49 protein-coding genes and 2 pseudogenes are annotated in these 56513 nt (G+C 72.6%); 22 read left to right on the top strand and 29 right to left on the bottom strand.

Going from position 1 to position 56513, the window contains the following annotated elements; genetic code table 11:
• The 3 genes from J7E86_RS27560 to J7E86_RS27570 all read right to left on the bottom strand — a co-directional run.
• Positions 1–614: methylmalonyl-CoA mutase family protein (locus J7E86_RS27560; protein WP_251019775.1), on the bottom strand; the 614-nt coding region annotated here is incomplete at its 3' end.
• Positions 615–703: 89 nt separating this feature from the next.
• A complete protein-coding gene (locus tag J7E86_RS27565; RefSeq protein WP_215085373.1) occupies positions 704–1729 on the bottom strand; it encodes a CinY protein in 1026 nt (341 codons plus the stop codon).
• 113 nt (positions 1730–1842) lie between these two features.
• On the bottom strand, positions 1843–3948 hold the full coding sequence (locus J7E86_RS27570) for a SpoIIE family protein phosphatase (protein WP_215085375.1): 2106 nt from the start codon (positions 3946–3948) through the stop codon (positions 1843–1845).
• 70 nt (positions 3949–4018) lie between these two features.
• On the opposite strand from J7E86_RS27570, the gene J7E86_RS27575 reads away from it, so the two are divergent.
• Complete coding sequence (locus tag J7E86_RS27575) at positions 4019–5446, top strand: lipase maturation factor family protein (protein WP_215085377.1); 1428 nt, start codon at positions 4019–4021, stop codon at positions 5444–5446.
• Positions 5447–5449: 3 nt separating this feature from the next.
• On the opposite strand, the gene J7E86_RS27580 is transcribed toward J7E86_RS27575, so the two are convergent.
• The gene (locus J7E86_RS27580) at positions 5450–6868 is read right to left on the bottom strand and encodes an NAD(P)/FAD-dependent oxidoreductase (RefSeq protein WP_215085379.1); all 1419 of its coding nucleotides are present in this window, start codon (positions 6866–6868) and stop codon (positions 5450–5452) included.
• Positions 6869–7753: 885 nt separating this feature from the next.
• Here J7E86_RS27580 and J7E86_RS27585 point away from each other — a divergent pair.
• Both J7E86_RS27585 and ligD (J7E86_RS27590) read left to right on the top strand, forming a co-directional pair.
• Positions 7754–8776: a PHP domain-containing protein gene (locus J7E86_RS27585; protein ID WP_215085381.1), complete on the top strand. Its 1023-nt coding sequence runs from the start codon at positions 7754–7756 to the stop codon at positions 8774–8776.
• A gap of 57 nt (positions 8777–8833) precedes the next feature.
• Positions 8834–9790, top strand: a complete 957-nt coding sequence (gene ligD, locus J7E86_RS27590) for a non-homologous end-joining DNA ligase (protein ID WP_215085383.1) — start codon at positions 8834–8836, stop codon at positions 9788–9790.
• An 11-nt stretch (positions 9791–9801) separates the two neighbouring features.
• Here ligD (J7E86_RS27590) and ligD (J7E86_RS27595) read toward each other — a convergent pair whose 3' ends face one another.
• Positions 9802–10704: a non-homologous end-joining DNA ligase gene (gene ligD / locus J7E86_RS27595; protein WP_215085385.1), complete on the bottom strand. Its 903-nt coding sequence runs from the start codon at positions 10702–10704 to the stop codon at positions 9802–9804.
• A 32-nt stretch (positions 10705–10736) separates the two neighbouring features.
• On the opposite strand from ligD (J7E86_RS27595), the gene J7E86_RS27600 reads away from it, so the two are divergent.
• Positions 10737–11711, top strand: coding sequence for a Ku protein (locus tag J7E86_RS27600; protein ID WP_215085388.1), 975 nt, complete (start codon positions 10737–10739; stop codon positions 11709–11711).
• A 21-nt stretch (positions 11712–11732) separates the two neighbouring features.
• On the opposite strand, the gene J7E86_RS27605 is transcribed toward J7E86_RS27600, so the two are convergent.
• Positions 11733–14525 (bottom strand): AAA family ATPase, encoded by a 2793-nt coding sequence (locus J7E86_RS27605; RefSeq protein ID WP_215085390.1) that lies wholly within the window; start codon positions 14523–14525, stop codon positions 11733–11735.
• Positions 14526–15036: 511 nt separating this feature from the next.
• On the opposite strand from J7E86_RS27605, the gene J7E86_RS27610 reads away from it, so the two are divergent.
• The 5 genes from J7E86_RS27610 to J7E86_RS27630 are packed head-to-tail and all read left to right on the top strand — an operon-like array spanning position 15037 to position 19419.
• Positions 15037–16581: a sensor histidine kinase KdpD gene (locus J7E86_RS27610; RefSeq protein WP_251019776.1), complete on the top strand. Its 1545-nt coding sequence runs from the start codon at positions 15037–15039 to the stop codon at positions 16579–16581.
• Between the two features lie 25 nt (positions 16582–16606).
• A complete protein-coding gene (locus J7E86_RS27615) occupies positions 16607–16993 on the top strand; it encodes a roadblock/LC7 domain-containing protein (RefSeq protein ID WP_215085462.1) in 387 nt (128 codons plus the stop codon).
• The gene (locus tag J7E86_RS27620; RefSeq protein WP_215085392.1) at positions 16990–17355 is read left to right on the top strand and encodes a DUF742 domain-containing protein; all 366 of its coding nucleotides are present in this window, start codon (positions 16990–16992) and stop codon (positions 17353–17355) included. The genes J7E86_RS27615 and J7E86_RS27620 overlap by 4 nt, the downstream gene beginning before the upstream one ends.
• Positions 17336–17968: an ATP/GTP-binding protein gene (locus J7E86_RS27625; RefSeq protein WP_215085394.1), complete on the top strand. Its 633-nt coding sequence runs from the start codon at positions 17336–17338 to the stop codon at positions 17966–17968. Before J7E86_RS27620 ends, J7E86_RS27625 begins: the two co-directional genes overlap by 20 nt.
• Positions 17965–19419, top strand: coding sequence for a cytochrome P450 (locus J7E86_RS27630; protein WP_215085396.1), 1455 nt, complete (start codon positions 17965–17967; stop codon positions 19417–19419). The genes J7E86_RS27625 and J7E86_RS27630 overlap by 4 nt, the downstream gene beginning before the upstream one ends.
• Here J7E86_RS27630 and J7E86_RS27635 read toward each other — a convergent pair.
• Entirely contained in the window at positions 19308–20456 is a 1149-nt protein-coding gene (locus tag J7E86_RS27635; RefSeq protein WP_215085398.1) for a hypothetical protein, read from the bottom strand. The genes J7E86_RS27630 and J7E86_RS27635 overlap by 112 nt on opposite strands.
• A 370-nt stretch (positions 20457–20826) precedes the next feature.
• Between J7E86_RS27635 and lnt the strand changes: the two genes are divergently transcribed.
• Both lnt and J7E86_RS27645 read left to right on the top strand, forming a co-directional pair.
• The gene (lnt, locus tag J7E86_RS27640; RefSeq protein WP_215085400.1) at positions 20827–22377 is read left to right on the top strand and encodes an apolipoprotein N-acyltransferase; all 1551 of its coding nucleotides are present in this window, start codon (positions 20827–20829) and stop codon (positions 22375–22377) included.
• A 115-nt stretch (positions 22378–22492) separates the two neighbouring features.
• Entirely contained in the window at positions 22493–23071 is a 579-nt protein-coding gene (locus tag J7E86_RS27645) for a GNAT family N-acetyltransferase (protein ID WP_215085402.1), read from the top strand.
• Between the two features lie 50 nt (positions 23072–23121).
• Here the strand turns inward: J7E86_RS27645 and J7E86_RS27650 are convergent, their stop codons facing one another.
• Complete coding sequence (locus tag J7E86_RS27650; protein ID WP_215085404.1) at positions 23122–24024, bottom strand: Gfo/Idh/MocA family protein; 903 nt, start codon at positions 24022–24024, stop codon at positions 23122–23124.
• 20 nt (positions 24025–24044) lie between these two features.
• Positions 24045–25241, bottom strand: a complete 1197-nt coding sequence (locus J7E86_RS27655; protein ID WP_215085406.1) for an FAD-dependent monooxygenase — start codon at positions 25239–25241, stop codon at positions 24045–24047.
• A 78-nt stretch (positions 25242–25319) separates the two neighbouring features.
• Between J7E86_RS27655 and J7E86_RS27660 the strand changes: the two genes are divergently transcribed.
• From J7E86_RS27660 to J7E86_RS27670, 3 genes are all read left to right on the top strand, one after another.
• A complete protein-coding gene (locus tag J7E86_RS27660; protein WP_215085408.1) occupies positions 25320–25949 on the top strand; it encodes a TetR/AcrR family transcriptional regulator in 630 nt (209 codons plus the stop codon).
• A gap of 41 nt (positions 25950–25990) precedes the next feature.
• A complete protein-coding gene (locus J7E86_RS27665) occupies positions 25991–26509 on the top strand; it encodes a DinB family protein (RefSeq protein ID WP_215085409.1) in 519 nt (172 codons plus the stop codon).
• A 103-nt stretch (positions 26510–26612) separates the two neighbouring features.
• Positions 26613–27299 (top strand): hypothetical protein, encoded by a 687-nt coding sequence (locus J7E86_RS27670; RefSeq protein ID WP_215085412.1) that lies wholly within the window; start codon positions 26613–26615, stop codon positions 27297–27299.
• 72 nt (positions 27300–27371) lie between these two features.
• On the opposite strand, the gene J7E86_RS27675 is transcribed toward J7E86_RS27670, so the two are convergent.
• The 12 genes and pseudogenes from J7E86_RS27675 to J7E86_RS27725 form a co-directional block, all read right to left on the bottom strand.
• Positions 27372–28043 carry a uracil-DNA glycosylase gene (locus J7E86_RS27675; RefSeq protein ID WP_215085464.1) on the bottom strand — a complete coding sequence of 224 codons (672 nt, stop codon included), beginning with the start codon at positions 28041–28043 and terminating at the stop codon, positions 27372–27374.
• A gap of 92 nt (positions 28044–28135) precedes the next feature.
• Positions 28136–28888 (bottom strand): SDR family oxidoreductase, encoded by a 753-nt coding sequence (locus J7E86_RS27680; protein ID WP_215085414.1) that lies wholly within the window; start codon positions 28886–28888, stop codon positions 28136–28138.
• 16 nt (positions 28889–28904) lie between these two features.
• Positions 28905–29666 carry a 3-oxoacyl-ACP reductase FabG gene (gene fabG / locus J7E86_RS27685; protein WP_215085416.1) on the bottom strand — a complete coding sequence of 254 codons (762 nt, stop codon included), beginning with the start codon at positions 29664–29666 and terminating at the stop codon, positions 28905–28907.
• Between the two features lie 145 nt (positions 29667–29811).
• Positions 29812–30207, bottom strand: a complete 396-nt coding sequence (locus J7E86_RS27690; protein ID WP_215085418.1) for a DUF3037 domain-containing protein — start codon at positions 30205–30207, stop codon at positions 29812–29814.
• Positions 30204–31028, bottom strand: coding sequence for a HipA family kinase (locus J7E86_RS27695; RefSeq protein ID WP_215085466.1), 825 nt, complete (start codon positions 31026–31028; stop codon positions 30204–30206). Before J7E86_RS27695 ends, J7E86_RS27690 begins: the two co-directional genes overlap by 4 nt.
• Before the next feature lie 79 nt (positions 31029–31107).
• Complete coding sequence (locus J7E86_RS27700) at positions 31108–31896, bottom strand: tyrosine-type recombinase/integrase (RefSeq protein ID WP_251019777.1); 789 nt, start codon at positions 31894–31896, stop codon at positions 31108–31110.
• A gap of 62 nt (positions 31897–31958) precedes the next feature.
• Positions 31959–32045, bottom strand: a pseudogene (locus tag J7E86_RS32140) (hypothetical protein); the annotation flags it as partial.
• Positions 32046–32289: 244 nt separating this feature from the next.
• Positions 32290–32841, bottom strand: coding sequence for an EF-hand domain-containing protein (locus J7E86_RS27705; protein WP_215085420.1), 552 nt, complete (start codon positions 32839–32841; stop codon positions 32290–32292).
• Between the two features lie 82 nt (positions 32842–32923).
• A complete protein-coding gene (locus tag J7E86_RS27710; RefSeq protein WP_215085422.1) occupies positions 32924–33730 on the bottom strand; it encodes a hypothetical protein in 807 nt (268 codons plus the stop codon).
• Between the two features lie 8 nt (positions 33731–33738).
• A complete protein-coding gene (locus tag J7E86_RS27715) occupies positions 33739–33903 on the bottom strand; it encodes a hypothetical protein (protein WP_215085424.1) in 165 nt (54 codons plus the stop codon).
• A gap of 678 nt (positions 33904–34581) precedes the next feature.
• The gene (locus tag J7E86_RS27720; RefSeq protein WP_215085426.1) at positions 34582–35619 is read right to left on the bottom strand and encodes a cyclopropane-fatty-acyl-phospholipid synthase family protein; all 1038 of its coding nucleotides are present in this window, start codon (positions 35617–35619) and stop codon (positions 34582–34584) included.
• A gap of 3 nt (positions 35620–35622) precedes the next feature.
• A complete protein-coding gene (locus J7E86_RS27725; protein WP_308312750.1) occupies positions 35623–43143 on the bottom strand; it encodes an SDR family NAD(P)-dependent oxidoreductase in 7521 nt (2506 codons plus the stop codon).
• Positions 43144–43331: 188 nt separating this feature from the next.
• On the opposite strand from J7E86_RS27725, the gene J7E86_RS27730 reads away from it, so the two are divergent.
• Complete coding sequence (locus J7E86_RS27730) at positions 43332–44492, top strand: SDR family oxidoreductase (protein ID WP_215085430.1); 1161 nt, start codon at positions 43332–43334, stop codon at positions 44490–44492.
• Between the two features lie 144 nt (positions 44493–44636).
• Here the strand turns inward: J7E86_RS27730 and J7E86_RS27735 are convergent.
• Positions 44637–44830, bottom strand: a pseudogene (locus J7E86_RS27735) (transporter); the annotation flags it as partial.
• A gap of 574 nt (positions 44831–45404) precedes the next feature.
• Between J7E86_RS27735 and J7E86_RS27740 the strand changes: the two are divergent.
• Entirely contained in the window at positions 45405–45893 is a 489-nt protein-coding gene (locus J7E86_RS27740) for a Rieske (2Fe-2S) protein (protein ID WP_215085432.1), read from the top strand.
• Between the two features lie 64 nt (positions 45894–45957).
• Here J7E86_RS27740 and J7E86_RS27745 read toward each other — a convergent pair whose 3' ends face one another.
• Positions 45958–46566: a phosphatase PAP2 family protein gene (locus J7E86_RS27745; RefSeq protein WP_215085434.1), complete on the bottom strand. Its 609-nt coding sequence runs from the start codon at positions 46564–46566 to the stop codon at positions 45958–45960.
• On the bottom strand, positions 46563–47234 hold the full coding sequence (locus J7E86_RS27750; RefSeq protein WP_215085436.1) for a DedA family protein: 672 nt from the start codon (positions 47232–47234) through the stop codon (positions 46563–46565). The genes J7E86_RS27745 and J7E86_RS27750 overlap by 4 nt, the downstream gene beginning before the upstream one ends.
• A gap of 115 nt (positions 47235–47349) precedes the next feature.
• Here J7E86_RS27750 and J7E86_RS27755 point away from each other — a divergent pair, with 115 nt between their 5' ends.
• Together J7E86_RS27755 and J7E86_RS27760 are read left to right on the top strand one after the other, a co-directional pair.
• Positions 47350–47721, top strand: coding sequence for a BlaI/MecI/CopY family transcriptional regulator (locus tag J7E86_RS27755; protein ID WP_215085438.1), 372 nt, complete (start codon positions 47350–47352; stop codon positions 47719–47721).
• Positions 47718–48677, top strand: a complete 960-nt coding sequence (locus J7E86_RS27760) for a M48 family metalloprotease (protein WP_215085440.1) — start codon at positions 47718–47720, stop codon at positions 48675–48677. The genes J7E86_RS27755 and J7E86_RS27760 overlap by 4 nt, the downstream gene beginning before the upstream one ends.
• Positions 48678–48815: 138 nt before the next feature.
• Here J7E86_RS27760 and J7E86_RS27765 read toward each other — a convergent pair whose 3' ends face one another.
• The gene (locus J7E86_RS27765; RefSeq protein WP_215085442.1) at positions 48816–49460 is read right to left on the bottom strand and encodes a cysteine hydrolase; all 645 of its coding nucleotides are present in this window, start codon (positions 49458–49460) and stop codon (positions 48816–48818) included.
• Positions 49461–49611: 151 nt separating this feature from the next.
• Between J7E86_RS27765 and J7E86_RS27770 the strand changes: the two genes are divergently transcribed.
• Positions 49612–50079, top strand: a complete 468-nt coding sequence (locus J7E86_RS27770) for a pyridoxamine 5'-phosphate oxidase family protein (protein WP_215085444.1) — start codon at positions 49612–49614, stop codon at positions 50077–50079.
• A gap of 18 nt (positions 50080–50097) precedes the next feature.
• Here J7E86_RS27770 and J7E86_RS27775 read toward each other — a convergent pair whose 3' ends face one another.
• Positions 50098–51018 carry a LysR family transcriptional regulator gene (locus tag J7E86_RS27775; protein ID WP_215085446.1) on the bottom strand — a complete coding sequence of 307 codons (921 nt, stop codon included), beginning with the start codon at positions 51016–51018 and terminating at the stop codon, positions 50098–50100.
• Positions 51019–51092: 74 nt separating this feature from the next.
• Here J7E86_RS27775 and J7E86_RS27780 point away from each other — a divergent pair, with 74 nt between their 5' ends.
• Positions 51093–52103, top strand: coding sequence for a DMT family transporter (locus J7E86_RS27780; protein ID WP_215085448.1), 1011 nt, complete (start codon positions 51093–51095; stop codon positions 52101–52103).
• Here the strand turns inward: J7E86_RS27780 and J7E86_RS27785 are convergent.
• On the bottom strand, positions 52094–53425 hold the full coding sequence (locus J7E86_RS27785; protein WP_215085450.1) for an aminotransferase class I/II-fold pyridoxal phosphate-dependent enzyme: 1332 nt from the start codon (positions 53423–53425) through the stop codon (positions 52094–52096). The two genes, J7E86_RS27780 and J7E86_RS27785, sit on opposite strands and share 10 nt — an antisense overlap.
• Before the next feature lie 35 nt (positions 53426–53460).
• Here J7E86_RS27785 and J7E86_RS27790 point away from each other — a divergent pair, with 35 nt between their 5' ends.
• Complete coding sequence (locus J7E86_RS27790) at positions 53461–54156, top strand: pyridoxamine 5'-phosphate oxidase family protein (protein ID WP_251019778.1); 696 nt, start codon at positions 53461–53463, stop codon at positions 54154–54156.
• Here J7E86_RS27790 and J7E86_RS27795 read toward each other — a convergent pair.
• Positions 54143–55159, bottom strand: coding sequence for a DMT family transporter (locus J7E86_RS27795; protein ID WP_215085454.1), 1017 nt, complete (start codon positions 55157–55159; stop codon positions 54143–54145). The two genes, J7E86_RS27790 and J7E86_RS27795, sit on opposite strands and share 14 nt — an antisense overlap.
• 157 nt (positions 55160–55316) lie before the next feature.
• Positions 55317–56318: a DMT family transporter gene (locus J7E86_RS27800; RefSeq protein WP_215085456.1), complete on the bottom strand. Its 1002-nt coding sequence runs from the start codon at positions 56316–56318 to the stop codon at positions 55317–55319.
• Between the two features lie 9 nt (positions 56319–56327).
• Here J7E86_RS27800 and J7E86_RS31710 point away from each other — a divergent pair.
• Positions 56328–56513 (top strand): hypothetical protein (locus J7E86_RS31710; protein ID WP_215085458.1); only part of this gene is annotated, 186 nt, incomplete at its 3' end.

The raw sequence follows: 56513 nt of genomic DNA on the forward strand, positions 1-56513 counted from the left end.
GCGAGGGGCTCCGCCGGGTCGCCGTCGCCGCCGGTGCGGGCGAGGGTGCCCAGCGGGTCGGCGCCGAGGTTGCCGGCGGCCGCGTCGCGCGGGACGTCCCGCTCGTCGTACAGGCGCAGCAGTTCCCCGGCGGCGGCCTCGAAGTCCGCTCCGGCGTCGAGGACGACGGGGGCGAGGTCGAGGTAGACGCCGTCGAGCGCGGTGGCGAGGCCGCCGGCCGGCAGGCCCTGGGCGCCGGCGGTCAGCCAGAGGGAAGTGACGCCGTTCTCCAGGTCGGCGAGCACGGCCTCGTTCGCGCGCCGGGGGTCGGGATGGGTGTGGCGCTGGCGTACGTCCCAGCCGGACACCGCGGTCCCTTCCGGGCGCCCGCCGCGTACGAACGGGGGGAAGCCCGGGTAGCCGGGGGCGGCGGGGCCGTCCTCGGCGGTGTACAGCGGGCTGGTGGCCAGCCCGTCCTGGAGCTGGGTGGCCAGCGCGCTCTCGGCCGCCGAGCCGGATACATCCGCCGCACCCGCTTTGCGCAGTACGCCCTCCACCAGGCGCTGCCACTGCTCGCGGGAGGTGTCCGGGAACTCGGCGGCCAGGGGGAAGCCTTCGTCAGGCAGGACCGTCATGGGGGAAGGCTAGGGGAGCCGGTGCGCCCGGCAGCAGTGGCGGGGGCTGTGACCTTTGCCTCTTCGCCGCGGCTCCCCCGCTTCTCCGGTCAGTTCGCCGGGGCGCAGTCGCGCTGGGGCGTGTCGTGGGTGAGGACGCAGGCGATGCGTTCGCCGCGTTCCTTGCCGTAGCTCCGGATCAGTGCGGTGCGGAAGTCGGCCCACTGGCGGCGGGTGTCGGTGACGGCGCCGTGGACGGCGCGGTCGAAGTTGCCGGCGGTCTTCCCGCGCGGGGTGGCCGGGGCGCTCGTGGCGCCGGTGGCGGGGTCGATGACGCCCTTGTCCTTGTTGAGGTCGCCGTGCTGGACGCGGCCGGAGCAGCCGAGGAGGACGGAGAAGCAGCCGGTGGTCAGGTCGGCGGGGACGGCGGAGGGCTGGAACGGCCGTCCGTCGGCGAGGGCGAGCAGCGGGGACGGGGCGGGGAGGTTCAGGCCGGGCGGGTTGTCCTTGCCCGTGGGCCGGTCGGTGGCGGGCTTGTCGGTCCAGTTGCTGTGTGAGTAAAAGTCCTGGACGCCGTGCAGGGCACGGCCGAGGCCCTCGATGGCCTCGCACTTGTCGCGGCCGGGGGCGCCGAGGGTGAAGGTGCAGTCCTTGGCGAGGTCGCTCTCGGCGGCCGCGAGGGTGCCGTCGGCCCGCACCGTGCCGCCGGCGGCGCCGACGCCTTCCTCGAAGCGGGTCCGCAGCGCGGTGACGCATGCCTGGAGTTGCCGGGTGGCCTGCTCGCGGGTGCGCGGGTAGCCGAAGGCGGCGAGGTGGTCGGCGTTGTCGCAGTGGGCGGCCGGGGTGAGGCTCTCGTCGGAGTCGGGCGCGCCGACGGCGCCGAAGGTGCCCGCGCGGCCGGCGATCTGGTCCAGGGAGCGGGGCTCGAAGCACGAGCCGTCACTGCGGGCGTCCGGCCGGCAGGCCAGTGCGGCCCGGGTGATGTTCTCGTGCTCGGCGTGCTGGCCGAGCGTGCGCACGGTACCGAAGGCCGACGCCGACGGAATCTGAGTGGCGGTCAGGAGCGGTACGGCCAGCGCCGTGAGGCCCAGGGCGAGCACGCGGCGGCGGATCGGGGCGGGTCTGGAGGTCAGCATCGTGTGAAGCCTTCGTGACGGGTGTGAGGGGTTGTGGAGGACAGTGGACCGGTGCGCGACGGAATACACAATTCCGCGCGGGTTCGCCCCGTGCCGCTCCCGTTGCCCCGCCCTCAGCCCGGCTCCGGGGCGGGCTCCGCGAGCTCGTGCCGCCCCGGCACGATGAACTCGCACCACACGGACTTGCCGGTGCCGCGCGACTCCACTCCCCACACGTCGGCGAGCCGGTCCACCAGCAGCAGCCCGCGCCCGGACACCCCCGACTCGCCGGGTTCCCGGCGGCGCGGCAGGACGCTGGAGCGGTCCTCCACCTCGACCCGCAGCCGGCGTTCGGGGCCGGTGAGCATACGGATCGTCACCACGGCCGCCCCGTCGGTGTGCAGCAGGGCGTTGGTGACCAGTTCGTCGGCGACCAGCTCGATCTCGTCGGAGCGCTCCCGGGCGCCCCAGGCCCGTACCGCCGCGCGGATCATGTGCCGGCCGGCGGAGAGGGCGTCGGGGTCGGCGGGGGCGATGTGCTGCTGGAGGCGGCCGCCGTGCCGGGCGCCGGCGCCCTGCCGGCGCAGCAGGAGGACGGCCATGTCGTCCTCGCCGACGCGCTCCTCGACCACGTCGCACAGCTTGTCGGCGAGTTCGTGGAGGTCGTACGAGCCCTCGGCGACGATGCGCGAGAGCAGCTGCATGCCCTCGTCGAGGTCGGAGCCGGGCTGCTCGACGAGGCCGTCGGTGAACATCAGCAGGGTCTCGCCGGGATCCAGTTCCACGGTGGTCATCGGGTAGTCGAGCCGGCCGAACTCCGCCGAGAGGCCGAGCGGCAGCCCGCCGGCGACGGGGAGCCGGCGCGAGGTGCCGTCGGCGTGCCGCAGCAGGGGGTCGATGTGGCCGGCGCGGACGATGTGCAGGACGCCGGTGGAGAGGTCCGCCTCGGCGTACGCGCAGGTGGCGAAGCGGTCGGTGTCCAGTTCGTGCAGGAACGTCGAGGCGCGCGCCATGATGGTGGCCGGGGCGTGGCCCTCGCTGGCGTAGGCGCGCAGGACGATGCGCAGCTGGCCCATGACGGCGGCGGCGTGGGTGTCATGGCCCTGGACGTCACCGATGACGGCGCCGACCCTGCCGCCGGGCAGCGGGATCACGTCGTACCAGTCGCCGCCGATGTCCCGGCCCATCCGGGCGGCGCGGTAGCGGACGGCGATCTGCGCGCCGGGGATGTCGGGGATCCGGCGCGGGAGCATGGACTGCTGCAGGCCCTCGGCGAGGTCGTGCTCCTGGTCGAAGAGCATGGCGCGGGCGATGGCCTGGGCGAGGCTGCTGCTGAGGGCGATGAAGAGGTTGCGCTCCTGCTGGGTGAAGCCGCGGGAGTCGCGGTAGAGCAGGCCGAGGGCGCCGATGGGGCGCCCCTGCGCGATCAGCGGGAGGTAGGCAGCGGAGGAGATGCCGACGTCCTTGATGTTCTCCCACAGCCAGGGGTAGGAGGCGGCGAAGTCCTCGCGGGACTCGATGAAGCGGGGGAAGAGGGTGCGGATGACCTCGCTCATGGGGAAGTTGTCGTCGATGCGGGTGTAGCGCGTGCCGGGGATGTAGTGCTCCCCCGGACCCTCGGCGACCATGTGGATCCGGCCGGACTCGACGAGGCCGAGGACGAGCAGGTCGGAGCCGAGGTGCTGGACGGCCCGGGAGTCCTGGAAGAAGTCGATGACGTCCCGGACGGTTCGGGCGTGGGCGAGGGCCGCCGTTATCGTCTCCACGACGGTGGTCTGGTTGCGGCTGTCCTCCTCCGGCTCGCGCCGGGCCGTGTGGCTCAGCTCCTCGGTGGCGTCCCGGACGATGCCGATGACGCGGCAGGGGCGCCCGCCGCTGTCGCGCTGGATGCGGCCCTGGCTGTAGGCCCAGCGCAGGTCGCCGCCGTCGGTGCGGACCCGGTAGTAGGCGCTGTAGGCGTTGCTGCCGTCCTTCAGCGCCCGGGCGATGAGGGCGTCGAGCCCGGTGGCGTCGGCGCGCGGCAGCCGGCCGGTGACGTCCTCGATCCGGACCTCGAAGTGCTCCCGCGGCAGCTGGAGCACCTTCAGGGCCGTGGCATCGAGGTGGAGCCGGCCGCTGCCGAGGTCCCAGTCGAAGGTGCCCACGTCGTTGAGGGCAAGGGCCTGCTCCGGGCGGGCGGGCCAGTCGTCCGGCGCCGAGGCGTCCGGCACGGCGGCAGGCGTCGCTCCCCGATCAACCATAGAGCCACTCTGACACCTTTTGTCCGTTTATTCGATGTGACTGTACGCTCATAAGTGGTACGGATACGTCATGGAGTGGTTCACGGTGTCCGGGGCGTGGCTGAGCCGCCTGGTCGTGCAGCGCGGGCTCGCCGCCCTCTACCTGGCCGGCTTCCTGGCGGCCGCCCTGCAGTTCCGCGCGCTCATCGGCGAACGGGGGATGCTGCCGGTGCCGCGCTTCGTGCGCGGGCTGCCGTTCTGGCGTGCCCCGGGCGCCTTCCAGCTCCATTACTCCGACCGCTTCTTCGCCGCGTGGGCGTGGGCGGGCGCCCTGCTGTCGGCGGCGGTCGTGGCCGGCGCGGCGGACGCGGTGCCGCTGTGGACCTCGATGGTGATGTGGGCGGCCTTGTGGGTGATGTACCTGTCCATCGTCAACGTCGGCCAGACCTGGTACGGCTTCGGCTGGGAGTCGCTGCTGCTGGAGGCGGGCTTCCTCGCGGTCTTCCTGGGCAACGCCCGCACCGACCCGCCGGTGCTGGTGCTGTGGCTGATGCGCTGGCTGCTCTTCCGCGTCGAGTTCGGCGCCGGGCTGATCAAGATCCGCGGGGACCGCTGCTGGCGGGACCTGACGTGCCTGTACTACCACCACGAGACCCAGCCGATGCCCGGCCCGCTGAGCTGGTTCTTCCACCGGCTGCCCCGGCCCGTGCACCGCGTCGAGGTGGCCGCCAACCACGTCGCGCAGCTGGTCGTCCCGCTCGCGCTGTTCACACCGCAGCCGGTGGCGAGCGTCGCCGCGGGGATCATCATCCTTACCCAGCTGTGGCTCGTCGTCTCCGGCAACTTCGCGTGGCTGAACTGGGTGACCATCGTCCTCGCCTTCGCCGCCGTCGACGGCGCGGGGATGGCGGACGCGCTGTCCCTGCCCTCCCACGCGCCGCTGCCCGGCCCGCCCGTCTGGTACGAGGTCCTCGTCCTCGCCGCGACCGCGCTCGTGCTCGTCCTGAGCTGGTGGCCGGTGCGCAACATGCTCTCGCGGCAGCAGCGGATGAACATGTCGTTCAACGCCTTCCACCTGGTCAACACCTACGGGGCCTTCGGCAGCGTCAACCGCAGCCGCTACGAGGTGGTGGTCGAGGGCACCGACGCGGACCGGGTCGGGCCGGAGACGGTGTGGCGGGAGTACGGCTTCAAGGGCAAGCCCGGCGATGTCCGCCGGGTGCCGCGCCAGTACGCCCCGTACCACCTGCGGCTCGACTGGATGATGTGGTTCGCGGGCATCTCCCCCGTCTACGCGCAGTCGTGGTTCGGGCCCTTCGTCGAGCGGCTGCTGGTCAACGACCGGGACACGCTGCGGCTGCTGCGCCACAACCCCTTCCCCGGCACGCCGCCCACGCACGTACGGGCCCGGCTCTACCTCTACCGCTTCACCACCTGGCGGGAGCTGCGGGCCACCGGCGCCTGGTGGCACCGGACGCCGGAGCGGGAGTTCCTGCCGCCGGTGGCCCTGCGGCGCTGACCCTCAGCGCGGCGGCAGCCCGCACAGGGCCAGCTCGGCGGCGGTGATCGACGGCTCGCGCTGGGCCGCGCGGCCGGGACCGCGCGCCACCCCGAGCGCGACCGCGGGCTTCATCAGGTCGCTCATCGGCGCGGACAGCGTCATCACGTCCATCAGCGCCCGCAGCACGACCGGGTCGCCGGTCGCGGCCCACATCAGCCGCTGCACGTAGCCGCGCAGCAGCCGGGCCGCCAGGGGCGGGCGCTCGCCGATCGCCCCCGGGTAGTTCATGTCCTCGCCGGTGGCCAGGTCCCAGGGGCCGGCCGACGCGCGGGCGACCTCCCGCTGGACGCGCCCGGCCAGCCCCGGGGAGTCCGCGCCGCGCTCGTCCAGGACGCGGCGCAGGGCGACGGCGCTGTGGGCCGCCACCGACATGCCCTGCCCGTAGACGGGATTGAAGGTGGCGACGGCGTCGCCGAGGGCGACGAACCCCTCCGGCGGGGACGGCAGACGCTCGAAGAACCGGCGGCGGTTGACGGTGCTCCGGGTCAGGGCCACGTCCGTCAGCGGCTCGGCGCGGGAGATCAGGTCCGCGACGAGGGGGTCGCGCAGGGCCCGTACGAACGGTTCGAACTCCTCGGCACCGCCCGGGGGTTCCGCCCCGCGCGTACCGGACGCGGTCACCAGCCACCGGCCGCCCTCGATGGGCACCAGGGTCGCGCCCTGGCCGGCCCTGCGGCCGTGCGGGTCGGCCTGGACACTGACCACGGGGAACCGGTCGGTGTCCGGGGGCGCCCGGAAGATGCGCGTGACGTAGACCAGCCCCGAGTCCACGGTCTCCTCGTGGACGACCGGCAGCCCGAGCTCGGACAGCCGGCGGGCGGCCTGCGAACCACGGCCCGAGGCGTCGACGACCAGACCGGCTTCGAGCTGCTCGACGGCACCGGCGCCGGTGTCACGGACCCGCAGCCCCGTGACCCGGCGGGCGTCACCGAGCAGCGCGACGGCCTCGGTGCCCTCGCGCAGGGTGACCCCGGGCAGGGCCAGCACCTGCTCCCGGACCACGAGGTCGAGCAGGTCACGGGTGCAGGCCATGAGGAACTGCGACCCCGGCCACCGGGGGAACCAGCCGCGCGGCCCCATCACCACCAGCCCCGTCGGCAGTGCTATCCGCCGGGCACCCGCGCTCACCCAGCGCTCGATCGTCCCCGGCAGCAGGGACTCGACGGCCCGCGCCCCGCCGGACATCAACAGGTGCGCGTGCCGGGCCTGCGGCAGCCCCTTGCGCGGCCGGGCCCCCTCCGGCATCCGGTCCCGGTCGACGATCACGACCTCGTCGACGTGACGGGCGAGCACGGAAGCGGCCAGCATCCCGGCCAGCCCCGCCCCGAGCACGACCGCCCGGCTCCGGCCGGCGGCAGCGGTGATATCGGCATGACTCATGCCCGCAACCTCCCCTGCGAGGGGGACGGCTACGCACGGGTCCCCCTCCCCGGGGGGGGGTGACGATGGGCGGGTACCGCTGCGCGACGGGGCGATACCGCCGGAGCCACGGGGTGGGCGGGCTCACCGGGGGCGGGCGGGCCCCGGCAGGCCCGGGGACGGGGCCCCGGTCGCAGCCGAACACCGCTGCGGCGCGAGTGACCGCCCGGCACCACCCGAGACGGCCCGGCGCGCCGAGGCCCTGGTGAATCCGGCGGGCCCGGCACCGCCGTTGAGCCACCGGCGTGGCCGAACACCGCTGCGGCGGGAGTGGCCGCCGGGCACCACCGGAGGGCGGCACGGCCGACAGGCCCGGAGCCCGGCCCATCACCACTGCGGCAGCCGAACACCGCTGCGGCGCGAGTGACCGCCCGGCACCACCCGAGACGGCCCGGCGCGCCGAGGCCCTGGTGAATCCGGTGGGCCCGGCACCGCCAGGAGCCACCGGCGTGGCCGAACACCCTCGGCAGGAGCGGTCGCCGGACACCAGCCGAGGAATCCGGCACACCGGCACCCTCGTGAGCCCTGCGGGATCGGCACCACCGAGAACCGCCAGGGTGGCCGCACACCCCGGTGCGGGAGTAGCCGCCGGGCACCGCCGGAGGCCGGCGCGCCGGACGCTCCGGCAGGCCCGGGGCCCCGCACCGCCGACAGCCACCGGCGTGGCCGAACACCGCTGCGGCGGGGGGCGAGGGCCGGGATCCGTCCGGCACCGCCGGAAGGCGCCCTCCCCGTGGCGGGACCGGTTGCCGGGCGCCGCCCGCCCCGCCCGGGAGAACCACATGCGCGCCGCGCCCCCATCCCGCACCGTAGGAAGCACGAGCAGCCCGCAAGGCAGGTGGTGGCATGGACCCGGTGGCGGCGTTGGATCGGATCGCCTTCCTGTTGGAGCGCTCGCAGGCGCCCACCTACCGGGTCAAGGCGTTCCGTACGGCCTCCGACGTGATCGCCGCGATGCCTGCCGAGCAAGTTCGCGAGCGGACCGCAGGCGGGACGCTGACCAGGGAGAAGGGGATCGGGCCCAAGACCGCAGCCGTGGTCGCCGAGGCCGTGTCCGGCGCGGTGCCGGGGTATCTGGCGCGGCTGGAGGAGGAAGCGGCCGCACCGCTCGCCGAGGGCGGCGAGCGGCTGCGGGCGGCGCTGCGCGGCGACTGCCATATGCACTCGGACTGGTCCGACGGCGGCAGCCCGATCGAGGCGATGGCGCGCGCGGCCCGCGACCTCGGACACGAGTGGGCAGTGCTCACCGACCACTCCCCCCGGCTGACCATCGCCCGCGGCCTCTCGCCCGAACGGCTGCGCACACAGCTCGGCGTCGTGGCCGAGGTCAACGACCGCCTCGCCGCCGAGCGCGGCGGATTCCGGCTGCTGACGGGCATCGAGTGCGACATCCTCACCGACGGCTCCCTCGACCAGGAACCGGCGCTGCTGGAGGAGTTGGACGTCGTGGTGGCCTCCGTCCACTCCAAACTGCGCATGGACGCCCCCAGCATGACCCAGCGGCTGGTCGCGGCCGTGGCCAACCCGCTGGTGGACGTCCTGGGGCACTGCACCGGCCGGCTGCTGGCCGGGCGCGGACGGCCGGAGTCGGAGTTCGACGCGGCGATGGTCTTCGCCGCGTGCGCCCGCTTCGGCACCGCCGTGGAGATCAACAGCCGCCCCGAGCGGCTCGACCCGCCCCGCCGGCTGATCCGCCGGGCGCTCGACGCGGGCGTGCTCTTCTCCATCGACACCGACGCCCACGCCCCCGGTCAGCTCGACTGGCAGATCCACGGCTGTGCCCGTGCCGAGGAGTGCCACGTACCCGCCGAGCGGATCGTCACCACCTGGGGGCTGCGGGAGCTGCAGGAGTGGACCCGCTCTCGGTGACCCGGCCCGGCGGCCGCCGACCTGCGGGCGGCCCCGCACCCCAGGATCATCGAAGGCATGGGACCCACCACGCTCCCGGTGATCCAGCCGATGCTCGCCACCCCCGGCCCACTGCCCGCCGAGGGCGAGGACGCGGCCTGGGCGTTCGAGGTCAAGTGGGACGGGGTGCGCTGCGTGGTCAGCGCACCGGGCGACGGCACCGTACGGCTGGTCACCCGGGCGGGCAACGACGCGACCATGACCTATCCGGAGCTGAGGGTGTTCGGAGAGCGGTTCCGCCGCCGGGCGGCGGTCCTCGACGGCGAGGTGGTGGTCCTGGACGCGCAGGGGCGGCCCGACTTCGGCCTGCTGCAACGCCGCATGGGCGTCATGAACCCGCGCCGCGCCGCCGGCCTGGCGATGGAGTACCCCGTCCACCTCATGCTGTTCGACATCATGCATCTGGATGACGAGTCCCTGATCCACCTGCCCTACCGCGACCGCCGGTCCGTCCTCGCCGGACTCCGCCTCGGCGGTACGCACTGGTCGGTGCCCTCGTACATGGAGGGGCACGGCCGGCAGGCGTGGAACGCCACGCTCAGCAGCGGTTTCGAGGGCGTCCTGGCGAAACGGCTCACCTCCCGGTACACCCCGGGCGCCCGGTCACCCGAGTGGCGCAAGACCAAGCACGTGACGACCATCGACGTGGTCATCGGCGGCTGGGCGGAGGGCCGCGGCGCCCTGGCCGGGCTGCCCGGCGCGGTCCTGGTCGGGCTGCAGGAGTCCGGCGGGCTCCGGTACGCCGGCTCCGTCGGCTCCGGGCTCTCCGACCGCGAACGGCGCGAGCTCGCCCGCTACCTGCACGTGCTCGCCCGCGCCGACTCACCCTTCGCGGGGCCGGTCGACGCACCGGGCGCGCACTGGGTCGAACCCCGGCTCATCGCCGAGATCACCTTCTCCAACTGGACCCCGGCGGGCCACCTGAGGCACCCGACCTGGCACCGGCTGCGCCCCGATCTGACCCGCCTCGGCTGACCGGCGAGCCCTCACGGCAGGGGCGCGCGGGCGTCGTCGCCGGTGAGCGGCGCCAGCAGGTCACCGTGGGCGGCGACGCGGCCGACCACCTCCTCCAGGGTGAACGCCAGGTCGTCGGGGCTCTCGCAGGCGGCGACCTCGTCCCAGGTCACCGGTGCGGCGACGCCGGGCCGCTCCCGCAGCCGGACGGTGTACGGCGCGGCCGTGGTCTTCGCGCTCGCGTTCTGCGACCAGTCGATGAAGACCTTCTCGGCGCGCTCGGCACGCGCCATGGAGACCACCACCAGCCCGGGGTGCTCGGCCCGCATCCGCCCGGCCAGCTCCTTGGCGTAGGCGGAGGTGGCCCGGCCCGACGCGGGGCGTACGGCCGCGTAGAGGTGGAGGCCCTTGGAGCCGGAGACGACCGCGTGGGCGGTCAGGCCGTCGTCGGCGAGGAGCTGGCGCAGCCGCTGGGCGATACGGCAGCACAGCACGAGGTCGGCGCCCGGCCCCGGGTCGAGGTCGAGGACGAGGCGGTCGTGGGCGCCGGGGCCGGCGGCGGCCGTCCACTGGGGGACGTGCACCTCGTAGGCCCCGAGATTCGCCATCGCGATCAGGGCCGCGGTCGAGTCGATCACGACCTGCTCGGTAGCACCGTCGCGGTGCTCCACCGTGACCACGGGCACCCAGCCGGGTGCTCCGCCCGGCAGGTTCTTGGCGATCCAGCTCTGGCCCTCCAGGCCCTCGGGGGCACGGACGAAGGACGCGGGACGGCCGGCGGTGTGCGGCACCATGACCGCGGCGACCTGGGCGTAGTAGTGCAACACCTGGGCCTTGGTGTGACCGGAGGCGGGGAAGAGGACCCGGTCGAGGTGGGAGAGCGCCAGCCGGTGGCCCTCGATCTCCACCGCCTGCCGGTCCGAGGATGCGGGCATAAGGTAGGAATTCCCCGTGGAGGGATAAAACTATGCGAACCATGTGGAAGGGTGCGATTGGGTTCGGTCTGGTGTCCGTACCCGTACGGCTGTACTCCGCCGTCCAGGAGCACGGCGTCAAGCTGCACCAGGTCCACGACAAGGACGGCGGCCGGATCCACCTCAAGCGCGTCTGCGACGCCTGCGGCGAGCCGGTCGACTACGAGCACATCGCCAAGGGCTTCGAGGACGACGAAGGGCACACCGCCGTCGTCACCCAGGACGAGCTCGCGGGACTGCCGCTGCCGAGCAAGAAGCTCATCGACGTGCTGGCGTTCGTCGACTCCGACCGCATCGACCCCCTCCAGCTCGCGAGCTCCTACTACCTGGCGCCCGAGAGCGCGGCGGCCAACAAGCCGTACGTACTGCTGCGGGAGACCCTCAAGCAGACCGAACGGGTGGCCGTCACCAAGATCGCCCTGCGGACGCGGGAGTCGCTGGCGGTGCTGCGGGTCCACGAAGACCTGCTGACCCTGCACACCATGTACTGGCCCGACGAGATCCGCGGCAGGCAGGGCCTCGCCCCGCCCTCCTCCGTGACGGTCCGGCCGCAGGAGCTGAAGATGGCCACGAGCCTGATGGACACGCTTTCGGAGGACTTCGACCTCGACGAGCTGGAGGACGAGTACGAGGTCGCCCTGACCGAGCTCATCAACGCCCATCTGTCCGACCGGCCCGTCCCCAAGAGGGAGACGGCGCCGGCGCCGGACAATGTCATCGACCTGATGGCCGCCCTCCAGGCGTCCATCGACACGGCCGGACGGAAGTCCGGGGACAAGGCCGCGAAGGAGCCGGCGGCCGGGAAGCCGGCCCGGCGCACGGCGAAGAAGGCCGCCGAGCCGAAGAAGCGCACCGCGGCCAAGAAGACGGCGACCGCCTCCACCGCCAAGAAGACGACGGCCAAGAGCGGCGCGGCCGGGAGCACGAAGAAGACCGCCGCCAAGAAGACGGGCCGCCGCGTGTCCTGACGCCGCGTCGCCGCACCGCGCTCACGCCGCCGGCCCGGCCTCCTCGCGCACGGCTTCCCCGTGCACTGCTTCCCCGTGCACGGGCTCCCCGTGCGCTGCTTCCTCACGCACGGCTTCCTGGCACACGGCTTCCTGGCGCACGACGCCGATCTCGGCGCGGGCCGTCCTGACCAGACCGCTCGCCCCGCAGTTCTCGGCCAGCTCCAGGCCCTCGCGAAGACGGTCCGCCGCCTCGGCCGCGCGGCCGGCCCGCTTCAGGGCCACACCGTGGTCGACGAGGGCCGCCGCGAATTCGTACGCGCACGGGGACCTGCGCAGGTGCCCCACGGCCTGATCGAGCTTGCGCAGGGCGTCCTCGGGCCCGGCGACGACGGCCGCCAGGCGCAGTGCCTCACCGACGGCGGTGTCGGTGCCGAACCGGCCGGCGTGCCGCACGGCCCGGTCGGCCAGGGTCCGGGCCCGCTCGGGGTCCTCGGGCGCGACCGCGATGGCGAGGTCGAGGGCCCACGGAGCCCAGAGGGTGTTGTGCCGGCCGCGCTCCTCCAGTCTGCGCCCGGCCGCCTCCAGTTCGGCGATGGCCTCCTTCGTCCGTCCCTGGGCGAGCATCAGCCGCCCGGCCAGGCACGCGGCGTCCGGCAGGACGACCGCCGGTGAATAGGGCGCCCGGAAGCCGTTCTCGTCCGCGACGGCCTGCGCCTCCTCCACATGGCCGCGGGCGAGCAGGGTGTCGATCAGCAGACAGGTGCCGTCCCAGTGGATGGGCAGCCCGGGACCGAGGCGCGCGGCGAGCCGCAGTCCTTCGCGCAGCACCGTCTCGGCGACCTCCAGATCGCCGAGACGGCGGTGGACCAGACCGAGGAACGCGTGCGCGAAGGCGAGGTGCGCACCGCTCCAGCCGGAGATCTCGAAGGCGCGCACGGCCTCGGTGAACATCTCTTTCGCGGCGTCGAGCCGGTCGGTGTAGGCGTAGCTGATGCCGATGATGCTGGGGAGTTCGAAGCCCCACTCGGTGTTGGTCCAGCCCATGCCGGTGGCCAGCCGACCCTCGACCAGGGAGTGTTCGACGCGCCCCACGACGTCCAGGGCGTTCTCGCCGCGGAGCATGCCGTCGAAGGCGCGGAGCGCGAGCAGGGCCCGCTCGGCGTTGTCCCGGCCGCGCAGGTGGTCGGCGAGCTCGGCGATGCGGCGGGACCGGGCGGGCGCGTCCTCCTCCTCGATCTGGATGCCCTTCCACAGATAGTGGGCGGCCTGCAGCCGCATCCGGCCGGGGCCCGGCGGAGTCCGCGCGGCCTGTACGGCCACCACCTCGGCGGCCTCCTCCAGCCGGTTGCTGTGGGCGTACGCCTGGGAGAGCCGGTACGTGGCGTCGACGCGCAGCTCTTCGGGGAAGTGCGGCAGGGCGAGGGCGGTCTTCAGGTGGTTGACAGTGGCCGGCAGCGAGGTGAGCAGCGCCGAGCAGCCCAGTTCGTACAGAACCGCCGCCCGTTCCTCCTCGGGCGGCGGTTCGCGCAGGGCACGCTCCAGGCAGCGGCGGGCCGCGTCGGGCGCGCCGACCGCGAGATGCTCCCGAGCCGCCGACCGCAACTGCTCGACCAGCTCGGCGTCGTGATCGGGGTGGACCTCCAGCAGGTGGCGGGAGGCGGCGGCCGCGCCCTGGCCGGCCTCGGTGACCGCCCAGGCGGCCTGGCCGTGCATCGCGGTGCGGGTGGCCGCCGGGATCGCGCTGTAGACGGCGGTGGCGATGAGCGGGTGCACGAATTCGAGCGGTCCGGCGCCGGTGAGGATACGGGCCTTGCGCAGCTTGTCCGCGCACTCGGCGCCCTGCGCCGGACCCATGCCCGCGAGGCTGGCGGCGAGCTCCGGGGAGATCTCCGTGCCGAGGACGGCGGCGGCCCAGGCGAAGCGGGTGGCCGCGGTGCCCAGCCGCTCCAGGCGGGCCACCAGTCCGCTGCCGCGGGCGGAGGCGCCCAGGTCGCGCAGGAGGGCGGCGGATTCCTCGGTCGGCTTCAGATCGCGGTCCCGCGCCTTGGCGATCAGCTCGACGGCCTCGTAGGGATTGCCGCCGGTGACCGCCCAGACCTCGCGGCAGAACGGCGGGTCCGCCTTGCTGCCGAACGCCGCGTGGACCAGTGCGGCCACGGCGTCGGGTGTCAGGGCGCGCAGCTCCACGGGCCGGGAGCTGCGGCCGTCCTTGACGAGGTCCTGGAAGGCGGGGGTGTGGTCGGGCAGTTCGCGGGGGCGGTAGGCGAGGACGACGAGCATGGGCATCTCGCGCAGCCGCACGGTGAACGCGGTCAGCCAGGCGAGGGACTCGGCGTCGGCCCAGTGCGCGTCGTCGATGACGAGCATGACCGGCTCGCTCTTCAGGGCGAGTTGGGTGACCAGCCAGTCGATGCCGTCGCGCACGCCCTGCGGGTCCTGCGGGCCGCTCGGCGGGGCGATGCCGAGCGCGGGCCCCGCGATGTCGTACCAGCTGCTGAGCAGCTGCTGCCGGGCCGACTCGGTCAGCGGCGCGAGGGCCGGCTGGAGGAGCTGGCGCACGACGTGGAAGGGCACGGAGCGCGCGGACTCGCTGCCGCGGGCGAAGAGCACGGTGCACTGGCCGATCTCGGCCGCGATGCGCCGCAGCTCGGTCAGCAACGCCGTTTTGCCGTGGCCCGCTTCGCCGCTGTACAGCAGCAGACCCCCGAGCCGGTCCCTCCCTTCGGTGGCGTGGCCGCACAGGCGGCGCACCGCCTGTTCCGCTGTCGCGAGCTCGAGCTCCCGCTCGAACAGGGCGGCGGCTGCGTTCCGTTCACGCTGTTGCCCTGACATGGCGATGTCTCCCAGGAGGTGTGGTGAGGCGAGCCTAGTCCCGTCGGCGGGTCAAGGGGCAGGGTTCACAGGACGCACCACCCGGGAGCGTGACCTTGCGGCCCGATCGCGGCCGTGAGGTGGGACGGTACGTCCGGCACGCGCGCGGCCGGGCCCTCCGCGCCGGGCGCGCCCGGAGTGGGCGAGAGCCGGTTCGCATACGGACCCGGACCCCGTAAATCCGAACACCTATCCAGGAAATCCGGAAACACATTCGGTATTAGTGACACGGGGTCATTATGGGGCCTTTCCAATTCCCCCGTCAGGCCAATCTGCGAATATGACAACTTCGCGCCGGAGCACCCCGGCGACCGGCTACGCTCCATGTCGCGCAGCGGGTTGCGGCCCCTTCACGTCCGTGGCGACCACGGCACGCTGCGGACAAGTGCCGCGCTGTCGCCGTTCTCCCCGCATTCACGAGGAACGCTGCGCTCCGGCACCCACGCCCTTTTCGGAGAGTCCGAGGATCTCGATGGTTGGTACTGGCTCGTCAGCTCCGCGGCGGCCCGTTTCCGCTCTGATATGGCTGATCTCGCCCCTCGTCCTGGCGGTGTGCACGGTGGCGGCGGTGTTCGCCGTCACCCCCGATGCCCGTGCGCCGGTGGCCTGGTGCGGGTCCTCGGCCACGGTCGCGGTGGCACTGGCCGCCTCCGAGGCGGCGCGACGCGGCCGCGTGATCGCCACCCTGCGCCGGCGCTGCAACGAGGTGGAGGCCGGGCTGCGGTACCAGCTCGACCAACACGAGGCGGAGACCCGGCGGTTGGCGCGCGAGCTGCTGCCCAAGGCGATCCACCTGCTCCAGCGCGGCTCGCCGACCGAGGTGGTGCTGCGCCACACCCTGCCGGCCCACGACCTGGAGCCGGGCTACGCGACCGCGCACCGCTCCGTCCTGAAGTCCGTCATCGAGGCGGTCCAGGCGGAGGAGGGCCTGCGTGACTCCGCGCAGCGCGCCTTCGTCAACATCGCCCGCCGCGTGCAGGCCATCGTTCACCAACAGGCGTACGACATCCGGGAGATGGAGCACAAGCACGGTAACGACCCCGACGTCTTCGGTGACCTCCTCCACCTCGACCACGGAAACGCCCTGACCGGCAGGCTCGCCGACAGCATCGCCGTTCTGGGCGGCTCCCGTCCCGGCCGCCAGTGGAAGAACGAGATCCCGCTCTACAACGTCCTGCGCGGCGCCATGTCGCGGATCCTGGAGTACCGGCGCGTCGACCTGCACTCGGTGGCCGACGTCGCCGTCGTCGGGCCCGCCGTCGAGCCGGTGATCCACGCCCTCGCCGAGCTGCTGGACAACGCCACCCGCTACTCCCCGCCGCAGACCCGGGTGCACCTGACCGCCGTGGACATCCAGTCCGGCATCGCGGTCGAGATCGAGGACGCCGGAGTCGGCCTCACCGACGAGGCCCGCCGCCGCACCGACCGGGTGCTGTCCCGGGAGGGCGCGCTCGACCTGGACGACCTCGGCGAGGCGCCCCGGCTGGGTCTGGCGGTCGTGAGCCGGCTGGCGCAGTCGTACAACTTCCTGGTCTCGCTGCGGCCCTCCGCCTACGGAGGCGTACGGGCGGTCCTCGTCATTCCCATGGATCTGATCACCGCGAGCAAGCACCCCGGAGGCGATATCGCGCGCGCCCCCAAGCTCCCCCCCTTCAAGTCCAAGCGGCGCCCGGGCCAGAAGATCCCCGCCCCCGGCCCCGAGGCCCCGCCGCCCATGATGGAGCACCCCATCCCGCCGCCGCTCGGGGACAGCGGCCTCCCTCAGCGCCGACGGCGCCGTGGCCCCGCGCCGCTGCCCTTCGGCCGGGCCGCCGCCGCCCAGCGGGAGCGGGAGCGGGCCCAGGCCAAGCCGGCCGTGCCGGTGCAGCCCGGGCCCGAGCGGGACTCCGTCGCCCAGGAGCCGCCCAAGCAGCCGGGAATGTGGCTGGCGGCCTTCACCAGCGGAATCAACGGGGAGCTCCCGGAGCCGGGTCCCGGCCGGCCGAACAGTGATACCTCGTCAGACAAGGAAGAGTAGCCAAGTGACGCAGCCGCGGTTCAACATGGACTGGATGCTCAAGGACCTGGCAACCAGCGTTCCGCAGACCCGCCACGTGATCGTGCTGTCCTCGGACGGCCTGCGCATGGCTCAGCACGGCACCGACCCGGACGCGGCCGACCGCCTCGCCGCCGCCTGTGCCGGACTGCAGAGCCTCTCCACCGCCATCGCCTCCGAATTCCCGCGCGGCGACGGGGAGATGCGCCTGGTGGTGATCGAGGTCGACGGCGGATTCTTCTACCTGATGGCCGCCGGCGCCGGAGCGTTCCTGGCGGTCCTGGCCGACGACGACGTGGACGCGGGGCTGATGGGCCTGCGGATGCGGGACCTGGTGGCCCGCATCGGCTCGCACCTGACCAGCCCGCCGCGGGTCGGCGGGGCGGTGACATGAACCGAGCCGGACCCGACCCCGCGACGGCGCCAGGCAGTCCGGACCGGCTGTACATCCTCACGGGCGGCCAGACCCGCGCGGAGAAGAAGACCGAGCTCGATCTCGTCACCCTGATCGTCTCCCGGACGGAGACCGACCCCGGTCTGCAGCCCGAGCACGCCGCCATCGCCAGGATGTGCCATTACCCACTGTCCGTCGCCGAGATATCGGCCTATCTGGAACTGCCCGTCAGCACGCTCACCCTGCTGCTGACGGAGCTGTTGTCCAGTAGCCAGGTGGAGGCCCGTCCGCCGGTCCCGGCGGCGGCGCTGCCCGACGTCCAACTTCTGGAGGCGGTGATGAATGGACTTCAAAGGCTCTGACACCCAGGGCGCCTACGCGGGGCCGCGGAGCGAGGACGTCCTTCCTGCGTCGGCCACGGCGGCCGTCAAGGTCGTCATCGTCGGTGGTTTCGGAGTGGGAAAGACGACCTTGGTGGGCGCGGTCAGCGAGATCAGGCCCCTGACCACCGAGGAGACCATGACCCAGGCCGGCGTCGGCGTCGACGACCTGGCCGGTATCGAGCACAAGACCGAGACGACCGTGGCCATGGACTTCGGCCGGATCAGCATCGACGAGCAGCTGGTGCTGTATCTGTTCGGGACGCCCGGCCAGGAGCGTTTCTGGTTCCTGTGGAACGGCCTCTTCGAAGGCGCCCTCGGCGCGGTGGTGCTGCTCGACACCCGCCGCCTGGAGGTCAGTTACGACGTCATCGGCCGCCTGGAGGAGCGGGGCGTGCCCTTCGTCGTCGGGGTCAACCGCTTCCCCGAGGCCCCCACCTACCCCATGGCGGAGCTGCGGGCGGCGATGGACCTGGACGACTCCGTGCCCATGGTCGACTGCGACGCCCGCGACCGAGGCTCCTGCCGCGACACCCTGCTGACCCTGATGCGCTACCTGTACACCCTCACGACCGCCTCCCCGGAGCCCCAGTGACCCTCCCCCCCGAACACGCACGCGCCGACTCACCGGCCGGGCCACCCCCGCAGTGCCCCGCCCACGGCGGCGCGACCCGGCTGTACGGCCCCGAGGCCGAAGCCGACCCCATGGGCCTGTACGAGCGACTGCGCGCGAAGCACGGGCCGGTCGCGCCCGTGCTCCTGCACGGCGACCTCCCGGCCTGGCTGGTCCTCGGCTACCGCGAGAACCTCGACGTGGCGCGCACCCCCTCGCGCTTCTCCCGCGACTCCCGGCTGTGGACCGAGGCCCGGGAGGGCCGGGTCGCCCCCGATCATCCGCTCGCCCCCATCACCACCTGGCAGCCGATCTGCGTCTTCGCCGACGGCCAGCAGCACGAGCGCTGGCGCGGGGCGGTGAACGACGCCATCGCGCGCTTCGACAAGCGGGGTATCCGCCGCCATGTGACCCGCTTCTCCAACCAGCTGGTGGACCGCTTCTGCGCGACCGGCCGCGCCGATCTGGTGCACCAGTTCGCGGATCACCTGCCGATGATGGCGATGACGCAGCTGCTCGGCATGCCCGAGGCCTACAGCCTCCGGCTGGTCAATGCCGCCCGGGACATGATCAAGGGCACCGAGACGGCCGTCGCCAGCAACGCGTACGTGCAGGAGACGCTCCGCAAGCTGGTCGCGCGCAAGCGCGTGGAGCCCGGCGCCGACTTCACGAGCTGGCTGCTGGAGCACCACACCGGGCTCTCCGACGACGAGGTGCAGCAGCATCTGCGCCTGGTGCTCATCGCGGCCTACGAGACCACGGCGAACCTCATCGCCAACACCCTGAAGATGGTGCTCACCGACGTCCGCTTCCGGGCGTCGCTCGCGGGCGGCCACATGACGCTGCCGGACGCGGTGGAGCAGGTGCTGTGGGACGAGCCGCCCTTCATGGCGATCCTCGGCCGCTGGGCCACTCAGGACACCGAGCTGGCCGGGCAGCAGATCAAGGAAGGGGACGCCCTGGTGCTGGGGCTGGCCGCCGCCAACATGGACACGGCGGTCCGGCCCGATCCGGACACCCCCATCCACGGCAACCGGGCCCACCTGGCGTTCAGTGGAGGCCAGCACGAATGCCCCGGCCAGGACGTGGGCCGGGCGATCGCGGATACAGGCATCGACGCCCTGCTCCTGCGGCTCCCCGACCTCACCCTCGCGGCGGACGAGTCGGAGCTGACCCACACCTCGTCGCTGATGGGCCGTCATCTCCAGGCGTTGCCGGTGAAGTTCACTCCCCGGCAGCCCCAGCCGCCCGCGGCACCCGAGACACACGCGCCGGTCGATCCCGTACCGCCCGTACCGCCCGTACCGCCCGTACCGCCCGTTCATCCCGAGCGGCCGGAGCAGCCGGCCATCCCGCCGGCGCCGCCCGGCCGGGCGCCCGGGCGGCGGGGCTCGTGGTGGCGGTCGTTCAGGCGCTGGCTGCGGCGCGGGTAGGTGGTATCGAGGTGGTCCCACCACCAGGCGATGGAGGGGACGGGCAGCGGGGCGAGGCTGTCGTCCGAGGGGGCCGGCTTCCACCACTGTACGGTCGCCGAGGTGCCGTAGGGGTCCGCGTAGCGGGCACAGGAGGAGGCCCAGTCGAGGTGGCCGCGGATGAACTGTCCGAGCGCCACCAGATAGCAGCGCAGCTCGACACCGGCTTGTGACCAGAGCTGTTCGCGCAAGCGCAGGAAGAGTGTCATGACGCGGTCGCGCATCGCCATGGCCTCTTCCTGCGCGCGGGCGGGCTCGCAGTCCCGCTCCCGGGCCAGGACGTCGATCAGATTGAGGTTGTCACCGGCCCTCTGGATCTCCTTGTTCCGTGAGTAGAAGTCGTTGTCCCAGGCGACCAGGGTCCAGGTCATCTCGGTGAGGGCCCGCACCTCGGGTCGGTCCAGATCGCCGTCGGAGACCTCGTATCCACCGGCGATGTCCATCAGCGCCGTGGACGGAGCCATGCCGATGGCACGCATCCACATGGCGGCGTAGTCATTGAGGGAGGGCAGGGCCCGGTCGCGGCGGCAAGCGGCCTCCCAGACCAGACCGGACAGGTAGGTGCGCATGGCATCGGTCCAGTGCCGCAGTTGGGACGGTGTCGCGTGGTCGGCGAGCTCCAGCCGGATGGCGCGCAGTGCCGCGGCGTGGGGCGCGTCATCCGGCCATGGCGGACTCGGGGCTTCCAGGACGCGTGTGATGCGCGAGGTGGCGTGGGCGAGGCCGTGGGCCGTGGCACCCGACTCGTCGCAGAGGGCGTCGTCCAGCGAGAAGAGGACCGCGTGCAGCTTGGCGACGACGGTCAGCGGCGCGGTCCGGCCGTAGGGCATGGTCCTGGCGGTCAGCCCGCCGAAGTCGCAGTGGATGAGTCGTTCTTGCTGATGGAGTGAGGTGTCCAGGTCTTGTTGGAGCATCCATTCGACCGCGGCGTCGTCGATCTCACGGACGCGGGGGTGGACGGCCGGCGGGATCGGACAGTAGAAAGGCAGGATCTCCAAGGGCTGGACTGTCAAACGGTCTCGCACGCTTGTCACGCCGTCTCCCCGGGCCGTCTCACAGCGTTCCTGTCCACATTTGCGCGGTACCTGCCCAGGGTGAACCGCGGATAACCCGTGGCGCATATCCACCCGCACCTTTCCAGCAGCGACCGCAAGGCTCACTTCGGATCGTTTTCGATCGAATCGAGTCAAAGATATTTTCTGGGGAAGGTGGAAACGATTGAATATTGCACACTGCTGTCGGAATTCTCGCCATGATCCTCCACTGTTCGAGGGTCCGGTGGTTGGCCGGATCCCGATCGCGCCGAGCACGGACGGATGATCGACGATCCCCGACACTGGTGATCGGCTGGCCCCAGGGAGGTACGGCATGGTGGAGGCACCGTCGGACCAGTGGTACGCGTCACCGCTCGCGCGGCCCTGGTGGCGCGCGGCCGCGTGCGCCGCGGCGGGCGCGCTGCCCGCGCTGGCCTTCCCCGCTCCGGCGTGGTGGTGGCTGGCCTACGTCGCGCTGGTGCCCTGGCTGCTCCTGATCCGCTCGGCCGCCACGACCCGGCGGGCGGCGCTCGACGGGTGGACCGGCGGGGCCGCCTTCCTGCTCGCCGTGCACCACTGGCTGCTGCCGAGCCTGCACGTCTTCATCCTGGTACTGGCCGCGCTGCTGGGGTTGTTGTGGGCTCCGTGGGCCGCGGCGACACACCGGCTGCTGAGCGGGTCTCCCGGGCCGACCCGGGCCGCGGCGGCGCTCCTGGTCGTGCCCTCCGCATGGTTGATGGTCGAACTTGCCCGTTCCTGGGAGTATCTGGGTGGCCCCTGGGGGCTGTTCGGAGCCAGCCAGTGGCAGGTCGCACCCGCTCTGAGGGTCGCCTCGGTGGGTGGGATCTGGCTGGTTACGTTCCTCCTGGTGTCCCTCAACACCGCTCTCACCACGCTGATTTGTTCGGTTCGCAGCCGTATCACCGGACTTGCGGGGGTGCTCGCCTGTGCCGCGGCGGTCGCCTCGGTGTGGGTGTGGGCACCGCTGCCGGAGAGCGCGGGGACGGCGCGGGTCGCGGTCGTACAGCCCGGCGTGATCTCCGGCGCCGCCAGCCCGCAGCGGCGCTTCGACCGCGAGGAGGAGCTGACCCGACGGCTGGCCGGGCAGCACCCGGACCTGGTGGTGTGGGGCGAGAGCAGCGTCGGCCAGGACCTGGGCGCGCGCCCCGACCTGCGGGACCGGCTGGCCGCGCTGTCCCGGGCGGTCGGCGCGGACCTGCTGGTGAACGTCGACGCGCGGCGCTCGGACCGGCCGGGGATCTTCAAGAGCTCCGTGCTGGTGGGCCCCGGCGGCCCGACCGGGGACCGCTACGACAAGATGCGGCTGGTGCCCTTCGGCGAGTACGTTCCGGCGCGCTCGGTCCTCGGCTGGGCCACCTCCGTGGGCAAGGCGGCGGGCGAGGACCGCGGACGCGGGCGGGCACCGGTGGTGATGCGGCTGCCGGACGCGGGCGGACTGCGGGTCGGCCCGCTGGTGTGCTTCGAGTCGGCGTTCCCCGACATGAGCCGGAAGCTGGCCGCGGACGGGGCGCAGTTGCTCGTCGCCCAGTCGGCGACCTCGTCCTTCCAGCACAGCTGGGCGCCGGCGCAACACGCCTCGCTGGCCGCGCTGCGGGCCGCCGAGACCTGGCGGCCGATGGTGCACGCGACGCTGACCGGTGTGAGCGTGGTCGCCGGGCCGCGCGGCGCGCTGACCGGCGAGCGGCTGGGCACGGACCGCAGCGCGGCCGCCGTCTACGAGGTCCCGTTGGCGCGCGGCACCAGCCCGTACGTCCGCATCGGCGACTGGACGGTCCTCGGCGCGGTGGCGGTCCTGGTCTGCTACGCCGCCTTCGAGGGTGTACGGGCCGCTCGACGCCCTGGTCGCCAACACCCCGTTACGTGACTACGTCCTGCGCCCACGGGTGAACGACTGCCCCCCTGCCCGTCCTCGGCCCTGTCTGGGAGGCCCCCTCGCGGCCGGCCGATGCAGAGGCGGACGCCCGTGCGAAGATCGCGGCGTGAACGATCTGCGCTTCCGTCTCGCTGACGACGCCGACCTCGCCGCTGTCGTGCGTCTGCGCGACGACGCTGCCCGCTGGATGCTTGCCCAGGGCGTCACTGGTCAGTGGCGGCCCGGTGAGCTGGGCGAGGACCACTTCCGCCGGATCATGGAGAACGGGGAGGTATGGCTCGCGGAGGCTGCCGATCGGGTGGTCGGGGCCTGGGAGCTGTGGTGGGAGGACGAGGACGCCTGGGGGCCACAGCCGCCGACGGCCGGCTATGTGCACCGGCTGATGGTGGACCACGACAGGGTCCCGCCCAGGACAGGGCGGCAGCTTCTGCGAGTCGCGGAGCGCCGCGTGGCCGAGGTGGGCCGGCCGTTGGTACGTCTGGACTGCCTGGCCGGCAACGCACGCCTGAACGCGTACTACCTCGACGCCGGCTATCGGGTTGTCGGACGCAAGGAGGGCAAACCGCAGCCGGGCGGTACACCCAAGTCGTTCACGCTCCTCGAAAAGTCCCTACGGGACGGAGGGGAAGAGGAATCGCCTGCGCTCGTCGTGGTCGGACGGGAGCGGCAGGCTGCCCTGGGGTAAGGGCCGGGACACCGGCCTTACCGTCACGCCGGGCTTACCATCACGCCGGGTCAGACGTCCTGCTCGATCTTGCGCACGATCTCCTCGCACAACCGGTGCGTCCGCAAGGCGTCTTCGGCGTCGAGTACCTTGCCCGCCCGCACGGCGTCGAGGAAGGCGAGGACGACCTGCTCGATGCCACGCTGGCGGGCGACAGGCACCCAGTCACCACGGCGCCGGATGGTGGGCTGTCCCTTGTGGTCGATGACCTCGGCGAGATTGAGCACCTGACGCTTGGTGCCCCGGCCGGAGACCTCCAGGATCTCCTCGGTGGAGCCGCTCATCCGGTTCATGGTGCCGATGGCGGTGAAGCCGTCGCCGGAGAGCTGGAGGACGACGTGGTGCACGAGGCCGTCGCGGACCCTGGCGCGTATGTCGATGTGGTCGACGTCGCCGGGGGCGAGGAAGCGCAGGGTGTCGACGACGTGGATGAAGTCGTCGAAGACGAGGGTGCGGGGGGCCTCGGCGAGGCCGACCCGGTTCTTCTGCAGCAGGACGAGGTCGCGCGGGTGCTCCAGGCACTGGGCGTAGCCGGGCGCGTGGCGGCGGTTGAAGCCGACCATGAGTCCCACTCCCCGCTCCTGGGCGAGGCGGACGAGCTTCTCGCTGCCGGCGAGGTCGTAGGCGAGGGGCTTGTCCACATAGACCGGCACGTCGGCTTCGAGAAGGCGGGTGACGATCTCGGGATGGGCGGCGGTCGCCGCGTGGACGAACGCCGCGTCGAGGCCGGCCGCCAGGAGGGAGTCGAGGTCGGTGTGGCGTTGGGCGTCGGGGACGCGGTAGGTGTCCGCGACCCGGTGGAGGGTGGTCGCGGTCCGGGTGTGGAGGTGGAGTTCGAGCCCCGGCTGAGCGGTGAGTACCGGCAGGTACGCCTTCTGGGCGATGTCTCCGAGCCCGATGCAGCCGACCTTCACAGAGCCTCCCAGGTACGCGTCTACGTTTGAGCAGCATACGGGTGTGCGGACGGCTGCCAGTCGGCCACTCCGTCGAGGGCGCGGAGGGCGACGCCCGGGCCGAGGAGGTCGACCGCGCGGAGGGCGGCGGTGCGCAGGGCACACGCCGGGGCGGAGGAGAGGGAGACGAGCCGGCCGACACGGGCCGAGCGGCGGACGACGTCCATGGTGCGGGGCAGGCGCTGCGCGGTGTAGGCCGTGAGCGCGCCGAGGACACCGGCGCTCCCGCCGCCCGCCCCGGCGAGGAGGAGCGCCAGGACGGCGCCGTCCTCGATGGCCTGGCAGCCGCCCTGGCCGAGGTGCGGGGTCATGGGGTGGGCGGCGTCGCCGAGGAGGGCGGTCCGGCCGCGGTGGTAGGCGGGCAGGGCGGTGGCGGCGTGGTGGACGTCGTTGCGCAGGACCGCGGCGGGGTCGGCGGCGGCGAGGATGTCGGGCACGGGGTGGTGCCAGCCGCCGAAGAGGCGGCGCAGTTCGGACAGTTCTCCATCGGGGGCCATGCCGCCGGCGGGGGCGTTGGCCTGGGCGTAGGCGTAGACACGGCCGTCGCTGAGCGGCACGGTGCCCCAGAGCAGGCCCCGGCCCCAGGTCTCGTGGGCGGCGAAAGGCTGCGGCGGCCGGGGTACGACCAGGCGCCAGACGGTGATTCCGGCGTAGTGGGGTGCGGGGTGGCCGGGGAAGAGTGCGGCGCGGGTCGCCGAGTGGATGCCGTCGGCGCCCACGACGAGGTCGGCTTCGAGGGTGCCGTCGGGGGTGGTCACACGGGCGGGACGGTCCGCGTCGCCGGGGTCGGCGAGCGCGGCCGGAGTGCCGGTACGGACCGCTCCGTCGGGCAGCCGTGAGGCCAGGAGGGCGACGAGTGCGGCGCGGTGGGCGATGGCCACGGGTCCGCCGTAGCGCCGGGCGGCGGCTTCACTGTTCGTACGGGAGAGCCAGCGGCCGCTCGGCAGGCGCAGGCCACCGTCGGACTGCCAGCCGGCCAGGGCGCGTACGGCGTCCCCGGCACCGAAGGTGTCGAGGGCGCGCTGGGCGTTGGGGGCCAGGGCGATGCCGGCGCCGACGGGTTCGAGCGCGGCGTCGCGTTCGAGGACGGTGACGGCCCAGCCCCGGTGGTGCAGGGCGGCAGCGGCGGTGAGGCCGCCGATGCCCCCGCCGATGACGACGGCGCGAAGGGTTCCCATGGACAACCTCCCGAGGTGACTACATCTGTAGTGACCCAGACATTACTACTCCTGTAGTGACACCGGTAGATTGGGGGCATGGCAGTGGACGACAACCCCCCTGAGAAGACCGCCGGTCGAGGCTCCTCCCGCGCCCGCGCGCTGTTGATCGCCGACACCGCGCTGGCCCTGCTGGCCGGGCGCGGCATGCGCGGGCTCACCCACCGGGCCGTCGACGAGGCGGCCGGTCTGCCGACCGGCTCGACGTCCAACCACGCCCGCACCCGCCTGGCGCTCCTGGAGACGGCGGTGCGCAGGCTCGCCGTGCGCGAGGGCGAGGTGCTCGGTCTGCGGGAGCTGCCGGATCCGGCGGACGGGCTGGAGGCGTTCGCCGACGCGGTCGCCCTCGCCCTGCACCGGACGCTGACCGGTCGGCGGGATCTGCTGATCGCCCGCTACGAACTGGCCCTGGAGGCGACGCGCCGACCCGAACTGCGGACGATCTACGACACCGAGGGGCGCCCCTTCCGCGAACCCCTCGTCGCCCTGCTGGCCGCGGCCGGTTCGGCCGAACCGGCCCGGCACGCGCTGGCCCTCGTGGCGTGGTGCGAGGGGCTGATGTTCTCGTGCGTGGCCGGTTCGTTCCACGCCGAGGTGCCCGGCCGGACCGAACTGCGGGCGGACGTCGAGGAGCTGCTGCACGGCATGCTGGGCGGTGAGCGGCGATAATCCCTGGCGGGAAGGGATGACTGGGCGCGAGGATGGCCGCCATGACGAACTCCCAACGCCCTGGACCCCCCACCGACTGCGATGAACGCACCAGCCTGGAGGGGTGGCTCGACTTCCACCGCGAGACGCTGGCCCGCAAGTGCGAGGGGCTGACCGACGAGCAGCTGCGCGAGGCATCGGTGCCGCCCTCGGAACTGACGCTGCTCGGGCTCGTGCGGCACCTGGCCGAGTGCGAGCGCGGCTGGTTCGGGAACGTACTGGCCGGTGACGAGAAGGCGGCCGAGCCGATCTACTTCACCGACGAGGACCCCGACGGGGAGTTCCACCTCTCCGAGCGGGACACCTGGGAGGAGGCGTACGCCACCTGGCAGGCGCAGATCGCCGCGGCCCGCGAGGCGACGCGGGGGCGTTCGCTGGACGACCTCGGCGTGGGCGAGCACCGCTCGGGCGAGACGTTCAACCTGCGATGGATCTACACCCACATGATCGAGGAGTACGCGCGCCACAACGGCCACGCGGACCTCATCCGCGAGCGGATCGACGGCGCCACGGAGATGTGACCGGGCCGGGACCGGGCGCCGGTGACCGCACATCACTCGTGCGGGGCATTCCCAACGGGCTTTGTTCACCAGCAGAGTTGAGCGAGTGTATCGACTGCCCGTAGTGACAGCTCTGACGGTGATGACGATGGCGGCCGCCGTCGGCTGCGTGTCCGTATCGCCGCACACCGCCGCCCAGTCCCCGCCCCGCCTGTCCCGCGCCACCGAGCCGCGCTTCGCGCCGGCCCCCGCGCGCGAATCCCTGATCAGGACCGGCCCGGACGACTCGGCTCCGCCGGCACCGGCCGCACCGGGAGCATCACGGGACGGCCGGCGGGACCGGACGAATCCGCCCACCGGCGACCCGGCCGGCCCACGCGATACGGACGGACCCGGGCGGCCGGACGCCAGGGAGCGAGGGGACGGCTCCCCCGGCGGGGGTGGCTCCCTCGGCAGGGGCGACTCCGGCGGCCGGAAGGGCGACGGCGGCCGGGGCGGCGGAGACACCTCGCGCCCGTCCGAGCCCTCGGGCCCCTCCAGGTCCGCGCGCGGCGCCGGCCCGTCCCGCGCGGAGAACCGGCGGTCGTGGGCGTCGCGTCAGGACAGCTCGTCGCCCGCCGAGGCGGCCCCATCCTCCGACGACCGGGCCCCCGATCCCGAGCAGGCGCCCGCGTCCCGTCATGAGGCCCCCGCACCGGCCGCTCCCCGGACCCCGCGCGGCAAGGGCATCTGCGCCCTCGGCCACCAGTACGGCCGCTGGCAGCAGGGCGGCGACGCCTCCCGGATCTGCGGCCAGGTCTACGACCATTGAACCCCGGCAGGTCTCCCGCCCGGGGCCCGGGCCGTCGGCCCCTGAGGGCCGGACCGAGGGCGGCACGAACGATCAGACCGCGAGGTCCGGGATGCGCCAGTCGACGGGCTCGTGGCCCTGGGCCGCGATCGCCTCGTTGATCTGGGTGAAGGGGCGGCTGCCGAAGAACTTCTTCGCCGACAGGGGCGAGGGGTGGGCTCCCTTGACGACGGTGTGGTGGCTCTCGTCGATCAGGGGCAGCTTCTTCTGGGCGTAGTTGCCCCAGAGCACGAAGACGGCCGGGTCGGGGCGGGAGGCCACCGCGCGGATGACCGCGTCGGTGAACTTCTCCCAGCCCTTGCCCTTGTGGGAGTTGGGCTCCCCGCCCCGGACGGTGAGCACGGCGTTGAGCAGCAGCACGCCCTGCTCGGCCCACGGCTGGAGGAAACCGTTGTCCGGCACGTCGTAGCCGAGCTCCTCGCGCATCTCCTTGTAGATGTTGCGCAGGGAGGGCGGGGTCTTCACGCCGGGCCGGACGGAGAAGCACAGGCCGTGCCCCTGCCCGGCGCCGTGGTACGGGTCCTGGCCGAGGACGAGGACCTTCACCTGCTCGTAGGGCGTCGCTTCGAGAGCGGCGAAGACCTCTCCGCGCGGCGGGTACACCGGCGCCTTCGCCCGCTCCTCCTCGACGAAGTCCATGAGCTCCTTGAAATAGGGCTTCTCCAGCTCCTCGCCGAGGACTCCGCGCCAGGATTCGGGCAGCATGTCGGTGACGGTCACGTCAACAACCTCCGGGGTTCGTTCCGTTCTCACGCAAGAACTTACCGGCGACCACTGACAACGCCCGACGCCCGGCCTCAGAACCCGGCGTTGAGGAGGATTCCGCCGTCCACGACGAGGGTCTGGCCGGTGACCCACCCGGCGGCGTCGGAGAGCAGGAAGGCCGCCGCTCCCCCGATGTCCTCCGGCACGCCGAGCCGCCCCAGGGGGTACGAGGCCACGACCTCCTCCTCGCGCCCTTCGTAGAGGGCGGCGGCGAACTTGGTCTTCACCACCGCGGGAGCGATGGAATTGACCCGTACGCCCGGTGCCATCTCGTGCGCGAGCTGGAGGGAGAGGTTGACCATGGCGGCCTTGCTGATGCCGTACGCGCCGACGAAGGGGGACGCCCCGAGCCCGGCGACGGAGGCGATGTTGACGATCGCGCCGCCGTTCTCCTTCTGCCAGGCCCGCCAGGTCCGCTGGGCGAAGCCGAGCGCGGAGACGACGTTGGTCTCGAAGACCTTGCGGGCGACGGCGAGGTCGAGTTCGGCGATCGGGCCGAACACAGGGTTCGTCCCGGCGTTGTTGACGAGGTAGTCCACGCGCCCGAAGGCGTCCATCGCGCGGTCCACGGCGGCGGCCTGGTGGGCCTCGTCGTGCGCCTTGCCGGCGACGCCGGTGACCCGGTCGGGGCCGAGTGCCTCGACGGCCGCCTTGAGGCTGTCCTCGTTGCGTCCGGTGATCACGACACGGTCGCCGCGGGCCACGAGCGCCTCGGCGATGCCGTATCCGATGCCGCGGCTGGCGCCCGTGACGAGGGCGACCTTTCCGCTGTCCTGTGCGGTCATGTGGTGTCCCTCCCCGTCAGTTGAGCGGGCCGCCGGCCACGTACAGGACCTGGCCGGAGACGAAGCCGGCCCGCTCGTCGGTGAAGAAGGCGACGGCGTTGGCGATGTCCTCGGGCTCTCCGACGCGCTGCACGGGGATCTGGGTCGCGGCCGCGGTCTTGAAGTCCTCGAAGCCCATGCCGACGCGGGCGGCCGTGGCGGCGGTCATGTCGGTGGCGATGAAGCCGGGGGCGACGGAGTTGGCGGTGATGCCGAACTTGCCGAGCTCCTTGGCCAGGGTCTTGGTGAGGCCCTGCATGCCGGCCTTGGCGGCGGCGTAGTTGGCCTGGCCGCGGTTGCCGAGCGCCGAGCTGCTGGAGAGGTTGACGACACGGCCGAATCCTGCGTCGACCATGTGCTTCTGGCAGGCGCGCGACATCAGGAACGCGCCCCGCAGGTGCACATTGAGGACGGTGTCCCAGTCGTCCTCGCTCATCTTGAACAGGAGGTTGTCGCGGAGCACGCCCGCGTTGTTGACGAGGATCACCGGAGCGCCCAGCTCCGCGGCGATCCGTGCCACGGCGGCGTCCACCTGGGCGGCGTCGGAGACGTCACAGCCGACGGCGAGGGCCTTGCCCCCCGCCGCGGTGATCTGCTCCACGGTGCCCGCGCAGGCCGCCTCGTCGAGGTCGAGGACGGCGACCGCGCGCCCCTCTGCGGCCAGGCGGAGCGCGGTCGCGGCGCCGATGCCACGGGCCGCGCCCGTCACAACGGCCACACGCTGCTCGGTGGTGGACATGCGGGGCTCTCCTCACGTCGGAAACGTCGGCGTCGACGTCGCGCTCGGCTCCAGCGGCCGCTCCCCGCCAGCAGGTGAGCAACCGCTTAGTAGCTTGTCGATCAGACGCTAGAAGCCCCGCCACCCGCTGTCAACGCCTCGCGGCTCACCTCACCAGCAGGTCGAGGAGGCGTTCCGGTTCGCTCGCCGGGTCGGCGGTCAGTCCGGTGTGCACCGGGCCGGGCTGTACGACGGTGGAGCGCGGGGCGATCAGCCACCGGAAGCGCCGTCCGGCGTCGTCCCCGGCGGCCTGCCCGGCCCGCTCCCCGCCGAGGCAGACGCCCTCGACGGCGCAGAGCGCGGCCCGTACGCCCTCGACGTCGGCCGACGGGTCCAGGGCCAGCAGCCGCGACTCGTCCAGGTGGACCCGGGCCGCGACGAAGGACGTCGCCTGGCAGTAGACGACGACGCCGGCGTTGATCTGCTCCCCGCGCTCGACGCGTGGGACGACGCGCAGCAGCGCGTACTCGAATACTTCGCGTCCGTTGTGGCGCCCGGTCATTTTCCGGCCCTTCCATCGAGCCTGACCCGCACCCACTCGGGGGCCTGCGAGGGCTTGTCCTTGCTGCGTTCGCCGAGGGTGATCCGCTCGCCGATGCCCGCGGCGCGCTCCAGCAGCACGTCCACGTAGGCGCGGCGCAGCTCGTCCGGGCCGGCGAAGCCCGGCTCGTCCACGAGCCATTCGTCGGGGACGTCGGCCACGACCGAGGTCAGCAGCTCCTCGGTGACCTTCGGGGCGAGCTCGGCGGCCGCGGCGGCGACGTCCGGCGCGAAGGAGGCCAGGACGTGGTCCGAGGCGTCGTACGCCTTTCCGGCCGCCGCGGCGGCGGTGGGCCAGTTGTGGTGCCAGATCATCGTCGCGCCGTGGTCGATGAGCCACAGCCTGCCGTGCCACACCAGCAGGTTGGGGTTTCGCCAGGAGCGGTCGACGTTGTTGATGAGCGCGTCGAACCAGACCACGCGCCCGGCCTCGGCCGCGTCGGTCTCGAAGGCCAGCGGGTCGAAGCCGAGGGCCCCGGGCAGGAAGTCCATGGCGAGGTTGAGCCCGCCGCTGGACTTCAGCAGGCCCTGCACCTCCTGATCCGGCTCGCTCCGGCCGATGACCGGGTCGAGTTGGATCACCGCCAGCTCCGGCACCCGCAGGCCCAGGGCCCGGCCGAGCTGCCCGCAGACGACCTCGGCGACCAGGGTCTTGCGGCCCTGGCCGGCGCCGGTGAACTTCATGACGTACGTCCCGAGATCGTCGGCCTCGACGATCCCGGGGAGCGAGCCACCCTCACGCAAGGGCGTGACATAGCGGGTGGCGGTGACCTCTGGCAGCATTATCGCAGGCTCCACGGCTCTTTTACCTGGCAATCCATGACCCACTCCAACAGGTGCTCTTCGGGGGAAGCGTCCACGATCAGCCTTGGGGAGAATCTGGGGAGTTTCCGCTGGCCTGCCACTCCCCCGCCCTCCCGAGCAGCCCGTCAATGGCGGTGCGCCCCTTCCTTCCGGCCTCCGGCATGAAGTGAGCATAGTAACCGAGCGTGACAGTCGGCGACGAGTGACCAAGCCACCGCGCCAAAGTCACCACCGACTCCCCCGCCTCCAGCATGATTGAGGCGTAGGTGTGCCTCAGCACGTGGAATCCGTCCCTCGGCGCCGCCTCCCACTGCCACTGCTTCGTTTCCCTGGGGCGCGGGGGAATGATGCCGGCCTTGGCCAGCGCCGGCTTCCAGGTGTAGGTGTTCCACGTGTTGACGGCCACAGCGTTGCCGAATCGTGTGGTGAGTAGAAGAGAGTACTTTCTCCGCTGCCTGTCGGCCTCGGGCCTACCCCACGGCAGCTCCACCTCCACCGAAGGGAACTCCTCGACATGCCGCTTCAACTCCGCGGCCACCGAGGGAGGCATGTCGACGATCCGCGTCTTCGCCCCCTTCGGCAGGGCAAAGTACAGTCTCCCGCTGACCGCTTGAACTTGGCGGCGACATGAAGCACGCCTCTCGCATAGTCGATGCCTTCGGGACTCAACCCGAACACCTCTCCCTGGCGTAGCCCGCACCCCAGGCGGCACCTTGGGCCACCTCACGGACTTCGCATGCATGGGGTTTCTGGCAAGCCGCTTGTCGTCAACGGCAGCCTGCAGGATGCTCGACAGCTCGGACAGGATGCCGCGCTGGTAATCGACCGAGGAGACAGTGGCTTCCAATTTCGCAATGTAGGCGCGTACTCGGACGCTGTGATGTTTCTGAGCGGCAGCTCGCCGAGATGCGGCGCGATGTGCAGTCGCGCCTTCCGCTCCTGATTCTGCTGCGTCTTGGGAGCACCTCCCCTGCCCGGTCGGTCAGCAGCATCCACCGGGCACCGTCTTCGATCGCTCCGGCTCCCCGACGCGCACGCCAGCCCGGCTCACCGGGGAAGCCCACCGAGACTCGGGGATCCTTGAGCAGCGTGGACACCTCGTGGCATCCTTGGGCGACCCATGGCCCGTGCGCGCTGCGGAACAGCGGGCCGCGTTCCCGCAGTCGGGCGTAGACCCGGTGGGAGTCCCGGTGAAATCGCGGGTCGGACAGATCCAGGACCGAGTCCGGTGCCCGGTCCACTAGGAGCGGACCGGCCCGAACAGTCGGCTTCCCGGTGCCGAGGCGTCCGGGCTTCCGTAGTAGCCCTCGATGAGCTGCGCAAAGCCTTCGCGGTTAAGGCGTCCGTCCACCAGCACCTGCTCGATGGCCTCCTCGTCCATTGGGGCGTCCATGACGGCCAGGAGGCGGCGGAACTCCTCGGCGCTCAGGTGGTCGTCGTGGTCGCGGTCGGCGTTGGTGAACACCGCGTGGGCCACGGGGCGCATCGCCTTGCCGTGGGACTTGGTGACGCTGGCGCCGACCGAGGCGAGGAACTCGGCCTCGCTGATCCTGCCGTCGCCGTCGCGGTCCATACGCTCCAGCAGCCGGTCGAACAGTGTCAGGTACTGCTGCCGCAGGTTCCGTGCCGACGGCGAACCGGGGTCGACCGAGAACTCGGCGAGCACGCGGTCGACGATGGCGTCGTAGCCGTCCCGCTCGAGATATCCGTTGCCGTTGGTGTCCAGGGCGTGGAACTGAGCGGCGGCCTTGCGCTGCTGGAACGTCAACTGGTGGGGCACGTCGGTGGACATGGGCATCGCTCACGGATCGATGGAACGCGACTGACTGATTGATGGGACGAACGGTGAGGGCGGCGCTACGCGGGTGAGCCCGTCACCAGGTGACGGTCACCGCTCCGTCACCGCCGTGGGCGCCGTCGGCACCCCTGTCGCCGTCGCGTCCGGGGTGGCCGTCGGCGCCGCGGTAGCCGTCGTCGGCTGCGGCGCCGACGTTCGGTTCGAAGAAGCCGCCCGTCCCGCCACGACCGCCGTGGCCGCCATGGCCCCCGGTGCCGCCTGCTCCACCGGCGCCGCGCGCGGAGCCCGGCAGCCCCGCCGAGCCGCCCCGGCCGGGCGTACCCCCGTATCCGGATCCGCCCTCCTGGCCTCCCTGACTCGTGTTACGCACGGCGTTCCGATGGCCGTTGGTCCCGTCCCGGCCGGGCGTACCGTCGCCGCCCTTCCCACCGTCGCCGGCCGCCCTGACCGTGGCGCCAGTGCCCGCGCACGTGTTGGAGGAGCCGGTGCCGCCCGCACCTGCGTGCCCGCCCGCTCCCTGCGGGCGCCCGCCCTTTCCACCGTTGCCGGGCGTACCGCCACCCGACTCACCGTTGTTACCACCGCCTCCGGCCTTGCCCTCGTGCCCCGCCTTGGCCGTGGCGCCTGCCTTGCCGCCCACGACGGTCGCTACGGTGTCGGGGCGCCCGGAACCCCCTTTACGCCGGTAGATGATTCCGCCTTCGCCGTTGTGTCCGGAGGTGCCGATGTGGCCCACGCGGCCTGGATATGCGTTGGCACCGCCTCCGACGAGGGTGCTGTTGCCCACGCCCCACTCGCCGCCACCGCCGCCGGCACCGCCCTGGCCGCCCGGTCCTCCCGCGCCGACGAACATCTCCAGCTGGTCGCCGGGTGCCACACTCACGCGGCAGGTCACGTAACCGCCGCCGCCCGCACCGCCACCGCCTCCACCGCCCGCACCGCCGCCTCCACCGCCGCCACCCCCGCCACTGCCGCCGAAGGACCGCCCGCCGTTGCCCCCACCGCCGCCGCCACCCGCACCTCCACCACCTCCCGCTCCGCCACCTCCGCCGCCACCGCCCCACATGGAGACGGTGATCGAGGTAACGCCCGCGGGAACGGTCCACAGCCAGCGGCCCGGCGCCCACTGCTCCTGCCCGGCGGCCCGGGCGGGAGCAGCCGTAGCGAGGGGCAACAGGCTTCCCGCCAAGAGGAGTGCCCCGGCCGCGGCTCTCGCCGGCCGGCGACGGTGCGGGGCGGACGATGAGGATCGAAGCAGCAAGGAGCGGAGACGCGGCAGGGGCATGGCAGTCCTCTCGGATACGAGGTGTTCCAGGCACTGTCCGAACCGATGCGAACGTAGCGACCGAAGCACGCCCGTGCGTCGAGGCGAGCTGTTTATCAGCTCTTCGGGTGGTATTGGGTAGATATGCATGGAACGTTCGTCGCAAGGGGGGACTCGAACTCGTCACAGCCGTCCTTCATCACCGGACACGGTGAGCGGTTGCTGCCGCGCGGGCAAACCAATGACGGGGCCCGATGCGCCCTCGCCGGTAGGTGGCCGGAAGACGGCCAGCAGCTGCTGGGGCGGGTCGGATCGAGTGGTGTGGAGCTGCCGCCGGCTGCGGAAGGGCGGCCTGGGGGCGAGGGCGAGCACGCGGTTGACGATGGCGTCGTAGTCGCCCTGTTCGGGATATCCGTTGCGGTCGGCGTCCAGCGAGTGGAATCGGGCGGTGGCTTCAAACTTTTGGGAGGTCAGCTGCGGGGCACGTCAGCGGATCCATAGTGGGGGCCGGCCACGGCCGATACCGCTCGGTGCAGGGTGGTGATCAGGTGGCTGCCCTGGTTGATGAGGACGGTCGGCGCCTGCCAGGTGACCCGGGGGGCGGCCACCAGGGTCAGGCGGTTGAGATGAACCCATTGCTGGGCGAAGGAGCGTGCGCTGTCCTTCAGGTAGCGGCGGTAGGTCCTGACCACGTCGCCGCCGACGAGCGCCTCGGCGGCGGAGTGCCGGGTCTCCAGGCGGGTCAGCCATTCCTCGCAGGTTCGCTGGTAGTGGCTGCCGTCGGAGCGGAGGTTGAGCGGGTTGAAGAGCCGCTCGCCGGCCTGCAGGACTTCGGAGAGGAAGGGGAGGTGCGACTGCGGGAAGATGGCCGTTGAGATGAAACCCAGTCGGTTCGCCGCTTCGACACTGACGGGCACACCAGGGCCCCAGCTGATGAACTGAAGGGATAGCCGTCCGCCGGGTCGTAGCCAGGAATGGCAGTGGCGGAAGAAGTGCCGGTAGGCGCGGACCTTGGCGGCGCGCGACATGCCCGGGTGGGTGAAGTGTTCGAGAGCGCCGATGCAGATGATCGCGTCGTAGGGCTTGTCGGGCTTGTGGTCACGCCAGCTCTCCAGCCTGACGTCGACTCCGGGTATGGGGCGTGACCGGATCCAGGAGGTCTGCGCGGCACTGGGGTTTAGGCCGGTGGCCCGCGTGACGTGGTGTTCCCGGATCAGGCGGTTGAGTGTGCCGCCCCACCCGCAGCCGATGTCCAGGACATGTTCGGCTCGTGCGGCACGGGCTTGCTCGATGTGGTAGTCGATCTTCCTGATCTGTGCTCGCTCGAGTGTGTCCTCCTTGTCGTCCTCATCCCACAGGGCACAGCTGTAGGTGAGGTGCTCGTCGAGCCAGAGGGCGTAGAAGTCGTTGGAGATGTCGTAGTGGTGACGCAGGGCGGCGGTCGACGCCTCCGGTCGGCTTGAGCGGCCGGACCGGCGACGGTGGGGGGTGTATTGGGAAGGGGCCATGGCTCAGGAACCTCCGGGGTCGGGTCGGGATGTGTGTGGCGGGACGGTGCCAGCGAGGCCGAGCCGGGTGTGGATGCTGTGGGCAACGTCCCGCAACGTGCCGTGAGTGCGCAGGAGTTCCAGAGGCGGGATGTCGACGTTGTAGAGCTGCTGAAGGCTGGTGAGGAATTCGGCGGCCATGAGGGAGTCCATGCCGTAGGCGTCGAGGTGGCGTCCGGGGTCGAGTGCGTCGGGTTCCATGTGCAGGGCGCCGGCGACCAGGGTGCGGAGCCGGTCGGTGATGGCGGCCAGGGCTTCCTCGGTAGTCAAGCGTGAGAGCTGCTGGGAGAGGTCGTGCGGTGCGGTGTCGCCGGCGTGTGCTCGGTCGGGCATGAGAGCGGCGAAGCGGGGGGAGCGGAGTGCGGGGAGTACGCGGCCGAGCCGGGCCCAGTTGCAGCGGGCGATGCCGCAGACTCCGGTGGGGTCTGCCCACAGGGCCTCGGCGGCCTCGAAGGCGTCCTGGGGGCGCAGGGGTTCGATGCCCAGGGCGGCCAGGGGGCGGGTGAGGTGGTTGCGGGCCACGTACCCGACCTCGCCGATGACGCCCCAGCGCAGTGTGGTGGCGGTGTGACCCAGCTGGCGGCGTTGGCGGGTGAGTGCTTCCAGGTAGAGGTTACCGGCGGCGTACGGAGCTTGGGTGGCCTGGCCGACGGTGGCGGAGGTGGAGGAGTACAGCAGGAACAGATCGCAGGACCGGTCGCGGGTGAGGCGGTCCAGGAGAGCCGCACCGGCCATCTTGGGTGCCAGGACGGCTGCCAGGCGTTCGGAGGTGAGCTCGGCGATGGGAGCGTCGTCCAGGTGCATGGCGCAGTGCACCAGGCCGCGCAGGGGATGTCCGGTGGCGTCGATCTGCTTGATCAAGGCCCGCATGCCCTCGGCATCGGTGGTGTCGGCGGCGTGCACGGTGGTCCGCACGGCGTGGCCGTTGAGGCGGTCGGTGAGTGCGGCGGCTTGGGGTGCTTCGGGTCCGCGGCGGCTGACCAGGGCGAGGTGGCGCGCTCCGAGGCCGGCCAGCCAGGTGGCGGTGGCCGCACCGAAGCCGCTGGTCCCTCCGGTGATGAGGTAGGTGCCGTTCGGGTCGAGGCGAGGGGGGCGGGGCAGGGGCTCGACCAGCGGCGGTTCGTCGAGTGGGTCAAAGGTGGTGACGACCTTGCCGATGTGGCGTGAGTGCTGCAGCAGCTGGAGCGCCTCGCCGATGCGGGAGGCGGGGAAGACGGTGTGGGGCAGTGGCCTCAAGGCGCCTGCGTCGAGATGTTGCTGGATCGTGGTGCGCAGCTGCTGCTTGCGGCGCCCGTCGTCGATGACTTTGGAGATGTCGACGCCGAAGAAGGCGATGTCGTTGGCGAACGGCCGCAGTGGCAGGGGGTTGTTCTCGCAGATGTCCCGCTTGCCGAGTTCCAGGAAGCGTCCTCCCGGGGCGAGGACTTCGAGTCCCCGGGTGAGGGCTTCGCCTGCCAGGGAGTTGAGGACGATGTCGACGCCGCGGCCCTGGGTGATCTCCATGACCTGGTGGGTGAAGTCGAGGGACCGGGAGTCCAGGACGTGGGGGAAGCCGAGGGCTCTCAGGAAGCCGCGTTTGAGGGGCGTGCCGGCGGTGGTGATGACCACGGCGCCCTGGTCCGTGGCGAACTGCACGGCGGCCAGGCCGACGCCGCCGGCCGCACCGTGCACCAGGACGCTCTCCCCCGGCTGGAGGCGGGCCAGGTGCACAAGACTGTGGAGGACCGTGCTGCCGGCCATCGGAAGGGTGGCGGCCTCGGCGTCGGTGAGAGTGCTCGGTGTGCGCAGTAGGTAGGACTCCTTGGCCACGGTGTGGGTGGCGAGGGTGGCGTGTCCGAAGCCGAAGACCCTGTCGCCGGGCTGCCATGCGGTCACCTCCGGGCCGCAGGCGGTGACGATCCCGGAGCATTCCAGGCCCAGCCCCTTTTCGGAGGCCGTACCTTCGAAGACGTCGCTGGGCAGAAGCCCTGCCGCCTGTACGGTGTCGCGGTAGTTCAGTCCCGCGGCGCGGACAGCGACGACGACCTCGTCGGGTCCGGGCATCAGGGGGGTCATCTCTTCCCAGGCCACTTGGTATGACAGGCCGGGGTTGCGCACTCGCAGTCGGTAGGCCGTACCCGCCGTGGCGGGTCGGGCCGGCTGCCAGGGGCGCTCGCGGGGGACGAACCTGCTCTGACCGGTGAGGACGATCTCTTCCTCGTCGCTGGGATCCAGCAGTTCGCGCGCCAGAAGGCAGGCGGTGGCGTTGGTGTCCGTCCCGCGCTGTAGGGAGAGCCGGTGCCAGCCGAGTTCGGGGGTCTCGTTGGCGAGGGTGCGGGACAGGCCCCAGGCGGCCGCGTCGTGGGGTTGGGTGATGGCTCCGGGGGCGGGCACGGCTCCGCAGGGGGAGGTCACCAGCCAGAAGTCGGTGCGTACCGTGGCGGGCAACGCTGCGCAGGCGGCTGCCGCCGCGCGCATGATGAGGGCCCGCTCAACCGTCCGGTCCACTTGGGCGTTGGGGGACGGTTCGGGGGCTTCGCCGAGGAGCAGTGCGATGGTGAGGCGCTGCGGGGGCTCGCCGGATACCTGGGTCATGGCGGAGGACAGCAGGGCCGCCCAGTCCTTCGTCGTGGCTCCTGCCGAGCCGGTCAGCGCAGGCCGGCTGTCGCCGCGCAGGAGTTCCGCGGTGGTGCGGGCCAGAGGCTCGGCCTCCGGTGTCTCGCCGGCGAGGAGGAAGACGGTGCGGGCTCCGGGTGAGGGCAGCACCGGCTGTGGCGGCTCCTGGCCGTCGGGGGCCGTGGCGAGGAAGACGGAGTACTGATCGTGCAGAGGAGCACGATCGTCGCCGGTGTGGACCACTTCGGTGTAGCCGCAAGCGGGCAGCAGATCGGTCCAGTCGCGCCGGGAGCGCATGGGCCGGACCGGGCTCCAGGGGCCGGATGTCTCCTTGCCGAGGTCCTCGTCGACATCCAGCAGGGAGATCACGAGCTCGGCGTCGTGGGTTTCCAGCCCGAGCAGGCGGCCGCCCGGTGCCAGGAGCCGGGCCAGGTGGCGCAGCGTCGTGCCCGGATCGCGGGCCGAGCGCAGCGCATAGCCGGCCACGATGAGGTCGAAGGAGTGCTCGGTGCCGTCCTGCTGCTCGGGGCCGAGGTCGAGATCGTAGGTGCGGTAGTCGACGAAGTCATGGGCGGCAAAGCGCTTGCGGACCACGGACAGGGCCGCCGGGGACGTGTCGGTGAGCCGGTAGTACGTCCGGTCGGCGGGCAGCAGCGGCAGCAGGGCCGCCGTGGTGCCGCCGAAGCCGGCGCCTACTTCCAAGACGCGCAGCGCCCGATCGGCCGGCCAGTGAGCGACGATCCGGCTGAGGAGGGCCTGGGCGACCCGGTGGTGGAAGCGGACCGCCGGGGAGGTCTCGTAGAGCTGCTGCCGCAGATGCGCGTCACCTCCGGCGATCCGGGCGGCTGCCGGTCCGGCGTCTTCCGGTCCTGCCTCGGGCCGCGCGAAGAGGTGGGTGGTCACGGCGATGTCGGCAACCGCCGCGGGCTGCTGTGCCAGGGCCTGCCTGAGCAGATCCGCACCGCGGCCGTCGGACCGGTCGGTCAGCCGCCATGTTCCGTCCTGCACAGCGGACAGCAGTCCGTAACGCCGCATGAGCGGCGTCATCTGCACGGCCAGTCTCTGGTAGCGCTCGGGGACGCCCGCCGGTTTGAGGTCGCCGAGGGAGAAGGGGGCGGTGGGATCGGGCAACACCCGGGCGAGGGAAGCGGCCATGGTGCGGGCGGCGTACTCCTTGAGCAGGGTCGCCAGGGCCGCGTGGCGCTGTGCCGGCCAGGCGGCGCGCAGGGCACCGATGGTTTCCTGTGCCTCGTCCAGGATCTGTGTGGACGAAGGGAGAGAGGACGGCTGCGAGGTCATGTCCGGGCGGGGTGCGGCACGCAGCACGGTGTGGTGGGCGGTCGGCGGGGTGCGGCCGGTGGTGGTCAGACGGCGCAGGCGGCAGGAGGTCAGCTGCGCCACGACGGCGCCTTCGGCGTCCGTGAGGTCGATGTCCCAGCACACCTCGCTGTCCGTGCGCGTGCGTTCCACGACGTGGATGGCGCCGGTGGGCGGCGGGGTCTGCCACAGGCGGACGGCGCCGATGCTCGCGGGCAGGTGGGCGTACCCCTGCGACAGGCGACGGGCCAGGAGTTGCACACCCGCTTGCAGAGCGGCGTCGAGCAGGGCCGGGTGTGCCACGTAGGGGGCGCCGGGGGCATCACACCGATAGGTGGCCACCACCTCGCTGTCACTGTGGTGAAGGTCTGTCAGCAGCTGGAAAGCCGGGCCGTATTCGAGTCCGACCTCGGCGCAGTCCTGGTAGTACTGCTCGGCTGCGACGTGGTGGGCGCAGCGCCGGCGCAGCGCGTCGAGATCGAGACGACCGGGTCGTGGCCACAGCAGTGCGCGTACGCGGGCGCGCGCGTGCGGGCGGGGTTCGGTGGTCCCCCCGTCCATGCTGGTGATGGTCACCGTGCCGTCTGCCGGGTTCAGCGCGGTCTGGATGTGCACGCTGGAGGGGTCGGCCGCAGGAATCACGAGGGCGTGCAGGATGTCGAGGTGTTCGGCTTCCACCGGTTCACCCAGCACTGAGCGGCCCGCGGCGAGGGCCATCTCCGCGTAGGCGGTGGCGGGCAGGACGACGGAGCCGCCGATGCGGTGGTCGAGCACCCAGGGGGCGAGGACGGGTTCGACGGCGGCATCCCACGAGGGGTGCGGGGTGGGCATCCGTTCGCCGAGCAGCGGGTGGTCGATCCGGCCGGTGCAGTTGTTGGGCACCCAGCTTTCCGGGGAGCCGACCCAGTGCCGTTCGCGTTGCCAGGGGTACGCGGGCAGGTCCACCACCCGCCCGGGGCGGGGGAACCAGCGCGTCCCGTCGCCCATGGCACCTGCCGCGATCAACGCGGCATGCGCCCTTCGCAGGTCATCCCGCCCCTCACCGTCCCGGTGCAGGGCCGCCACATGGACGACTCCGGCATCCGGCCGCTCGGCGGCGACGCGGCGGACATAGGGGCGCAGGACGGGATGAGGGCCGATCTCCAGACAGATGTCCGCCCCGTCCTTGACCATGCGCTCGGCGGCTTCGGCGAATCGGACCGGCTCGCGTACGTTGCGCCACCAGTAGGCGGCTGTCAGGTCCCGGCCGGCGGCCCGGAAGCCGGTGACGGTGGAGTACAGGGGGATGGTGAAGTCGCTTGGTCTCAGGCCGGACAGGGCGGCGGTCAGGGCCCGGCGTTCGCTGTCCATGGCGCGACTGTGGAAGGCGTAGTTCAGCGACAGATCGCGGAAGAACACTCCGCGTTCCGCGAGCCTCCGGCCCAGGTCCTTCAGGGCCTCCGCATTGCCGGAAAGGGTGACATCTTGAGGGCTGTTGACGCCGGCGATCTCCAGATCGTCGGCGTAGCGGGCGATCTCCTCCAGGGCACGGTCCGGAGCCAGTCCCACCGCGGCCATCCTGCCACGGCCCGCCGTTCTGGCCTGGGCCCGGCTGCGTTCGACGATCACCTCGGCGGCTTGGGCCACGGTGAGGGCCCCGCCGACGTGCGCGGCCGCCACCTCGCCCACACTGTGACCGAGGAGGGCGACAGGCTCGATGCCGGCGGCGCGCAGCTCGGCCACCAGGCCCAGTTGAACGGCGAACAGCAGGGGCTGGGCGAATGCGGTGTCCTCAAGCCTCCACCGGTCCGCGGGAGTGCTCAGCGCCTCGCCGACCGACCAGCCCAGGCGGGGGGCCAGTTCTTCGTCCACCGCGGTGACCGCTTGGCGAAACGCCGCGCTGGAGAGCAGCCCGGCCGCCATGCCCGGCCACGGTGAGCCGTTGCCGGAGAAGAGGAAGGCGACGCGACCGCTGGGCACCGCCTCGCAGACAGCTCCGGCGGCATCGTCCGGCGACCGCCCGTACGCCTCAGTCCGTTCGGGCGCGTCCGTTGGTGTACCGAGGGTGACTCCGGCGAGCGCGGTGAACTCCGCGGCGGCGCTCTGTGCGGTGCGGGCGAGGACCACGGCGCGGTGCCCGTGCCGTCCCCTGCGCACGTACGAGGTGTAGGCGATGTCGTAGAACTCCGCGGCGTCCGCGATCTTCAGCCGCTCGGCCATGCGCTGGACCGCCGCCGACAACGCCTGCGGGGTGCGGGCGGTAACCAGCACCGGAAGTTCTTCGGGCGGTACCGGCGGGGCGACGGCCGCTGCCTCGGGTGGAGGTGCGCTGGTGAGGACGGCGTGGGCGTTGGTCCCGCCGAAGCCGAAGGAGTTGACGCCCACTGCCGGCCGCTCGGTCTCGGGCACGGGACGCGCCGTGGTGGCCAGGGTGAGCCCCCAGCGGGCGAGGTCGGTATCCGCAGGCGCGGGTCGGCCGTGCAAGGTGGCGGGGATGCTGCGGTTTTTGAGGACCAGCAGGGCCTTGCACAGGCCCGCCATGCCGGAAGCGGGCTCCAGGTGGCCGAGGTTGCTCTTGACCGATCCGATGGGCAGTTCACCGGTGATGCGACGCATGCCGAGTGCCTGTCCGATGGCCCGCGCCTCCACGGGGTCGCCGGCCGGGGTGCCGGTGCCGTGCGCCTCCAGGTACACCAGCTCGTCAGGGCTCACGCCCGCCTCGGCGTAGAGGCGGCGCAGCAGGTTCTCCTGAGCCTGAGCGCTGGGCAGGGTCATGCCGAGGGTCCGTCCGTCGCTGTTGGCGGCGGTGCCGAGAATGACCGCGTGAATGCGATCGCCGTGGGCGAGGGCGTCCTGAAGTGGTTTGAGTACCAACACGGCGCCGCCTTCGGCGCGCACGAACCCGTCGGCCGCCGCGGAGAACGGTGAGCACCTGCCGGAGGGCGACAGCATGGCCGCCTGGGAGAATCCGATGTAGTGCACCGGGCTCAGGAGAAGGTTGACGCCTCCGCAGATCGCGACCGGGCTGTTGCCTTCCCACAGGTTCCGGCATGCCCCGTCCAGCGCGACCAGCGAGGAGGAGCAGGCGGTATCGACCGCCATGCTGGGGCCGTGCAGATCGAAGCTGTAGGAGATGCGGTTGGCGGCGATCGACAAGGCGGCGCCTGACATGGTGTAAGGGCCGATCCTGCGATAGGGGCGGGTCTGCATGCTGGCGTAGGAGGCGTCGGAGATGCCGATGTACACCGCCGTGTCGGAGCCGGCGAGGGAATCAGGAGCGATCGCCGCGTCGTCCAGGGCTTCCGCGGTCAGTTCCAGCAGCAGCCGGTGCTGCGGGTCGATATAGGCGGCTTCCTTGGGCGAGATGCCGAAGTATGCGGCGTCGAAGGCGGCGATGTCGTGGCTGAGGAAACCGCCCGCCGCGGTGTAGCTCTTGTCCCCGCGCGGTCTGGAGGCGTCCACGAACAGTTCGGCCGGGAAGCGCTCCCGGGGCACCGTGGTGATCAGGTCACGCTCCTGTTCGAGCGCTTGCCGCAGACCGTCAAGCGTCTCGATCCCCCCGGGAAGCCGGCAGGCAGCACCCACGATCGCCACCGGCCGGTTCTCCTGTGATCGCCCGTCCGTCACCGCAGCGCCCCCTCACCCCATTCGACAAAGGCGGCATACCCATGCGTGCTGCTAAAAATCCATCCGATTGAGTGGTAATCGGCCGGGTGCGACTGCGCCGCCGCGGGGAAGCTAGCCGGACATCGAGCCCGCCCGACGACGTCGAAGGAGACACGATGTCCATCGTGATCACCGGTGCCACCGGCTTCCTCGGGAGCCACCTGATCGGCGAACTGCTGGCCCAGGACAGCGGTGAACCCCTGATCATCCTCGGGCGGCACGCTCCGGACACGCTGCGCCACCGCCTTGAGACCGCCGTTCAGGAGCTGCGGGAACCTCCGATGAGGCCCGCGGCGCTGCGCCGCCTGCGGTACGTGTACGCCGACCTCACCCGGCCCCGCTTCGGGCTCCCGGCCGGGCAATGGTCACAGGTGGTCCGGGAAGCCACCACCGTGTGGCACTGTGCCGCACACATCAACCTCCTTGGTGACGCGGCGGATCACTACCAAGTCAACGTCACGGGCACCCGCCATGTGCTGCAGCTCGTGGATCAATCGCCGGCGGCCAGGCTCCTCCACATCAGCACGGCCTTCGTGGCCGGTCGCCGGTCGAGTGGCCACGTACTCGAAACCGACTTGCGCGACGAAGGCTTCGACCTCGCCTATCAGGAAAGCAAATACACCGCCGAGCGCATGGTCCACCACTGGGTCCGGCAGACCGGGCGCGAGGCCCTCATCCTGCGTCCCGCCGTCCTCGTCACCGACCGTGCGCCCGCTCGCCATTCGGCCGGCCAGCCCGTGGGTGTGCTCCACCACCTCGTTCGCCAGGCGCTGCGAGCCGGCGCCGCCACCGACCCGGCCTTCGTCCAGCTGCTGTCCGGACACGGTGCGGGCACCGCCCTGCGCATCCGGATCCCCGTCGACCCGAGCAGCACCATCAACCTTCTCCGGGTCGACCACGCGGCCGCGGCCATGGTGCGCGCCGCCGCCCACCGTGGCCCGACCGTGCGGACCCTGCATGTCACGCATCCGCACGAGACGCCTTTCAGTACGGTCATGCGCGCTTTCACACTCCGCTACCCGGGTCTGGTCCTGGAGGCCGACCCCGAACTGGGCGCCGCCAGCCCGCTGGAGTCCCTCTTCGCACGGGAGGCCGCGAGCCTGCTCAGTCACACCACGCACCATCGCACCTATGACCGCACGCACTTCCGCCAGGCCGTGGGCACCTTCCCGGACCCGGCCCCCGTCACCAGCGCATACCTCGCACGCGCCCTGCGCGACCCGGAGCGCGCCGCGGGTGCGAACCGCTCGGGCGGCGCGGCGTACGGCCGAAATTGACCGGACCGTGTTCGGTGCCCCTCCGGCGGCCGGCTCGTCCAGGCCCGGCCCCCGTCATCAGGCCGCGCGCAGCCGCTCTTGAAGCTGCCGCCGGAAGCACGCCGCGTCATACGGGGTGGCGTCGCCGGGCTCCTTCAAACCGACCTCGATGCCCAGCGAGTCGATCCGGCCACCGTGCACGGGCCCGGTGCTGTACTCGCTCGCCAGGAACCGCACCCCGAGCATCGTCTCCATGTGCGCCTCGACGAGTCCTGCACATCCGCCTCGACCTCGGCAAGACGTGGCGCGACCTCAGTCACGCCGCTCCCATCCCCCTGATCCGCACTCGAGCGAACCACTCGGCATCCTCCGTGACGCCTGAGCCATCAAGGCGAGGTGACGCTCTGGATCGTTCCTACAGCGCAGACGGTCGGCATCTTCCCTTCTCCTATCGATCACTCAATGCAACAGGCCCGCCCATACCGACAGCAGTCAAGATCACGACCAACGCCTGTCGCTGACGGTTCCCCTGGAGAGAATCTGGGGAGTACGAGCCGCTCTGGGGAGCGCGTGGGGAGAACCGGCTATGTAACCGGGGACGACCCTGAAAGGCCATGAAAGAAGGATCAGCGCAGGTCACAGACGTGTTGGATCGCATTGCCGCAGGTCAGGACCACTTGGTAGACAACTTCATGACGTACGTACCGAGATCGTCGGCCTCGACGATCCCAGGGAGCGAGCCACCCTCACGCAAGGGCGTGAACATAGCGGGTGGCGGTGACTTCGGGGAGCATCGCCCCAGGCTACTGCGGTACGGGCGGGTATCCGGCACCGCCCGTGCGCGCGCCTCTTCGAACGCGGCGGCGAGGCTCTGAACGCGGGCGGCCCCGGGGCCGTATAACTCCCATGAACCAGCGAGCCAGAGGAGCGATCATGACGCATTCGGCACCGGACCGGCCCGGCACCACCCGCCGTACCCTCGTCGCGGCGGCGGGAGCCACCGGCCTCGTGGCCGCGCTCGCGGCCTGCGGCTCCGACGACGGCAAGGGGAGCAAGGAGACGGGCCCCGAGGAGCAGCCGGGCACGACCACTCCGCCGGCCACGGGCGAGAGCCCGAAGGAGGCGCAGCCCAAGGGTGAGGCGCTGGCCCGGGCCTCGGAGATCCCGGTGGGCGGCGGGAAGGTCTTCGCGGACCGCAAGGTGGTGGTGACGCAGCCCGTGAAGGGGGAGTTCAAGGCGTTCTCGGCGGTCTGCACCCACCAGGGGTGCGTGGTGAAGGACGTGTCCGACGGGACGATCAACTGTCCTTGTCACGGCAGCAAGTTCAGCGCGGCGGACGGCAGTGTCCGCAACGGTCCCGCACGGCAGCCGCTGCCGGGGCGGACGGTCACGGTGCGGGACGACTCCGTACAGCTGGGCTGAGGCCGCTCGCCCGGCGGGCTCCTTCCCGCGCCGGTGCCATCGGCGCGGGAAGGAGCCCGGCCGCTTATGACACGGCGAGCAGGATCCGCAGCCGCCCCGACTCCAGCCGTGCGGCCAGGGCGTGTTCGCTCCGTCGGACCGCCGCCGCGAGGGGCAGTGCCACCAGCGCGCCCACCAGCAGTCCGGCCGCGGCGTCGTGGGGGTAGTGCGCTCCCACCCAGACCCGGGAGACTGCCATCAGCAGCGCGGCGATCATGGCGATCATCCCGAGACGGCGTGAAGCGAACAGCAGGGCGACGGCGGCGGCCGCCGCCAAGGTGGCGTGGTTGCTGGGGAAGGACCAGTCACCGGGCGCCGGGCATGCCTCCAGCGTGAGGACGTGCAGGCTGTGGCAGGGCCGGTCCTCGCGCACGACCAGCTTGGCGAGCGCGCTCACCCCGAACGCGGCCACCACGATCACAGGTGCGGCCAGGGCGCCGACCGCCCTGCCGCCGGGCCTCCTGCGGGCCTGCCACCAGGCCACCACCATGAGCAGCGCGAACAGCGCGAGCCCGTACGCCGACCAGGCGGTCACCAGGCTGTCGAGCCAGTGCGGGGAACGGCCGGCGAGCCTGGTCACATCGAGATAGACGGACCCGTCGACGCCGGATCCGTCGAACGCGGAAGCCTTCATCGCGCGCCTCCGCCCTGGGCACCGGCGGACCGCCGGCCACGCCGCAGTTCGAGCGCCACCGGGACGAGGGAGACCACCACGATCGCGGCGACGATCGGCAACAGGTAGCGGTCGACATCGGGCACGGAGGAGCCGAGCCCGTAACCGGCCAGCACCAGTCCCACGGTCCACACCAGGCCGCCGGCCATCTGCCACAGGACGAAGGTCCGCGTCGGCACCTTCAGCGCTCCGGCGAGGGGGTTGAGGACAGTGCGGACGATCGGCAGGAAGCGGGCCAGCGAGATGGCCTTGGCGTGCCCGTACCGCTCGAGGAGTTCCGCGGCCCGTTCCGCGCCCTGGTGCAGCCTCGGCGACCCGCTCCGGGCGAGCAGGGCCGGGCCGGCACGGCGCCCGATCAGGTAGCCCGTCTGCGCGCCGGCCAGGGCTCCGACGGCGGCCGCGAGGAGGACCCACGGCAGTGACAGCGTCGTGGACGCGGTGGAGGATCCGGCGCACAGCAGACCGGCGGTGAACAGCAGCGAGTCGCCGGGCAGGAAGAACCCGACGAGCAGGCCGGTCTCGGCGAACATCACCACCGCGATGCCGATGGTGCCGAACATCGCCAGCAGCGACTGCGCGTCGAGGAGGTTCACCGCCAGTTGTGAGGCGGCGAACGCGGGTGCGGTCATGGACCGGGGCCCCTCTCATAATGGAATGGGCAAGGCGCGGGCAGGGCTCGACTTCGTCTACATTTCAGTAGACGGTCTACTCGACTGTAGACGATCGTGGGGAGAGGACGGTTCCATGACCGACACCGAAGGCGACCGGCGACCCGCCGGCGAGCTGGAGGCGAGCGTGCTCGCGGCACTGTGGGCGGCCGGACAGCCGCTGACGGCGGCCCGCGTCCGGGAGGCGATCAGCATGCCGCTGGCCCGCACGACCGTGGCGACGATCCTCGCCCGCCTCTTCGAGAAGGGCACGATCGGCCGCCAGGAGGCGGGCCGTGGATTCGCCTACTTCCCCACCCAGGACGCACACGGTCTCACCGCCCGCCGCATGCACCGCGAACTCGACCAGGGCAGCGACCGGACCACGGTCCTGGCCCGCTTCGTGGACCAGCTCAGCGCCGAGGACGAGGAGGTCCTCCGCGGTTTGCTCGAGGGGGACGGCCGGTGATCGCCCTCCTGCTCCTCCCGCTGCTGCTGCCGATCGCGCTGCCGCCGCTGGCCCGGCGCGTCGTCGGGAAGGTGCGGCCCGACATCGCCCTGTGGACGGTCACCCTGGCCTCGGCGGCCCTCGCGACCGGCGTCCTGGCCTGCCTGGGCGCCCTGCTCCTCCCCCTCGCCCTGATGGTGCCGTCGCTGGCCGCGCTCGCCGAGCTGGTCCGGCCGGTCGAGGCCGGCCCCGCCACCCTCGTGGAACTCGCCTCGGCGCTCGCCACGGGAGCCCTGGCGGTCGCCGCGGCGGCCGTCGTGCGGGCCGCCGTGCGCGAGGCGGGCCGGCTGCGCTCCGTACGCGCCGACCTGGTCGGGCACCCGGAGGCCGGGGGTCTGTGCGTGGTCGAGGACGACCGCGCCGACGCCTACGCGCTGCCCGGCACCGGATCCCGGCCCGGCCGGGTCGTCGTGACCACCGGGATGCTCCGCGTCCTCACGCCCGCCCAGCGCGAGGCGCTCCTCGCGCACGAGCGGGCCCACCTGGCCGGCCGGCACCACGTCTTCCTCCTCGTGGGCGGGCTCGCCGCGCGCTGCCACCCCGCCCTGTGCCCGGTCGCCGCCACCATCTCACTGGCCGCCGAGCGGGCCGCCGACGAGGCCGCCGCGGCCGTCGGCGGCGACCGTACCGTGACCGCTCACGCCATCGGCCGCGCCGCTCTCGCCACGGGCCGGTCCCGCGCACCGCGCCCGGCCTCCGCTCCGGGCGCCGGCACCGGTCCCGTCCCGGCCCGCGTCAAGGCGCTCCTGGCCGCCGCCCCGGTACGGCGGATCACCCCGGTGGTCCTGGCGATGGCCCTCCTGTGCGGCACGGCCGCCGCCTCGTCCCTCGCCGGCGCGGCCTCGCTGCACCACAGGGTGGAGATCGCCCAGGGCGAGCGCCCCGGCGACCCGGGTCCTCCGCCCGGCCGGCCCTGACGCGGCCAGGGCCGGCCGACGGCAGGGACCGGATTCTTGACGCGGCACGGGCGGCCCCCCGGATCGCGCAGGCCGGTCCCGCCCTACTCACCCGTTCGGCGCCGGACATGGCGCGGCGGGCCGAGGCACTCGCCGACGTCAGCGCGGCCGGCCGCGCGGCTGCCGCCAGTCGCGGAGCACGACCTCGGCCGTGGTGACGGTGGCGACGAGCGCGAGGGTGTGGCGGATCATCGCCGCGGTGTAGTCGGCGGGCACTCCCGCGATGGCGTCCGCCGGAACGACGGCCGTATAGCCGAGGTTGACGGCGTCGAAGACGGCGTTGGGTATCGCCACGTTGGCGGAGACGCCGGTGATCACCAGGGTGCGGCAGCCGAGGTTGCGCAGGAGGCCGTCCAGGCCGGTGCCGGCGAGCGGTGAGAGTCCGTGCAGCCGCCGTACGACCAGGTCGCTGTCGTCTACCGGGATCGGGTCGGCGACGCGTACGGCCGTGGTGCCCGCCAACTGCTGTACGGGCAGCCGCTCGGTTGCGCGGAAGAGGCGGGCGTTGCGGCCGCTGCCGCGGCCGTCGGGGCGGCGCTCGGCGACGGCGTGCACGACCTGGACGCCCGCGGCGTGCGCGCCGGCCACCAGGCGCGCGGTGGTGAGCAGGGCTCCGGAGGTGCGTGCGGCGGCGGCGAGTTCGGGGAGCGCGCTGTCGGGGCCGACGATCCCGCTCTGGCATTCGACGGTCAGGAGCACGGTCGTGGCAGGGTCCAGCGGCTCGGCGTGTTCGGGCGGCGCCATGGGCTCCCCTCGCAGCGGGTCATGGCGGATCGTCGCGGGTGGATGGCGGGTTCCGGGGCGGTGCCGGATCGCGTGAGGTTAACGGGCATTGCGCCGTGAGGGAAGAGGCCCCATGCTTCCTGACACCTAGTCAGGTACGGGAGGTGTGGAGATGGCCGCCACCCAGCGGCGGGGCCGCCGGATCATGATGACGCGGGCGGAGCTGGACGCCTTCCTGACCGAACGGCGCACCTGCCGGGTGGCGACGGTCGGCCGGGACGGCCGGCCGCACGTCGGCGCCCTGTGGTTCGTCTGGGACGGGGGCGCCCTGTGGCTGTACTCCCTCGTCCGCAGCCGGCGGTGGGCCGACCTGCGGCGGGACCCCCGGCTGGCGGTGGTGGTCGACGACGGCCGGGAATACGGGGAGCTGCGCGGCGCCGAGCTGTCCGGCACGGCCGCGTTCGTCGGCGAGGCGCCGCGCACCGGTCTGCGGTGCCCGGTACTCGATCCCGTCGAGGCGCTGTTCGCCGCCAAGTACTTCGGCCTGACGGTCATGCCGCACGACGGCCGGCACGCGTGGCTGCGGCTGACGCCGGAGGCGGTGGCCTCCTGGGACTTCCGCAAGCTGCCGGACGGCTGAGGCCGGCGGCTTGCGCTGTCAGTGCGGCGCCGGGCGCCCGGACACGGTCTCCCCCGCCGCCCGCAGCGCCTCCACAGCGGCACGGATCGAGGGCCTGCGGTCCGCGTCCGTGCGCCAGATCGCGTAGACGTGCCGGTGCATGGTGTGGCGTACGGGCACCACGCGCACCCCGTCGGGCACCGGGCCCCGCCCGAGCCGCGGCGCGACCGCGACACCGAGGCCGGCCGCGATCAGGGCGAGCTGGGTGTGGTGCTCCTCGGCCATGTGGGAGATGCGGGGTTCGATGCCCTTGCCGCGCAGCGTGAGCATCAGCCAGTCGTGGCAGAACTCGCCCCGGGGCCAGGAGACCCAGTCGTCGTCGGCGAAGTCCTCCAGGTCCACCTCCCGCCGGTCGGCGAGGGGGTGGTCGGCGGGCATCGCCACATCGGCGAGGTCGTCGAGGATCTGGGCCTTGGCCAGGCCGTCCGGCATGGGCAGCGGCTTGTTGTACCAGTCGAGGACGACGGCCAGGTCGATGTCACCGCGCACCACGCGGGGCACGGCCTGGTCCGGTTCCATCTCCTCCAGGCGGGCGCGCAGCTGGGGGTGGGCGCGGCGCAGCTCGGCGAGGGCGGCGGGGAAGAGGCCGCGGGCAGCCGTGGGGAAGGCGCCGAGCAGCAGCTCGCCGACCGCCTCACCACGCTGGGCCTCCAGGTCGGACTGGGCGAGCTCGACCTGGGAGAGGATCCGCGAAGCGTGATCGGCGAGGAGCCGGCCGGCGTCGGTCAGGCGTACTCCGCGGCCCTGTTTGGCCAGCAGTTGCTGGCCGGTCTCCCGCTCCAGCTTGGCGAGCTGCTGCGAAACGGCCGAGGTCGTCACATGGAGGCCGTCCGCCGCGGCGCTGACGGAGCCATGGCGGGCGACGGCGTTGAGGGTGCGCAGACGGTCCAGGTTCAACATGTAAGGGATGCTACGCGATAGTGCGCAATTTTATTCGCTTGTCCTAACTGGTATGGACCCTCATTGTTATGCTCATGCGCACCACAGGCACCACTGCTCCCGTCGGCCCGCCCGCCCCGGCCTCACCTGTTTCCTCCGCCACCTCTTCCGCGGCCTCCCCTTCCGCGCCGGCGCGCCCCGGCCTGGACTGGCGGATCCGCTTCGGTGCGCTCGCCCTCATCTGGGGCTGCAGCTTCCTGTTCATCAAGCTTGGCACGGACGGCTTCGCACCGCCGTACGTCTCGCTCGGCCGCATGCTGTTCGGCACGGCCGTGCTCCTCGCGGCGCTGGCGGTCAAGCGGGAGCGGCTGCCGAGGCGGGCCCGTACCTGGGGCCACCTGGCCGTCGCGGCGTTCCTCCTCAACGCCCTGCCCTTCACGCTCTTCGCCTACTCCGAGGTGCGCATCCCCTCCACGCTCGCCGGCATCTGCAACGCCACGACCCCGCTGTGGGGCATGGTGCTCTCGCTCGTCGCGCTCTCCGAGGACCGGCCGACCCGCCGCCGGTTCGCCGGCCTGGGCATCGGCTTCCTCGGCGTGCTGACCGTGCTCGGCGCCTGGCAGGGCTTCTCCGGGCAGGACCCCGTGGGCACCGCGATGGCGCTGGTCGCCTCCGCCAGCTACGCGGTCGGCTGGATCTACGTCCGGCGGACCCTCTCCTCGACCGGCGACTCCCACCTGTCGATGTCCGGCGGCCAGCTGCTCCTCGGCACCGTCCAACTGGCCGTCGTCGCCCCGCTGCTCAGCCCCCTGCCGGTCTCCTTCCCCACCGTCCCACTGCTGGCGATCCTCGCGCTGGGCGCCCTGGGCACGGGACTGGCCTTCCTCGTCCAGTACGGACTGGTCGCCGAGGTCGGGCCGACGACCGCCACACTGACGACCTACTTCATCCCGCTCGTCGCCACCGTGGCGGGCGTGCTCCTGCTGGACGAGCACCTCACCTGGAACACCCCCGTCGGCGCCCTGATCGTGCTGGCCGGCGCGGCACTGACCCAGAGCAAGGGCCGGCCGAGGGCCAAGCGGGAGCGCGGCGCGGCTCAGTCGTAACGCCCCGCGGACACCGGGCCGGTCACGGACGCCAGCGCGTCCGCGACCGGCCCTATCTCTTCCATGGCCAGCGGCGACACCGTCAGCCGGACGGCCGGCGGCGAGGCCAGCCGGAAGCGGGCGCCCGGCGCCACCGCCCATCCGGCGTGCAGCAGCCGCGCCACCGTCGCGGCCTCGTCGGGCACCGGCAGCCACACATTCATCCCGCTCCGGCCGTGCGCGGCGATCCCCCGCTCCCGCAGCGCCGCCACGAGCGCGTCCCGGCGCCGCCCGTACGAGGCCGCCACCGCCGGCGCGTCCACGGCACCGCTCCGCCACAGGTGCAGCACCGCGTCCTGGAGTACATGGCTGACCCAGCCGGGCCCCAGGCGCTGCCGCCCGCGCACCCGGTCCACGGTGACCTCGTCGCCGGTCACCACCGCGAGCCGCAGGTCCGGTCCGTACGCCTTGGCGACGGAACGCACCACCACCCAGTGGTCCGTGGCTCCCGCCAGGGGCCGCAGCGGCAGGTCGACGATGCCGTGGCCGTGGTCGTCCTCGACGAGCAGGACGTCCGGGTGACCCGCGAGCACCGCCCGGAGCTCGCGCGCGCGGGCCCGGCCGATCGCCGCTCCCGTGGGGTTCTGCGCGCGGTCGGTGACGATCAGCGCCCGGGCGCCTTGGCGCAGGGCCCGTTCGGTGTCCTCGGGAAGGGGGCCGTCGTCGTCGAGGGCGACGGGGACGGGGCGCAGGCCGAGCGCCGGGACGAGGTCCAGGAGGCTGCCCCAGCCCGGGTCCTCGACCGCGACGGCGTCGCCGGGCCGCAGATGCGCGCTCAGAACGCGCTCGATGGCGTCCAGGGCACCGGAGGTGACCGCCACCGGGCCATCCGGCACCCCCTCCTCCGTGAAGGCGGCGCGGGCCAGCCGCTCCAGCTCGGTGTCGACGGCGGGGGCACCGTAGAGCACCGGCCGCTCGGCGGAGCGGGCGGCCGCCGCGGCGAGGGCGTCACCGAGCGGGGGCAGCAGCGAGGGATCGGGATTGCCGGTGGAGACGTCCCGCACGCCTTCGGGGGCCTCCACGCGGATCAGCTCGCGCTGGGTGCTGGCCGGGCGCTCGCGCACCCGGGTTCCCCTGCGGCCGGCCGTCTCGACCACTCCCCGCTCGCGCAGGCTGCGATAGGCGGCCGCGACCGTGTTGGGATTGACGCCCAGCTCCACCGCCAACTCCCGCAGCGGCGGCAGCAGTTCGCCAGGAGCGAGCCTGCCGGCACCGACAGCGCGCTCCACGCTCGCGGAGATGTCCGCTGCGCGTCGACCTTGGATCCGATACTCTCCTAGCACAAAGTCAAGTATGCACTAGTGCAATGGAGAGCGCAATGTCTGTTCCCGTCACGGCGTCCGCAGCGGACACGACCGCCGCGTCCTTCGAGCCGACCGAGCGGACCGCCCTGACCCGCCACCGCGAGCGCGGCTCCTACGACCGCGAGCTGATCCACTCGATACTCGACGCGGGATACGTCTGCCACCTCGGCTTCGTCCGCGACGGAGCGCCCTTCGTCCTGCCGACGCTCTACGGACGCATCGGCGACCGCCTCTACGTGCACGGCTCCACCGGCTCCCGCCCGCTGCGCGACGCGGCCGGCACCGAGGACCCCGGCATGCCGGTCTGCGTCACCGTCACCCACCTCGACGGCCTGGTCCTGGCCCGCTCGGCCTTCAGCCACTCCCTCAACTACCGCTCGGTCGTGGTGCACGGCACCGCCCGCCAGGTGACCGACGAGGCCGAGGCCCGCGCCGCGCTCGACGCCCTCGTGGACCAGGTCGTGCCGGGCCGCTCCGCGGACTCCCGGCCCGCGTCGCCCAAGGAGCTGGCCGCGACGGCGGTGCTGCGCGTCGACCTCACCGAGGCGTCCGCCAAGGTCCGTGACGCCGGCCCCGGGGACGACCCGGAGGACATCGCCCTGCCCCACTGGGCCGGCGTCGTCCCCGTCACCACCGTCCACGGCCCCCCGGTCCCGGCCGGCGACCTCACCCCGGGCATCCCCGTGCCGGACTACCTCACCGTTCGGTGACCGCCGGGGCGGCCGGGCCGCGCGACTCGGCGACGGCCGGCGCCGCCACCGCACACAGCAGCACCGCGGTGCCCACCGCCGTCGCCGGGGTGAGCCGCTCACCGAGCACCGCGACCGCGATGACCGCGGCCGTGACGGGTTCCAGCAGGGTGATCAACGAGACCGTGGTGGCCCGCACCACGACCAGCCCGGCGAAGAACAGCCCGTAGGCGAGCGCGGTGGGCACCGTCACCAGATAGGCCATCAGCCCCAGGGTGCGGCCGAGCCCGCGGGCGTGCGGCCACAGACCCTCGGCCGCCGCGAGCGGCAGCAGGCACACCGTCCCGACCGCGAAGGACGTCACCGTCGTGGTGAACGGGTCGGCTGCCCGGCCCTCCTGCTCCAGGAACCGCGCGTAGAGGGTGACGACCGCGTAGCCCGCGGCGGACAGCAGCGCCAAGGCCACGCCCACCGGCCGCACCACACCCGTGGCATCGTTGCCGAGCATCAGCACGGCCAGCCCGGCGAACGCCCCGGACACCGCCAGGACGCCACCGGCGCCCAGCCGTTCCCCCATGAACAGCCTGCCGCCGAGCGCCACCAGCACCGGCGCGGCACCCAGCGTCACCACGGTGCCGACCGCGATCCCGGTCCCCTCCACCGCCCCGAAGTAGGCGACCTGGAAGACGGTGAGGCCGATGCCGGTGACCAGGACGCGCCCGGCCCGGCGGCGCGGCGACTCGTACGGGCGGTGGGTGCGGGCATGCGTGCGGACCGCGCGGCGGCGGCGCGGGACCCACACCGCCAGCAGCAGCAGGAGTCCGCCGGCCGTGCGCCAGAAGGTGAGGGCGGCGGGGCCGAGCCCGCTTCCCGTCATGACCAGGTCGGCGACGGCGCCGGTGGTTCCCCAGGAGGCGGCCGCGAGGGCGACGTAGAGCAGTCCGCGGCCGACGGGTATGCCGGCAGCGGCCGCTGATGAGGACGGTGCCGAAGTGGCAGGCGAGGACAAGCGACAAGAAGGCATGACTGTTCTCCCGCGGAAGACGAGGTGATCGCGTGGTCCCGCGTGCGGGCAGCGGCGATCCGCCCGGGGGATGTCACCCCGGGCCCGGTCCTCCGGGAGCGGCCGCCCGCGCTAGGCGGCGGGAGGCGGCAGAACGGTCATCGGCATGATCGCGACCCTACGCCGACCGGGAGCCGGCCGACAACTTCCCCTTGGCGTCCGCCGGAACGGCGGCGGCCCCGGCCACCGGCGCCTCGGCGGCCGCCTTGGGCGTGGAGGTCTGCGCGATGAGGGCGCCCAGCAGCACCACGGCACCGCCCACGATCTGCGGAGCGGAGAGGTGTTCGCCCAGCAGCACCCAGGCCAGGACGGTCGCGATGACCGCCTCCAGGCAGGCGACCACGCCGGCGACCTGCGGCGAGAGCCTGCGCACGGAGACCACTCCCGTGAGATACGCGGCCACCGTCGCGATCAGGACGATCCAGGCGAGCAGCAGCGCGGCGGGCACCCGGGTGCCGTCCATCTCGGCGCTCCCCGCGAGCACCTGCCAGTCCATGGACCAGGGCCGCGCGACGGCGGTCAGCAGGAGGGCGCCGATCAGCAGGCCGTACGCGATGACGCCGACCGGGTCCGCGGGCTCCTCGCCGTCGCCGCCGTGGTCGGACAGGACGAAGTAGCCCACCTGACAGCAGGCCGCGCCAAGAGCCAGCAGCAGACCCGCCATGTCGAAGCCGAGCCCGGACCAGACCTCCACCACACAGGCGAGCCCGCCGACGGCCAGGACCACGCCCGCGGCCGCGGCCCGGCTCACCGGGCGGCGCTGGACGAAGCGGACCCAGCCGAGTACGAGTGCGGGGGCCAGGTACTCCACCAACAGGGCCACGCCGACGGGTATCCGGGATATCGCGGCGAAGTAGCACGCCTGGACGCCCGCGACGGCGAGCAGGCCGAAGCCTACGAGCAGCGCGGGCCGGTGCCTCACCAGGGCGCGATGGCGCCAGGCGACGGGCAGCATGACCAGCGCCGCCCCGGCCACCCGCAGCCAGACGACGTGCAGCGGATCCAGACCGGCCAGGATCAGCGGCTTGGCGGCGACCCCCGACCCGCCGAACGCCAGCGCGGACACCAGAGCGAGCCCCAGGCCCGCGTTTCTCCCCCGAGACACCTCAGACGCGTGCATCCGATCATCATGTCAGCCGATGTCATGAGCGTCACCCCCATTGCTCATGACGTGAGACGGGACCGGGTCGGTCGCCCCGGCCGGACCGGCGCCAAGGTGCGCGAGGAGCGGGTCGAGCTCGACGCCGGCGCGGCGCAGCACCTCCGCGGCGCGGCACCGGCCGTCGCCCGCGAGCGCGGCGAGCAGGTCGAGCCC

The organism is Streptomyces sp. ISL-11, from assembly GCF_018614525.1.
Lineage (GTDB): Bacteria > Actinomycetota > Actinomycetes > Streptomycetales > Streptomycetaceae > Streptomyces.

Coding starts and splice junctions, on each gene's coding strand:
- J7E86_RS27705 (WP_215085420.1), bottom strand. CDS start 32,841: ATGTCCACCGACGTGCCCCACCAGTTGACGTTCCAGCAGCGCAAGGCC.
- J7E86_RS27610 (WP_251019776.1), top strand. CDS start 15,037: ATGGTTGGTACTGGCTCGTCAGCTCCGCGGCGGCCCGTTTCCGCTCTG.
- J7E86_RS27615 (WP_215085462.1), top strand. CDS start 16,607: ATGGACTGGATGCTCAAGGACCTGGCAACCAGCGTTCCGCAGACCCGC.
- J7E86_RS27605 (WP_215085390.1), bottom strand. CDS start 14,525: ATGTCAGGGCAACAGCGTGAACGGAACGCAGCCGCCGCCCTGTTCGAG.
- J7E86_RS27665 (WP_215085409.1), top strand. CDS start 25,991: ATGACGAACTCCCAACGCCCTGGACCCCCCACCGACTGCGATGAACGC.
- J7E86_RS27765 (WP_215085442.1), bottom strand. CDS start 49,460: ATGGCGCCGCCCGAACACGCCGAGCCGCTGGACCCTGCCACGACCGTG.
- J7E86_RS27660 (WP_215085408.1), top strand. CDS start 25,320: ATGGCAGTGGACGACAACCCCCCTGAGAAGACCGCCGGTCGAGGCTCC.
- J7E86_RS27745 (WP_215085434.1), bottom strand. CDS start 46,566: ATGAAGGCTTCCGCGTTCGACGGATCCGGCGTCGACGGGTCCGTCTAT.
- J7E86_RS27600 (WP_215085388.1), top strand. CDS start 10,737: ATGCGAACCATGTGGAAGGGTGCGATTGGGTTCGGTCTGGTGTCCGTA.
- fabG (WP_215085416.1), bottom strand. CDS start 29,666: ATGTCCACCACCGAGCAGCGTGTGGCCGTTGTGACGGGCGCGGCCCGT.
- J7E86_RS27625 (WP_215085394.1), top strand. CDS start 17,336: ATGGACTTCAAAGGCTCTGACACCCAGGGCGCCTACGCGGGGCCGCGG.
- J7E86_RS27780 (WP_215085448.1), top strand. CDS start 51,093: ATGCGCACCACAGGCACCACTGCTCCCGTCGGCCCGCCCGCCCCGGCC.
- J7E86_RS27690 (WP_215085418.1), bottom strand. CDS start 30,207: ATGACCGGGCGCCACAACGGACGCGAAGTATTCGAGTACGCGCTGCTG.
- J7E86_RS27790 (WP_251019778.1), top strand. CDS start 53,461: ATGTCTGTTCCCGTCACGGCGTCCGCAGCGGACACGACCGCCGCGTCC.
- J7E86_RS27655 (WP_215085406.1), bottom strand. CDS start 25,241: ATGGGAACCCTTCGCGCCGTCGTCATCGGCGGGGGCATCGGCGGCCTC.
- ligD (WP_215085385.1), bottom strand. CDS start 10,704: ATGCCCGCATCCTCGGACCGGCAGGCGGTGGAGATCGAGGGCCACCGG.
- J7E86_RS27795 (WP_215085454.1), bottom strand. CDS start 55,159: ATGCCTTCTTGTCGCTTGTCCTCGCCTGCCACTTCGGCACCGTCCTCA.
- J7E86_RS27680 (WP_215085414.1), bottom strand. CDS start 28,888: ATGACCGCACAGGACAGCGGAAAGGTCGCCCTCGTCACGGGCGCCAGC.
- J7E86_RS27750 (WP_215085436.1), bottom strand. CDS start 47,234: ATGACCGCACCCGCGTTCGCCGCCTCACAACTGGCGGTGAACCTCCTC.
- J7E86_RS27755 (WP_215085438.1), top strand. CDS start 47,350: ATGACCGACACCGAAGGCGACCGGCGACCCGCCGGCGAGCTGGAGGCG.
- J7E86_RS27775 (WP_215085446.1), bottom strand. CDS start 51,018: ATGTTGAACCTGGACCGTCTGCGCACCCTCAACGCCGTCGCCCGCCAT.
- ligD (WP_215085383.1), top strand. CDS start 8,834: ATGGGACCCACCACGCTCCCGGTGATCCAGCCGATGCTCGCCACCCCC.
- J7E86_RS27575 (WP_215085377.1), top strand. CDS start 4,019: ATGGAGTGGTTCACGGTGTCCGGGGCGTGGCTGAGCCGCCTGGTCGTG.
- J7E86_RS27570 (WP_215085375.1), bottom strand. CDS start 3,948: ATGGTTGATCGGGGAGCGACGCCTGCCGCCGTGCCGGACGCCTCGGCG.
- J7E86_RS27730 (WP_215085430.1), top strand. CDS start 43,332: ATGTCCATCGTGATCACCGGTGCCACCGGCTTCCTCGGGAGCCACCTG.
- J7E86_RS27720 (WP_215085426.1), bottom strand. CDS start 35,619: ATGGCCCCTTCCCAATACACCCCCCACCGTCGCCGGTCCGGCCGCTCA.
- J7E86_RS27620 (WP_215085392.1), top strand. CDS start 16,990: ATGAACCGAGCCGGACCCGACCCCGCGACGGCGCCAGGCAGTCCGGAC.
- J7E86_RS27580 (WP_215085379.1), bottom strand. CDS start 6,868: ATGAGTCATGCCGATATCACCGCTGCCGCCGGCCGGAGCCGGGCGGTC.
- J7E86_RS27800 (WP_215085456.1), bottom strand. CDS start 56,318: ATGCACGCGTCTGAGGTGTCTCGGGGGAGAAACGCGGGCCTGGGGCTC.
- J7E86_RS27565 (WP_215085373.1), bottom strand. CDS start 1,729: ATGCTGACCTCCAGACCCGCCCCGATCCGCCGCCGCGTGCTCGCCCTG.
- J7E86_RS27585 (WP_215085381.1), top strand. CDS start 7,754: ATGGACCCGGTGGCGGCGTTGGATCGGATCGCCTTCCTGTTGGAGCGC.
- J7E86_RS27740 (WP_215085432.1), top strand. CDS start 45,405: ATGACGCATTCGGCACCGGACCGGCCCGGCACCACCCGCCGTACCCTC.
- J7E86_RS27695 (WP_215085466.1), bottom strand. CDS start 31,028: ATGCTGCCAGAGGTCACCGCCACCCGCTATGTCACGCCCTTGCGTGAG.
- lnt (WP_215085400.1), top strand. CDS start 20,827: ATGGTGGAGGCACCGTCGGACCAGTGGTACGCGTCACCGCTCGCGCGG.
- J7E86_RS27675 (WP_215085464.1), bottom strand. CDS start 28,043: ATGCTGCCCGAATCCTGGCGCGGAGTCCTCGGCGAGGAGCTGGAGAAG.
- J7E86_RS27770 (WP_215085444.1), top strand. CDS start 49,612: ATGGCCGCCACCCAGCGGCGGGGCCGCCGGATCATGATGACGCGGGCG.